The 57,671-nt window shown below is 39.6% G+C and carries 43 protein-coding genes, 1 other RNA gene, 4 pseudogenes and 1 other annotated feature (1 of these 49 running past the window's edge); of the genes and pseudogenes, 33 read left to right on the top strand and 15 right to left on the bottom strand.

The genetic code is table 11. From position 1 onward, the window contains the following. From ACF8FD_RS07655 to ACF8FD_RS07620, 8 genes are all read left to right on the top strand, one after another. Nucleotides 1-1,056 carry the 3' portion of a UvrD-helicase domain-containing protein gene (locus tag ACF8FD_RS07655; RefSeq protein WP_004694892.1) on the top strand. Its footprint begins 984 nt before the window's first position, so only the last 1,056 of its 2,040 coding nucleotides appear in the window; its start codon lies off the left edge, out of view; the stop codon is at nucleotides 1,054-1,056. A 43-nt stretch (nucleotides 1,057-1,099) separates the two neighbouring features. Beyond that, the gene (gene dut / locus ACF8FD_RS07650; protein WP_004694889.1) at nucleotides 1,100-1,552 is read left to right on the top strand and encodes a dUTP diphosphatase; all 453 of its coding nucleotides are present in this window, start codon (nucleotides 1,100-1,102) and stop codon (nucleotides 1,550-1,552) included. A gap of 196 nt (nucleotides 1,553-1,748) precedes the next feature. Further along, complete coding sequence (locus ACF8FD_RS07645; protein ID WP_392453309.1) at nucleotides 1,749-3,176, top strand: phosphomannomutase/phosphoglucomutase; 1,428 nt, start codon at nucleotides 1,749-1,751, stop codon at nucleotides 3,174-3,176. Nucleotides 3,177-3,186: 10 nt separating this feature from the next. Beyond that, nucleotides 3,187-4,089, top strand: coding sequence for an acetylglutamate kinase (gene argB, locus ACF8FD_RS07640; RefSeq protein ID WP_058869034.1), 903 nt, complete (start codon nucleotides 3,187-3,189; stop codon nucleotides 4,087-4,089). 168 nt (nucleotides 4,090-4,257) lie between these two features. Continuing rightward, on the top strand, nucleotides 4,258-5,106 hold the full coding sequence (locus ACF8FD_RS07635; protein WP_281963914.1) for a class II glutamine amidotransferase: 849 nt from the start codon (nucleotides 4,258-4,260) through the stop codon (nucleotides 5,104-5,106). Nucleotides 5,107-5,380: 274 nt separating this feature from the next. After that, nucleotides 5,381-5,836 (top strand): bacteriohemerythrin, encoded by a 456-nt coding sequence (locus tag ACF8FD_RS07630; RefSeq protein ID WP_005400160.1) that lies wholly within the window; start codon nucleotides 5,381-5,383, stop codon nucleotides 5,834-5,836. Nucleotides 5,837-5,978: 142 nt separating this feature from the next. Next, entirely contained in the window at nucleotides 5,979-7,061 is a 1,083-nt protein-coding gene (locus ACF8FD_RS07625; RefSeq protein WP_281963915.1) for a hypothetical protein, read from the top strand. Beyond that, entirely contained in the window at nucleotides 7,061-7,384 is a 324-nt protein-coding gene (locus ACF8FD_RS07620) for an RnfH family protein (RefSeq protein ID WP_010326018.1), read from the top strand. Before ACF8FD_RS07625 ends, ACF8FD_RS07620 begins: the two co-directional genes overlap by 1 nt. A gap of 46 nt (nucleotides 7,385-7,430) precedes the next feature. On the opposite strand, the gene ACF8FD_RS07615 is transcribed toward ACF8FD_RS07620, so the two are convergent. Continuing rightward, on the bottom strand, nucleotides 7,431-7,829 hold the full coding sequence (locus ACF8FD_RS07615; protein ID WP_392453308.1) for an outer membrane protein assembly factor BamE: 399 nt from the start codon (nucleotides 7,827-7,829) through the stop codon (nucleotides 7,431-7,433). A 112-nt stretch (nucleotides 7,830-7,941) separates the two neighbouring features. Here ACF8FD_RS07615 and fur point away from each other — a divergent pair, with 112 nt between their 5' ends. Continuing rightward, nucleotides 7,942-8,379: a ferric iron uptake transcriptional regulator gene (fur, locus tag ACF8FD_RS07610; RefSeq protein ID WP_004694866.1), complete on the top strand. Its 438-nt coding sequence runs from the start codon at nucleotides 7,942-7,944 to the stop codon at nucleotides 8,377-8,379. Between the two features lie 59 nt (nucleotides 8,380-8,438). On the opposite strand, the gene ACF8FD_RS07605 is transcribed toward fur, so the two are convergent. Next, nucleotides 8,439-9,560, bottom strand: a complete 1,122-nt coding sequence (locus ACF8FD_RS07605) for a PilT/PilU family type 4a pilus ATPase (RefSeq protein ID WP_004984301.1) — start codon at nucleotides 9,558-9,560, stop codon at nucleotides 8,439-8,441. A gap of 26 nt (nucleotides 9,561-9,586) precedes the next feature. After that, a complete protein-coding gene (locus ACF8FD_RS07600) occupies nucleotides 9,587-10,624 on the bottom strand; it encodes a type IV pilus twitching motility protein PilT (protein WP_004694862.1) in 1,038 nt (345 codons plus the stop codon). Nucleotides 10,625-10,746: 122 nt separating this feature from the next. Between ACF8FD_RS07600 and ACF8FD_RS07595 the strand changes: the two genes are divergently transcribed. Continuing rightward, entirely contained in the window at nucleotides 10,747-11,436 is a 690-nt protein-coding gene (locus ACF8FD_RS07595) for a YggS family pyridoxal phosphate-dependent enzyme (protein WP_281963918.1), read from the top strand. Between the two features lie 190 nt (nucleotides 11,437-11,626). Further along, nucleotides 11,627-12,361 (top strand): hypothetical protein, encoded by a 735-nt coding sequence (locus ACF8FD_RS07590; protein WP_392453307.1) that lies wholly within the window; start codon nucleotides 11,627-11,629, stop codon nucleotides 12,359-12,361. A 115-nt stretch (nucleotides 12,362-12,476) separates the two neighbouring features. Here the strand turns inward: ACF8FD_RS07590 and ACF8FD_RS07585 are convergent, their stop codons facing one another. Beyond that, complete coding sequence (locus ACF8FD_RS07585) at nucleotides 12,477-16,073, bottom strand: AAA family ATPase (protein ID WP_392453306.1); 3,597 nt, start codon at nucleotides 16,071-16,073, stop codon at nucleotides 12,477-12,479. 9 nt (nucleotides 16,074-16,082) lie between these two features. Further along, nucleotides 16,083-17,336: an exonuclease SbcCD subunit D C-terminal domain-containing protein gene (locus ACF8FD_RS07580; protein WP_392453305.1), complete on the bottom strand. Its 1,254-nt coding sequence runs from the start codon at nucleotides 17,334-17,336 to the stop codon at nucleotides 16,083-16,085. 397 nt (nucleotides 17,337-17,733) lie between these two features. On the opposite strand from ACF8FD_RS07580, the gene ACF8FD_RS07575 reads away from it, so the two are divergent. The 3 genes from ACF8FD_RS07575 to ACF8FD_RS07565 all read left to right on the top strand — a co-directional run bounded on the left by ACF8FD_RS07575 (nucleotide 17,734) and on the right by ACF8FD_RS07565 (nucleotide 20,472). After that, a complete protein-coding gene (locus ACF8FD_RS07575; RefSeq protein WP_010326025.1) occupies nucleotides 17,734-18,711 on the top strand; it encodes a sensor domain-containing diguanylate cyclase in 978 nt (325 codons plus the stop codon). 334 nt (nucleotides 18,712-19,045) lie between these two features. Continuing rightward, entirely contained in the window at nucleotides 19,046-19,498 is a 453-nt protein-coding gene (locus ACF8FD_RS07570) for an ABZJ_00895 family protein (protein ID WP_392453304.1), read from the top strand. A 53-nt stretch (nucleotides 19,499-19,551) separates the two neighbouring features. After that, nucleotides 19,552-20,472 carry a TIGR01777 family oxidoreductase gene (locus ACF8FD_RS07565; protein WP_224467297.1) on the top strand — a complete coding sequence of 307 codons (921 nt, stop codon included), beginning with the start codon at nucleotides 19,552-19,554 and terminating at the stop codon, nucleotides 20,470-20,472. 7 nt (nucleotides 20,473-20,479) lie between these two features. Here ACF8FD_RS07565 and thiO read toward each other — a convergent pair whose 3' ends face one another. Beyond that, on the bottom strand, nucleotides 20,480-21,589 hold the full coding sequence (gene thiO, locus ACF8FD_RS07560; RefSeq protein WP_281963962.1) for a glycine oxidase ThiO: 1,110 nt from the start codon (nucleotides 21,587-21,589) through the stop codon (nucleotides 20,480-20,482). A 27-nt stretch (nucleotides 21,590-21,616) separates the two neighbouring features. After that, nucleotides 21,617-22,630, bottom strand: a complete 1,014-nt coding sequence (hemB, locus tag ACF8FD_RS07555; protein ID WP_392453303.1) for a porphobilinogen synthase — start codon at nucleotides 22,628-22,630, stop codon at nucleotides 21,617-21,619. Nucleotides 22,631-22,738: 108 nt separating this feature from the next. Between hemB and ACF8FD_RS07550 the strand changes: the two genes are divergently transcribed. From ACF8FD_RS07550 to ACF8FD_RS07540, 3 genes are all read left to right on the top strand, one after another. After that, the gene (locus ACF8FD_RS07550; protein ID WP_205668145.1) at nucleotides 22,739-23,236 is read left to right on the top strand and encodes a thioesterase family protein; all 498 of its coding nucleotides are present in this window, start codon (nucleotides 22,739-22,741) and stop codon (nucleotides 23,234-23,236) included. A gap of 247 nt (nucleotides 23,237-23,483) precedes the next feature. Continuing rightward, nucleotides 23,484-24,635 carry an efflux RND transporter periplasmic adaptor subunit gene (locus tag ACF8FD_RS07545; protein ID WP_279691553.1) on the top strand — a complete coding sequence of 384 codons (1,152 nt, stop codon included), beginning with the start codon at nucleotides 23,484-23,486 and terminating at the stop codon, nucleotides 24,633-24,635. Nucleotides 24,636-24,641: 6 nt separating this feature from the next. After that, complete coding sequence (locus tag ACF8FD_RS07540; protein WP_392453302.1) at nucleotides 24,642-26,171, top strand: DHA2 family efflux MFS transporter permease subunit; 1,530 nt, start codon at nucleotides 24,642-24,644, stop codon at nucleotides 26,169-26,171. Nucleotides 26,172-26,266: 95 nt separating this feature from the next. On the opposite strand, the gene glpK is transcribed toward ACF8FD_RS07540, so the two are convergent. After that, nucleotides 26,267-27,751, bottom strand: a complete 1,485-nt coding sequence (gene glpK, locus ACF8FD_RS07535) for a glycerol kinase GlpK (RefSeq protein ID WP_205667058.1) — start codon at nucleotides 27,749-27,751, stop codon at nucleotides 26,267-26,269. Nucleotides 27,752-27,881: 130 nt separating this feature from the next. Between glpK and ssrA the strand changes: the two genes are divergently transcribed. The 3 genes from ssrA (at nucleotide 27,882) to ACF8FD_RS07520 (ending at nucleotide 31,249) form a co-directional block, all read left to right on the top strand. Continuing rightward, nucleotides 27,882-28,240: a transfer-messenger RNA gene (ssrA, locus tag ACF8FD_RS07530) on the top strand. Nucleotides 28,241-28,422: 182 nt separating this feature from the next. Continuing rightward, nucleotides 28,423-29,568, top strand: coding sequence for a tyrosine-type recombinase/integrase (locus tag ACF8FD_RS07525; RefSeq protein WP_205667057.1), 1,146 nt, complete (start codon nucleotides 28,423-28,425; stop codon nucleotides 29,566-29,568). Between the two features lie 337 nt (nucleotides 29,569-29,905). Continuing rightward, nucleotides 29,906-31,249, top strand: coding sequence for an aspartate aminotransferase family protein (locus ACF8FD_RS07520; protein WP_096911423.1), 1,344 nt, complete (start codon nucleotides 29,906-29,908; stop codon nucleotides 31,247-31,249). A gap of 68 nt (nucleotides 31,250-31,317) precedes the next feature. On the opposite strand, the gene ACF8FD_RS07515 is transcribed toward ACF8FD_RS07520, so the two are convergent. Both ACF8FD_RS07515 and ACF8FD_RS07510 read right to left on the bottom strand, forming a co-directional pair. Further along, nucleotides 31,318-32,352 carry an AraC family transcriptional regulator gene (locus tag ACF8FD_RS07515; protein WP_178927755.1) on the bottom strand — a complete coding sequence of 345 codons (1,035 nt, stop codon included), beginning with the start codon at nucleotides 32,350-32,352 and terminating at the stop codon, nucleotides 31,318-31,320. A 97-nt stretch (nucleotides 32,353-32,449) separates the two neighbouring features. Continuing rightward, nucleotides 32,450-33,454, bottom strand: a complete 1,005-nt coding sequence (locus ACF8FD_RS07510; RefSeq protein WP_178927754.1) for a phosphotransferase enzyme family protein — start codon at nucleotides 33,452-33,454, stop codon at nucleotides 32,450-32,452. 181 nt (nucleotides 33,455-33,635) lie between these two features. On the opposite strand from ACF8FD_RS07510, the gene eat reads away from it, so the two are divergent. Then, nucleotides 33,636-35,057: an ethanolamine permease gene (gene eat, locus ACF8FD_RS07505; protein WP_178927753.1), complete on the top strand. Its 1,422-nt coding sequence runs from the start codon at nucleotides 33,636-33,638 to the stop codon at nucleotides 35,055-35,057. A 416-nt stretch (nucleotides 35,058-35,473) separates the two neighbouring features. On the opposite strand, the pseudogene ACF8FD_RS07500 reads toward eat, so the two are convergent. The 4 genes and pseudogenes from ACF8FD_RS07500 to ACF8FD_RS07485 form a co-directional block, all read right to left on the bottom strand. Further along, nucleotides 35,474-35,911 (bottom strand): annotated as a pseudogene (locus ACF8FD_RS07500) (IS5 family transposase); the annotation flags it as partial. A 39-nt stretch (nucleotides 35,912-35,950) separates the two neighbouring features. Continuing rightward, nucleotides 35,951-37,185: pseudogene (locus ACF8FD_RS07495) on the bottom strand (IS3 family transposase). After that, nucleotides 36,794-36,910: a sequence feature (AL1L pseudoknot), on the bottom strand. (Overlaps the previous pseudogene by 117 nt.) Nucleotides 37,186-37,234: 49 nt before the next feature. Then, a pseudogene (locus ACF8FD_RS07490) lies at nucleotides 37,235-37,732 on the bottom strand (IS5 family transposase); the annotation flags it as partial. 173 nt (nucleotides 37,733-37,905) lie between these two features. Next, on the bottom strand, nucleotides 37,906-38,637 hold the full coding sequence (locus ACF8FD_RS07485) for a Fic family protein (protein WP_205667056.1): 732 nt from the start codon (nucleotides 38,635-38,637) through the stop codon (nucleotides 37,906-37,908). A 733-nt stretch (nucleotides 38,638-39,370) separates the two neighbouring features. On the opposite strand from ACF8FD_RS07485, the gene ACF8FD_RS07480 reads away from it, so the two are divergent. The 11 genes and pseudogenes from ACF8FD_RS07480 to ACF8FD_RS07430 all read left to right on the top strand — a co-directional run bounded on the left by ACF8FD_RS07480 (nucleotide 39,371) and on the right by ACF8FD_RS07430 (nucleotide 55,441). Further along, entirely contained in the window at nucleotides 39,371-40,273 is a 903-nt protein-coding gene (locus ACF8FD_RS07480) for a YafY family protein (protein WP_104221975.1), read from the top strand. A 192-nt stretch (nucleotides 40,274-40,465) separates the two neighbouring features. Next, nucleotides 40,466-41,554, top strand: coding sequence for a chemotaxis protein (locus tag ACF8FD_RS07475; RefSeq protein WP_205667055.1), 1,089 nt, complete (start codon nucleotides 40,466-40,468; stop codon nucleotides 41,552-41,554). A 60-nt stretch (nucleotides 41,555-41,614) separates the two neighbouring features. Then, on the top strand, nucleotides 41,615-43,243 hold the full coding sequence (locus tag ACF8FD_RS07470; protein WP_205667054.1) for a DNA repair protein: 1,629 nt from the start codon (nucleotides 41,615-41,617) through the stop codon (nucleotides 43,241-43,243). Then, complete coding sequence (locus ACF8FD_RS07465; RefSeq protein ID WP_205667053.1) at nucleotides 43,240-43,500, top strand: YkgJ family cysteine cluster protein; 261 nt, start codon at nucleotides 43,240-43,242, stop codon at nucleotides 43,498-43,500. The genes ACF8FD_RS07470 and ACF8FD_RS07465 overlap by 4 nt, the downstream gene beginning before the upstream one ends. A 333-nt stretch (nucleotides 43,501-43,833) precedes the next feature. After that, the gene (locus ACF8FD_RS07460; RefSeq protein ID WP_205667052.1) at nucleotides 43,834-45,753 is read left to right on the top strand and encodes a DUF262 domain-containing protein; all 1,920 of its coding nucleotides are present in this window, start codon (nucleotides 43,834-43,836) and stop codon (nucleotides 45,751-45,753) included. Next, nucleotides 45,750-48,107, top strand: a complete 2,358-nt coding sequence (locus tag ACF8FD_RS07455; protein ID WP_205667051.1) for a DUF262 domain-containing protein — start codon at nucleotides 45,750-45,752, stop codon at nucleotides 48,105-48,107. The genes ACF8FD_RS07460 and ACF8FD_RS07455 overlap by 4 nt, the downstream gene beginning before the upstream one ends. A 112-nt stretch (nucleotides 48,108-48,219) precedes the next feature. Further along, nucleotides 48,220-48,488 (top strand): annotated as a pseudogene (locus ACF8FD_RS07450) (IS3 family transposase); the annotation flags it as partial. A 100-nt stretch (nucleotides 48,489-48,588) separates the two neighbouring features. Further along, nucleotides 48,589-50,745: a hypothetical protein gene (locus ACF8FD_RS07445; RefSeq protein WP_392453301.1), complete on the top strand. Its 2,157-nt coding sequence runs from the start codon at nucleotides 48,589-48,591 to the stop codon at nucleotides 50,743-50,745. 18 nt (nucleotides 50,746-50,763) lie between these two features. Continuing rightward, entirely contained in the window at nucleotides 50,764-51,672 is a 909-nt protein-coding gene (locus ACF8FD_RS07440) for a hypothetical protein (RefSeq protein WP_148826612.1), read from the top strand. Nucleotides 51,673-51,685: 13 nt separating this feature from the next. After that, nucleotides 51,686-53,671, top strand: coding sequence for a dynamin family protein (locus ACF8FD_RS07435; protein WP_205667049.1), 1,986 nt, complete (start codon nucleotides 51,686-51,688; stop codon nucleotides 53,669-53,671). Then, nucleotides 53,672-55,441: a dynamin family protein gene (locus ACF8FD_RS07430; RefSeq protein WP_205667048.1), complete on the top strand. Its 1,770-nt coding sequence runs from the start codon at nucleotides 53,672-53,674 to the stop codon at nucleotides 55,439-55,441. It begins immediately after the preceding gene. Between the two features lie 111 nt (nucleotides 55,442-55,552). Here the strand turns inward: ACF8FD_RS07430 and ACF8FD_RS07425 are convergent, their stop codons facing one another. Beyond that, nucleotides 55,553-56,281: a Fic family protein gene (locus ACF8FD_RS07425; RefSeq protein ID WP_205667047.1), complete on the bottom strand. Its 729-nt coding sequence runs from the start codon at nucleotides 56,279-56,281 to the stop codon at nucleotides 55,553-55,555. A gap of 194 nt (nucleotides 56,282-56,475) precedes the next feature. Between ACF8FD_RS07425 and ACF8FD_RS07420 the strand changes: the two genes are divergently transcribed. Then, nucleotides 56,476-57,474, top strand: coding sequence for a Fic family protein (locus ACF8FD_RS07420; protein WP_205667046.1), 999 nt, complete (start codon nucleotides 56,476-56,478; stop codon nucleotides 57,472-57,474). Nucleotides 57,475-57,671: the final 197 nt, after the last annotated feature.

Raw genomic sequence — 57,671 nt, 5'->3', positions numbered from 1 at the left:
GATGAGTCAGAACGTGTAGTAAAAGACTTAATTACGCATAAACTGATGAATGGTAAAAATTGGAAAGATTACGCCATTTTGTATCGGGGTAATTTTCAAGCACGTGCACTGGAAACACAACTGCGTCAAATGCAGATTCCGTACAAATTATCAGGTGGTCAGTCGTTCTTCGGACGAGCTGAAATCAAAGACGTGATGAGCTATTTGCGCGTCATTATTAATCCTGAAGATGACAGTGCATTTTTACGGATTATCAATACACCTAAACGTGCCATTGGGCCTGTGACTTTAGAAAAGCTGGGTCTGTTTGCACAAGAAAATCATTTGTCTTTGCTCTCTGCGGCGGGTGATCAGCGTCTCACCATGGTGATTCCTAAAAAAGCCACCACGCAGTTAGCGGAGTTTGCAGACTTCATTACCACCTTTACCCGTGAGTTGCTTGAGGATGATGAACCTGTACCGATTATTCGCAAGATGATGGTTGAAGCGGGTTATATCGACTATGTCAAAGAGTCTGCGGCGACGCCTGCGCAAGAAAAAACCAAGCTGGATAATATTGAAGTGTTGTATAGCAGTATTCAAAGTTTGATTAACCGTGCTGAAGATGTTGATGAGAAAAACATTGAAAGTGTAATTCGTAAAATGGTGTTGCTGGATATGTTAGAGCAGCAGCAAGAAGAAGAAGACACTGACAAAGTAAACCTGCTCACGCTGCATGCATCCAAAGGGCTTGAGTTTCCATATGTCTATCTGATCGGTCTTGAGGAAGAGTTACTGCCGCATAAAAACTCGATTGCCGCAGATACGGTTGAGGAAGAGCGTCGCCTGATGTACGTGGGCATTACCCGTGCGCGTCAGGGTTTAACCATCACGCTTGCAGAACAACGTAAGGCGGGCGGTCAAATGAAGCAAATGACACCAAGTCGTTTCTTGGATGAGTTGCCGCAAGATGAGTTGGAATGGCTGGGGCGTAAAAAGAAACTGGCGGGCAATGTCGATCCGAAATTACAAGCGCAGCATTATTTAGATAATTTACGTGCATTGATTAAGCGCTAAATATTTTTTTATTTTAGAAATTTATTGTACTAGGAAAAAGAGAATGAAAGTTCAGGTTAAAGTGTTGGATTCACGTTTAGGCAATGAATGGCCAATGCCAACCTATGCGACAACGGGTTCAGCAGGCTTAGACCTTCGTGCATGTGTCGATGCTGCGACCGTCATCGAACCGGGACAAACTGTTTTGGTCAAAACAGGTTTATCTATTTATATTGAAGACCCACACTTTGCTGGTTTAATTTTACCGCGTTCAGGCCTAGGTCATAAGCACGGCATTGTTTTGGGTAACTTGGTGGGTTTAATTGATTCGGACTATCAAGGTGAATTGATGGTGTCGGTTTGGAACCGTAGCCAAACAGCTTTCAGTTTAGAGCCAGGTGAACGTCTTGCACAGTATGTACTCGTACCTGTGATTCAAGCCCAGTTCGATATTGTGAATGAATTTGAAGCGACAGAACGTGGTGCAGGTGGTTTCGGACATACTGGTCAAAACTAATCTCTCAGTGATAAAGTAAAACAACAAAGCCTCTCCTTGAAAGAGGCTTTGTTGTTTTAATGCTGAATGATCATTTTTAGTTCATAAAAAGTTACAACTCTTTTTTGAATCCTTAGTAAAATTAAACCCAGCGTTAAGCATAACAACAAGGACAGCTGAAAGAGCTGTTGATCTGAATAAATTAGAAGTTAGACCTATGGATTTTCAGCCAAAATTTCCTGCACATATTTTTCGTGCCTATGACATCCGTGGCAAATTGGATGTTATGAGTGCTGAGCTGATTCGTGCCATTGCACAAGCGCTCGCAACTCAATATTTAAAGACTGGGCAGACTCGTTTAGCCATTGGTTATGATGCTAGACAAAGCAGTCCTGCTTTTGCAGAAATTATTTACAAAGAATGTCTTAAACAGGGCTTAGATGCGCAAATCATCGGATGTTGTGCTAGTCCTGTGTTGTATTACACGGCACGTCAGTTTGATGGCAACGGCATTATGGTGACAGCCAGCCACAATCCAAAGTCGGATAATGGGGTCAAATGGATTATGCTGGGTGAGCCCCCTTTACCTGAGGTAATCCAACAGGTGGCACGCGATGCAAATGAATATTTTGACAGCCATGCAGAGATGAACTGGCAAACGTTGCCACATCAGATCGTGCCTGAATATTGTCTGGCTTATCAGGCGGCATTGCTCAATGATATACAGCTCATGCCTCAACCTCGACCCTATAAAGTCGTGGTGGATGGTTTATACGGTTCAGCGGGACGTTGTGCCGTTTTGGTCTTAAAGAAACTCGGCTGTGAGGTGCATGCTTTACGCTGTGAGGCCAATGGTGAATTTCCTGAACATGCCCCCGATCCATCTCACGCCAAACATCTAGATCTGCTACGAAACGCCGTGCAACAGCAGCATGCCGATATCGGTATTGCCTTTGATGGTGATGGTGACCGTGTTGTATTGATTGATGAAAAGGGCGTAATCATTTCAGCAGACCGTTTATTGTCCTTGTTTGCGCACATGTGTTTGGCTGATCATCCAGCACATGAAGTGGTTTTTGATGTGAAATGTTCCACCATGGTTCGAAATACAGTACTGGCCCATCAGGGCATTCCAAAAATGATTCGCACAGGCAGTTCTTTTTTGCGGAAATATTTGGCGCAATCAGAAGGGCATGCAGTATTTGGCGGTGAATATGCAGGGCATTATGTGTTTAATGATGGTCGTGGTTTGGGTTATGACGATGGTTTATATGCCGCACTACGTGTGCTGGAATACTTAAGCTTGAAGCAATGTACTTTGTCGGAAGCACTGGCAGACTACCCAGAACGTGCCAGTACAGAGGATATTTATATCAGCACCCATCAGATTTCACCCGCGCTGGTTTTAGCGAATGTGGAAAAACAAAGTCAGCACTTTCAAGCGGAAATGAGTAAAATTGATGGCGTAAGACTTGATTTTGAGGATGGATTTGGCATTATTCGAGCATCGAATACAGGTGAGTATTTTACCGTACGTTTCGACGCGGACAGTGATCAGCGGCTCCATCAAATTCGCCATAACTTTGTGCACATGCTGACGGCAGATTATCCGCAGATTGCACAAGACCTATTAGACGCCCATTAAGGAGAGGCACATGCCACATCAACATACTGGCCTCGACAAAGCACAAGTCCTGACTGAAGCTTTGCCGTATATTCAACGTTTTGCTGGAAAAACGCTAGTAGTGAAATATGGTGGCAATGCAATGACCGATCCTGAGCTTGAGAGCTCGTTTGCACGTGACATCGTTTTGTTAAAAACCGTCGGTTTAAATCCAATCGTGGTGCATGGCGGCGGTCCACAAGTGGATTCGTTTTTAAAGCAATTGGGGCGTGAGTCGGATCGTATTGATGGCATGCGTGTGACCGATCCAGCGACCATGGAAGTGGTTGAAATGGTGTTGGGTGGTAGTGTGAATAAATCCATCGTGAACTTGATTAACCAACATGGCGGTCGTGCCATTGGTTTAACGGGTAAAGATGGTAACTTGCTGCGTGCACAAAAGTTACTGATGGAAAAAACTGCGGAAGATGGCACAGTACAAAAAATTGATCTTGGCCTAGTCGGTGAAGTGACCAGTGTTAAAACTGATGTATTGGAAATGTTTACCAGTGGTGATTTTATTCCTGTGATTGCACCTTTAGGTGTGGATGAAGAGGGTAACACCTATAACATCAACGCAGATTTAGTGGCTGGAAAAGTGGCTGAAGCCCTCGGTGCTGAAAAGCTGATTTTGTTGACCAATATTTCAGGTGTTTTAGATGAAAATAAAAACCTACTTACGGGTCTAACCACCCAAGAAGTTGACCGTCTCATTGAAACGGGCGTGATCTACGGCGGGATGATTCCGAAAGTGGGGTGTGCTTTAGATGCGGTGAAAGGTGGTGTGGTGAGTGCACATATTGTGGATGGTCGTGTGCCACATGCAACGCTGTTGGAGATTTTCACCGATCATGGTGTCGGTACATTAATTACCAATCGCAGTAATAGGCACTAAATATTTTGAAAAGCCTCCTCGGAGGCTTTTTTTAGGCCTATGCATTTTATAAAAATAGTTTTATGCGTGAATGTGTTCGGGTTATGAAGCATTGTGAATTGCAAGCCAGTCAGGACTCATGCACAATAAAACTATCATAAATAAATATGTTTAAATAAGATCAAGATTATGTGCCAACTGCTCGGAATGAACTGTGCAACACCGACTGATATTACCTTTTCATTTCGAGGCTTTTCACAGCGCGCGGGGATTACTTCAGATCACTGTGACGGTTTCGGGATTGCTTTTTTTGAGGATAAAGCCTGCCGTTTATTCGTTGACAATCAATCTGCAGTTGAATCGCCGATTGCTGAATTAATTCGTAATTATCCGATCAAATCACGCAATGTGATTGCACATATCCGCAAAGCGACACAGGGAAAAATTAACTTAGAAAACTCACATCCATTTAGTCGTGAGTTATGGGGACGACAGTGGATTTTTGCGCATAATGGCGATTTGCATGACTTTAATCCTGTACTGTCAGGACGCTTTACGCCAGTTGGTAATACCGACAGCGAACGTGCATTTTGCTATTTACTGGACCAACTGGTGAATAAGTTTGGCTATACCGAGCCAAGTCTAGATCAAGTTTTTGATTTATTAACTGATGTTTCTCCACGAATTGCAGAGCATGGCACGTTCAATTTCTGTTTATCGAATGGACAAGCCCTGTTTAGTTATGCCATTACCAAACTGCATTGGTTGGTGCGTGAGTACCCATTTAAACCTGCGCAGCTGATCGACATTGATGTTGAAGTTGATTTTAGTCAAGTCACTACCGCTGAGGACCGCGTGGCCGTGATTACTACGGAACCGTTGACTCAAAATGAAGCGTGGACAGCCTTTGCACCCGGTGAAATGATTTTATTTCAATATGGCAAAGCGATCCGCCACCAAATGACCCATGTGGAACGTTTAATCCGAGAAGCTAAAGATCCCTCTTTAAAACGCGTTACTAAAGCAGATAAATATTAATTTATTTCAAAATGATTAGAATATGAAAGCATGTTGATAATAATATAAAACATGCTTTTATTTTGGTACATACTTATAAAATAATAAAATTGATTAAATAATAACTGATTCTTTTGGTCGGATTTAAATTTATTTACTTATTTAAAATAAATACTTAAGTTTAATTTAATGAAAATAGTATAAAACCAACCAATTTGATTCACTTTTATTTTTAATTCTAATCGATATGATTAATTCATGTAATTAATCTATTAATTTTTATTGGGTGGTCGGAATGATAATGAAGTGGGTTCCAGAATATAATACTGGTATCGATGTGATTGACGATCAACACCGTCGTATTCTCGATTATATCAATGAAATTGATGCGATTGATGTCAATACTGACCGTGAACGCGTGAAACAGATTTTAGAAAATATTATTGATTACACACAGTCTCACTTTACTTTTGAAGAGTCTCTCCAAGAAGAAGCGGGTTATAAATATCGTGTACCGCACAAACGTGTACATGATTTATTTATTAAAAAAATTGAATCTTATCGTGATCGTTTTGAGTTGGGTCATTCAATCGAAGCTGAACTGCATGAAGTGTTGTCGAAATGGCTGATTAATCATATCCAGCACGATGATGCAGATTATGTCGGTGCCGTAAAAGAAAATATGATGGGCATCATCAAAGAAAAAGAAAAGAAAAAAGGAAAAAATTGGTTTGCTCGTTTCTTTTCATAAGTGAGCCAAACGAGGGATAAAAACAATAAATTTTAATTATATTTAGCGCAGCAAATCATCAGTTTTGATGGTTTGCTTTTTGTTTTTGATTTTCATAAGCGAGCAAGGCAAAATAGCGCAAGACTTATTGAAGGAACGCATCATGCAAGACAATGCTCTGTCACGATGGTTATCGCCGCTGATGGCATTTTGTTTATCATTTATTATCATTGCCACACTTGCACCCTTGGTGGGAATTCAGGTTGAACGTCAGCTCGACTTTTGGTTACTTTGGTTAGTGACCATGGTGATCTTGGCTTTACCTGTGTGTTACTTAGAAATTGCCTTAGCCAAGCGTTCAAAAACCACGGCATTGAATGCTTTGTTGAGTTTGACGCGTGATGCCGATGCTTCTCAGACGTGGCGTCTTGTTGGATGGCTTGCTGTCGTCTTTATTCCTTTTTTAGCGGGCGGCATGTTGTCTAATGCTGCGCAATTATTAAATCAATATGCACTGGCCGATATGACATCGTCCGTGATCTTTATTACTTTGGCCGTGGTTGCCATCGCGTTGTCCTTTGCCCCACGTCTGTTGACCTTAGCGTTAACGGCGGTTGGTGTGCTGATCTCCTTAGTGCTTGCAAACCTCTCTGGTACAGGAACCGCTGAGTGGCAAGTGACGCCGGTTGAATTTTCAGAATGGGGCAGTGCAACGGTATTGGCTTTGGTGGCAAGCGGTTTAGGACTCGGCCTGTACTGGCAGAACAGTTTGGCACAAGTTCAACAGCAAGATGCTGCAAGCAAGACTGTTTTACCGATTTGGATTGCACAAATTTTGGCGGTGGTTGCTTTTGCATTTTTTGCAGTCCAAGCGGCATTACCTGCGTATGCGATTGCCTTAACTGCAGTTGTAGCGGCAGCCGTGCTGTTACAGATGGCACGTGAGCAGTTGGCTCAGCGCCAGTTAAATATTGTGATTCAGTGGCTCGTATTGCTGGCTGCAACGTTGGTGTGGTTAATTCCAGCCACTGGCCCGATCTTTAACATCTTACTGATGCTGTGGGGCTTAGTGATTTGTTTGATTTATGCCATTTTTGCGGGTTGGATTATGAAAATTAGCCATTTACGTAAGTCGATGAACTTTAGTAATGAAGCTTTTTATAATATTTGGCGCATAGCTGTGCGTGTGGTATTACCCGTTTCTATCGTATTGGCCATTGTAGCCGTACTTGGAAAACTGATCTAATGCGCATGCTTCAACAAGTCTGGGTTGCTTATGCAACAGCAGACCAGCAGTTCCATATCAGTGTGCCGTTTTCTGAGGGAATGACGGCACAGGATGCGATTCAGCTGAGTGGCATAGGCTCGCAGGTTGAATTGCCTGAGCCTTTACAATTGGGCATCTTTGGTGTCCGATTGAAAGACCTTCAACAGGTTTTACAGGCAGGGGATCGTGTTGAAATTTACCGACCTTTGAGTATTAATCCTAAAGATATTAGAAGGATACGTGCACAAAATAATCCTGTGGGGCGCTTTGCAAAAGGCAATCGCTTAAAACAATCGAAATGATATGAAAAACCCCTCAGTTGAGGGGTTTCTTTTTTAGAATAAGGCTTTATAGTGGGGGCGCGTTTAGAATCGCTTCTTTCGATGCTGGTAAGCCCGGCTGAGATGCAGGAATGGTTTCTAAGCCTTCAATTTTTTGGACAATACCCTTTGGGTCGAAATAGACTTTCAGGTGTTGACCTTGTGCAGCAGGAATCTTGGCTTTTTTAGCATACGTTCCTGGGGTATAATTGTAGATGTAGTCCCAACGTAGCGGATTCATTGGATCTGAAACTGTCGGGCTGCCAAGCAAAAAGCGAACTTGTTGATGGCTCATGCCAACTTGTATTTTTGACGCTTGTGCTTGAGTTAATGGCGTACCTTGAGGAATATCAACTTTATAAACGCCCAAGGTCGAACAGCCTGCGAGCAGTGAAGTGACGAATAACGCCAACATGATTTTTTGCATTTTGCTACACTATCCCAAATTAATTATGATGCAATTGAGCCACGGATAGATCATACTGCATCTACACTTTGTTGCATATTCTAACTTTAAATTTGTTGAGAGACCTTTTTACATGCCAATTTCAAATCAAGATCTACGCAAAGCTGGACTTAAAGTTACACTTCCACGAATTAAAATATTAGAACTACTAGAAAATTCAAAGCAACACCATTTAAGTGCGGAAGATATTTATAAGACTTTACTTGAACAAGGTGAAGATGTCGGTTTAGCAACTGTTTACCGCGTGTTAACGCAGTTTGAAGCAGCGGGCATTATTCAGCGCCATCACTTTGAAAATAACCATTCTGTTTTCGAAATCATGCAAGACGATCACCATGATCATATCGTTTGTCAAAATTGCAACAAAGTGGTTGAGTTTAGCAACGAAGTGATTGAGCATGAGCAGCATGAAGTTGCTGAAAAGCATGGCTTTACTTTAACAGGTCACTCACTCAACCTATACGGTTATTGTGATGCTGCAGAGTGCCAAGAAGCACTTCGTAAAAAGTAATAACTTAGATCTAAAAAAGGGCTTCATGAGAAGCCCTTTTTTATTGTTTAAAGGAATGCTTAAGCTTGTCCGTCAAACGTGATGTTTGCACTGGCATGCAATAGACGATCACCGCCTTCTTCAGACAACTTGATTTGTAAGCGTAAGTCGTTTGGAGAGTCGGCGTGTTTCAGCGCATCTTTATAGGTAATCTGCTTGGCTTTGTACAAATCGAATAAGGCTTGGTCAAAGGTTTGCATACCGAGTTCACGAGAACGCTTCATCAGGTCTTTAATTTCGTGGATTTCACCTTTACGGATCAAATCGGAAATTAACGGTGAGTTAATCAAAATCTCAATTGCAGCGCGACGTGAATTACCGTCAGGTGTTGGAATTAACTGCTGAGCAACCATCGCTTTAAGGTTTAAAGACAAGTCCATAAACAATTGGCTATGACGGTCTGCTTCAAAGAAGTGAATAATACGGTCAATGGCTTGGTTGGCGTTGTTGGCGTGCAGCGTTGCAAATACCAAGTGACCTGTTTCAGCAAAGGCAATCGCATAATCCATGGTTTCACGGGAACGAATCTCACCAATCAGAATTACATCGGGTGCCTGACGTAAGGTGTTTTTCAGTGCGATTTCAAAAGAGTCCGTATCAATGCCCACTTCACGCTGGGTAATGATACAGCCTGCATGCTCATGAATAAATTCAATTGGGTCTTCAATGGTAATGATATGACCTTTTGAGTTTTGGTTACGGTAACCAATGATCGAAGCTAAAGAGGTCGATTTACCCGTACCTGTTGCACCCACAAAGATGATGATGCCACGTTTGGTCATGGCCAACTCTTTGAGTACAGGCGGGAGTTTTAACTCATCCATTGTTGGAATTTGCGTCTCAATTCGACGCAAAACCATACCTGGCATATCACGCTGTTGAAAGGCACTGACACGAAAACGTGCAGTTTTATCCCGATTCATAATCGCGAAGTTGCACTCACGTGTGTCTGCAAATTCTTTACGCTGCTTGTCACTCATAATCGAGTTGAGCAGTTGCCCCGCGACATCACCCGTCAGCTTACCCTTAGCCACAGGCACAATTTGACCGTTAATTTTCATGGAGGGTTCAACATCAGCGGTGATAAATAAATCCGACGCTTTTTGTTGAATCATATAATTGAGTAAGTCGTTAAAATCCATATCTATACCCCAAATCCATTGTTTTCTTATAAGAAGGTTTCAGGTTGCTTGGCAGCTGTACGCGCAGTCTGTGGACTGATCACCCCTTTGGTGACCAAGTTTTTCAGACTTTGATCCAGTGTGGTCATACCGTAGTTTGCACCAGTCTGAATAGCAGAATACATCTGTGCCACTTTGTTTTCACGAATTAAGTTACGAATGGCAGGAATACCAATCATGATTTCATGCGCGGCAACACGGCCACCGCCATTTTTCTTGAGTAAGGTTTGAGAAATCACGGCTTGTAGCGATTCAGACAACATGGCACGAACCATGTCTTTTTCTTCAGCAGGGAATACGTCAATCACACGGTCAATGGTTTTTGCCGCAGAGGTGGTATGTAGTGTACCGAAGACCAAGTGACCCGTTTCTGCTGCTGTGAGCGCCAAACGAATAGTTTCAAGGTCACGCATCTCACCCACGAGGATAATATCGGGGTCTTCACGTAGTGCTGAACGCAGTGCTTCGTTAAAACCATGTGTATCACGGTGCACTTCACGTTGGTTGATCAAGCATTTTTTTGACTGGTGTACAAATTCGATTGGGTCTTCAACCGTTAAGATATGGTCATAGCGGTTATCGTTAATATAATCGATCATTGCCGCCAACGTGGTAGATTTACCAGAACCGGTGGGTCCTGTCACCAAAACCAAACCACGTGGCAATTCACACAACTCTTTGAAGGTTTGTCCTAAACCTAAGTCTTCCATGGTCAGGACTTTAGACGGAATGGTACGGAATACTGCACCTGCACCACGGTTTTGGTTGAATGCGTTCACACGAAAGCGAGCAATGCTTGGCACTTCAAAGGAAAAGTCCGTTTCTAATTTTTCTTCGAAATCACGACGTTGTTTGTCATTCATGATGTCATAGACCAGTTTATGCACTTCTTTGTGTTCTAAAGCTGGTAAATTGATACGACGAACTTCACCATCGACACGAATCATCGGTGGCATACCTGCAGATAAGTGTAAATCTGATGCCCCGTTCTTAGCCGAAAAGGCTAGCAATTCTGTGATATCCATTATTTCCCCGAGTTCATTTAAATGCTAATTATTTTGATAGAATAATAAGGCTTTCAATCAACTTAACCAACAGTTTGTTGAAAGGCAAAGCAAAAAAGATGACCGAAATGAGACCCTCGTCAATGAATATCTTGCAAAATTCACGTCAATACGTGTTATCCCAAATTCAACAGGCCTGCGAAATTTCAGGGCGTGACGTGGAGTCTGTAGAACTTTTGGCGGTTTCTAAAACACATCCGAGCGAAGTGTTACGAGACATGTACGCTTGTGGTCAACGCGCCTTTGGTGAGAACTACCTACAAGAGGCTTTGCAGAAGATAGAGGCGCTACAAGACTTAGGGATTGAATGGCATTTTATTGGGCATGTACAACGCAATAAAACCAAACATTTGGCTGAACAGTTTGCATGGGTGCATGGAGTTGATCGTTTAATTATTGCAGAGCGTTTATCGGCGCAACGTCTGATAACACAACCACCATTAAATCTTTGTCTACAGGTCAATATCGATGGTCAAGACAGCAAAGATGGCTGCCAACCTGATGAGGTTGCTGAGTTGGTAAGAAGTATCAGTCAGTTACCTCATATCAAACTACGTGGTTTGATGGTGATTCCTGCACCGAACAATACTCAAGCCTTTAAGGCCGCGAAAGTGTTATTTGACCAAGTGAAAGAGCTGCATGTTCACCCTGAAGATTGGGATACCTTAAGTATGGGTATGTCAGGCGATATGGTTGATGCGATTGCAGCTGGGTCGACTATGGTTCGCGTTGGAACCGCCTTGTTCGGAGCGAGAGATTATTCACAGCATTAAGCCTAAATAGGGCTTCTTGTGCTTAAAGGCAGTGAGAAGCGCTTAACTTACAATTATATAAAACTAATAGGCTGCTGAAAAAATAGGCTTAATTTAAACTCATGGATTGAATCGTCTATAGATTAGACAGATGAACCATGAAAAATGATTTCCTGACAACGATAAAAATTGCATTTAGGATGAAGCCAAAATGAAAAAACTCTATTTATTTATCTCCCTGCTTTTGAGTTTATTTGTAGCAGCTTGTAGTAGCACAAATACCAAAATGAGTGAGATGAGTGCGGAATCTACGGTTCAAAATGCTCACGTCGCTAAAAGTGAAAAATTAGGCACCAAGTGGGGCGATGAGATTAGTTCAAACGTCACGGAAGTCAATTTAAAACGTTTATCCAGTAGTCCAATTGCTGAATCACAAGTTCGCTATGCCAGCAAAAAATACGTTGGGAAAGCCGTGAACAGTCTGTCATTGGCCGCTGGAAAAATCAGTTTTTCGATTGTAGATGATGCACAGCGTCCACTGCCTTTATTTCGAGATGGTCAGCAGTATTATTTATCTGGCAAAGATGGACAAAGTTATCAACTCAAATACCAAAACCATAGCAATAGCACATTTGAAGTGGTTGCCAGTGTCGATGGTTTAGATGTTATTGATGGACGTGCAGCATCACGTAGCAATTCAGGTTATGTGCTTCGTCCACAGGGGGAGTTGATTATTGAAGGCTTCCGTAAGAGTGACTCTGCGGTGGCATCTTTTACCTTTAGTCGACCTGAAGATGCCTATGCTGCAAACTCAGATCATGGTTCCATCCAAAATACAGGTGTGATAGGTACCGTGATCTACCCGCTACAGTCTGTGGCGACTACAGACAAAGCCGCAGATGCATCTAAATATGCACCTCCACCAAAAGCATTCCCAGCAGATTAAAGCATTCGTTTGGATTTCACAGGGAGCACTTACATTAAGTAGGATGCTCCCTTTATTTCTAACCGAGAGGTGGTGTCTTAAAACAAATCAAACTTTGACTTTCAAAAATCTGAAATTATCCCACCACCTCAATGGTACTAGCACCTGCGCCCAAAGCTTTGACTTGGATTTGCACAGGAATACGCTCATGCATTTCTTGGATGTGTGAAATCAGCACCACCTTACGTCCTTGGTTTTGCAGTTGATCGAGAGCATTCATGACCATGTGCAGGGACGATGCATCTAAAGTCCCAAAGCCTTCATCAATAAATAGAGATTCGATTTTCATTGACCCTGAGGCCATATTGGCAATGGCAAGAGATAGGGCAAGGGCAGTCAGGAACGACTCGCCCCCAGAGAGTGATGCAACAGAGCGGGTTTCTCCATCCATGTCATGATCAATAATGGCCAGACTCAGCGAATGTTCTAAACGTTTTAAGGTATAACGCTGTGAGAGTTGGTTGAGCTGTTGGTTTGCATGTTCCAGTAAAATATCGAGATTATATTGCTGCGCATAATCACGGAATTTTTTGCCCGTGGCATCTCCCATGAGACCTGAAATTTTCCCCCAACGGTGTTCTTCCTGTTGTATGGCTTGAATCTGATCTGCAAATTGCTTTTGTTTTGCGACATTTTGCTGATGCAACTCGAGTTTGAGTTTGAGCTGATCGCGTATTTCAAGTTGTGTTTGCAGTGCCGCTTGATGCTCCTGCATTTGCTGTTGTAACTGTGCTGGGTCAATCTCAGGTTGATGGCCCAGATGTTCACTCAACTGCTCTTGCATAGTTTTCAATGCAGCATGTGCTTCATTTACTAGGCGTTCTGCATGCTGTAATTTCTGACGGATGTGTTGTTCCTGAGCCAAGTTAATTTGAGCCAGCGCATCTAAATCAGGCTTATGGAAATCAGGATGCGCATTGAGCCAGTGTTGAAGGGTATTTTCTACTTGGCTGGCACTGGTCTGATTCTGCTGTAACTGGGCTTTGAGCTGTTCTAGCTGATTTTTTTCTTGTTCGAATTGATGGCGCAATTGCTCAAAATGCTGTTTCAGCTGTTGATAATGGCTTTGCATCAGCTGGCGATGTTGATCGTGCTGAATGAGCCATTCATTGGCTTTGATGTCCGTTAAGCCTGTCATTTGTTGGATTAATTGATTGGCTATTTCTGTATTTTGCTGTCCTCTTTGTTTGATCTCACTAAGCTGCTTGTTAGTTTCAGCGATGTGCCTACTGGTATTTTCGATATTCAGTTGATTGGTCTTGAACTGTTGCGTGGTTTGTTCGCATTGCTGACGCCATTGTTCCAACTGTTCCAGTTGTTGTGAACGTGTATTTAGACGTATCAAGATTTGCTGAGCGGTTTGGGGGGGCTGCTGTTGCCAAGCTGTTTTCTCAGCCTCAGAGAAGCACTGCACGATATGCTGAACTTGGTTGTGCAAACCGTTCGCTGTTTGTAGTAAATGTTCAATTTTTTGAATGTCTTGGATGCATTGTTGCTGGATTTTAATATTGTGTTGGAACTGCTCAGACTGTTGTTTGAGTTGTTGCAAATCCGAGTGATATTGCTCAGCCATTTGCATGAACTGACTCTTCAACTCCAATGCTGTTAGGGTGAAGTCGAGTGCCATATTTGCTGTTTGACTGTGTGCGATTAACACGTGTTGCAAAGTACTAATTTTTTCAGAAAGTTGCTGAATTAAAGTTTGGCGTTGTTCTATTTCAGTATTCAGTTTAGTCAGCTGCTGCTGCGCTTGTTGCCAGCCATCAAAGCAATTTTGTTCTTTCAGTGTTGCCTGTTGTTCCTGCTGTTGTTGAAGCTCAAAGAGGGCCTTGGAGAGCGCAGTATCTTCCAGTTTATAAGGATGTGAGGTACTGCCACAGACTAAACAGGGTTCGCCGTCTTGGAGTGCCGAGCGTAAATCTTCGATATTTTCAGCATGCAAAAGTCGTTGTTGTTGCAAAACCTGTTGCAGTTGGATGCGTTCACTTTTGGCAGATTGAAAGGCTTGTTCTGCTTGTTGGCTATTGTGTTGCACGGCTTGAAGCTGTGTTTTGGCATTGTCGAGTTGTACTTGCTGTTCTGTAGACTCAGCCTGTAAGTCAAAAAACTGCTGAATTTTTTGCTGAATCAGCTCGAATTGACTGAGCTGATTAATTTTCAACTCACGTTGCTGCTGTGTTTGCACAACTTTGATTTCAAGTTGTTCGATCGTCCCGAACTGTTGAATCGACTGCTGCAATTGTTCTTTTTCTGATGCTAGCCGATGTTCTGCCTGAGCACGAGGCCCGAGTTGATGTTCAATTTTTTGATATTGATGAATGAACTGTTCTAGCTGTTGAGTATGGGCGCTGAGACCTTTGTCTAAGTTTACAAACTGTTGTGAGCTTTCCAGTTGCTGCTTACACTCGGTTTGCTGTCGCTCAATGTGTTGAATCTGCTGTTCAAGCTTTTGTTGTTGCTGGCTTAGGGGCAGCTTAGACTGCTCTAAAGCCTGCAATTTTTCCTGAATTTTCTTAAACTCAGCCCCAATGAAATCACGTTCTTGAATACATCTACGCACCTCATTTAATGCAGCATGATGGGTACTTTCAAACTGTTGTAGTTTATTCACTGCCATTTCAGCTTGCGTAAATTGGACTTTTTCACTTTCAAATTTAAGTTGTAAATGATCGAACAGTTGTTGCTGTTGTTGAATACGGGGCGTCAGTTGCTGCACAGTTTGCTGTAACTGTTGTTGTTGGAATACCACAGCACGAATTTCTGAAAAGATCTCCAAACGAGCCAAGTGTTCGCGCTCAGGAGTTAAATCTTGTTGTAACTTGCTTTGTGTATCGAAGAGTTGTTGTTTGCTAATGATTTCACTGTCGAGTTTATGTTTGCGCTCAAACCATTGTTGTTGTTTTTCCAGTTGCGACTTTTGAGTTTCAAGCAGTTTATAATTTCTGTCGCACTGCTGAAACTCTGTCGATAATGCAGTGACTTGTTCATCGGTTAACAGTTCAATATGACCCAGCACATTTTCCAGTTCTTTGCGCTGCGTGGCGACGGATTTGGTTTTTTCATAAGCCAGTTGACCAATTTTCCCAAAAATAGCGGAATTGGTTAGATATTCCAGCAATTCGCCACGTTCATTGTCCCGTGCTTTTAAAAAAACAGTGACCTCAGATTGAGCCAATAAAACGGCACGAGTAAATTGTTCAAAACTGAGCTGAGTAATTCTTTTAATTTCTTGATCGACACTACTTCTTTTATCCGCAACCACAACACCATCGGTGACACATTTTAAAGAGCGCTGCACACTTTGCAGTTTTCCGTCAGCTTTTTCCCGTGAACGTTTTAATTCCCAACGCGCGATATAGCGCTTTTGGTCTTGTGCAATAAAGCAAAGCTCGGCATAGCCATGTGCAGTGCCACGACGCAGTACGGTCAAGGGGGAGTTGGTAAGTAGCTCTGAGCCATCGACATCTTGTAGTTTGCCATCACTGTCTTTTAACCGTGGAATACGGTTAAATAGGGCCAAACACATGGCATCTAAAATGGTGGATTTACCTGCGCCTGTTTTCCCTACAATGGCAATCAGACCTGCACTGGCTAAGGGATCACTTTCAAAATCAATCAGATGTTCCCCAGAAAGTGAAGCAAGGTTCTTAATTCGAATTGATAAAATATTCATACTAAACCTTTAAGCCTCGTGTTCATCTGCAAGGGATTGTTCTGCTTCACGCACTAAGCTCATGAAATCGTTTAACACTTCTACATCATTGTGATAACCCTGTTTTCCCCAAATTTGCTGAAACAGTTTTTCTGGTGTCGGCGGCTCTAAACTTACTTTAGCAGGTGCATTGGGGTCTTGCTCAGTCGTTAAATATTGACGTGAAATACGGACTAAACGATAACGGTCTTTGGGTAGAGCCTCTTCGAATTGTTGTCTTAAATTGGGCTGCGGTGGAACAGTAGTATGGTATTCAATATCGACATATTCACGTTGATCAATCTCTGGGATGGCACCTTGAGGCAGTGCTTGCAGCTTTTCCAGTACTTCATTGAGTTCACCGCGTATTTTATGCAGTTGAATACTTCGTGGTATTGCTAAAACATTCAATTGAAAACGGGATGAATCGTTTTGTGTGGGATCAAGTGTCACTTCAACAATTTGATGTTTATAGTTAATTTCACTAAAAGATAGTGGAATCGGGGAGCCACTATAGCGGATATGCTCTTCACCGACTTTTTGAGGTTTATGCAAATGCCCGAGTGCCACATAGTCAATGATTTCATCAAATAATGTCGTGGAGAGTGCTTCTTCATTCCCAATTACTATAGGACGCTCAGAGTCAGAGGTTTCGCCGCCTTGCATATGTGCATGAGACATTAAAATCAGGGCTTGATCTGCTGTTTTGCGGGCTTTGGCCTCAGCAATCAGTTGTTGATGCAAATAGGCAATCGCATTTTGGCTATTGGTGGTGTGTTCATTAAAGCCTGTAATTTCAGCAGGACGTAAAAAGGGCAGGCTCAGACACCATGCCACAGTATTTTGTTGCTCATCTAAAATTGGCACCAATAAATGCTCAAGATCGATCTGCTGTTGGCTGATTTTATGAATCACTCCCACGGCTTTGGCATTGTATTTGGCCAGTAACGGTTCAACTTGTTCAATTCGGTAGCCTGAGTCGTGGTTGCCTGCAATCATCAGGGTTTGCATATGCGGTGCACGTGCATGCGCATCTGCTAAGAACTGATAGAGTTGCTTTTGTGCGGACGATGCAGGGTTGATGACATCGAAAATGTCTCCTGCAATCAAAAGCGCATTTGGCTGTCTTGCACTGATTTGTTCCAGTAACCATGCTAAAAACTGTTCATGTTCATACTGACGGGAATGGTTATAAAAAAACTGTCCCAAATGCCAATCAGATGTATGAAAAAAACGAACAGCCATAGATACCCCAAGCTCAAAGCGCAATAGAGCTATAAGCTAACATAAATCAAAATTATGCGATGGATAATTGTCGCTACGACGACAATCTTTGACCTGATAGTTGAGTGCCTATTTTTAAGTTGAATTGCACAGAAAAACTATTGAGCGATTATGTGAAAAAGAATGTGATGGGTTTATTTGATTAACACCATAGTAAAAAGATAAATTTTGATTAAAAAATGTTCTTTTAATGGGGTATTATGTAATTCTATGAAATTGTATATCGTGTCGAAGTCGTAAATGAAATGTGAACATCGATCACGGATTCAATTTTGAGACTTTATAAGAATGATTTATGCAGAATGTCTAAAAAATAAGTTATGCCTTGAATAGGACAAGGTATAAGGAGAACATAACTATGTCTGATTCTATTTTCAGTTCGCCCCGTATTGTCAATGATCTGGTGTATAAGACGCTGATTGAATCAACACTTGCTATTCCTTGGAGTATTGATTGGGGTACCAAAAAGTTTAGTTATATTGGCCCACAAATTGAAAAAGTGCTGGGTTGGAAGCAAGACTCGTGGAGAACAGTCGAAGATTGGGCGATGCGAATGCATGAAAATGATCGTGCATGGGTGGTTGATTTTTGTGTGGCGCAGTCGATTTCTGGGGTTGATCATGAGGCGGATTATCGCGCACTGACCATAAATGGAGAATATATTTGGATTCGCGATGTGGTGCATGTAGTGCGCAAACCCAATGGGGAAGTCGATAGTTTGGTTGGATTTATGTTCGATATTTCGGAGCGTAAAAAACAGGAACAAGAGTTAGAAATACTGAAAAAACAACTGGAAGAATATTCGTATCAAGACGGTCTGACGGAGATTGCCAACCGTCGCTTCTTTGAAGATAGCTACCAACGTGAGTGGCTCAATGCCCAGCGTGAACAGCAACCTTTGACCCTCATCTTATTGGATATCGATTATTTTAAACAATACAACGATCATAATGGTCATCTTCTCGGTGATGCTTGTCTGAAACAAATTGCACAAATACTGAAAAAAAGTGTCTCACGACCACGTGATTTGGTCGCACGTTTTGGCGGGGAAGAGTTTATTTTGATATTGCCTGATACAACACAAGCGTCTGCAATTGAAGTGGTGGAGCGTATTTTACAGAGTATCCGTACCGCTGATATTTGCCATAGTACATCACCATTGGATCAGCGTTTATCGGTCAGTTTAGGGGTGAAGACCATTATCCCAACGCAAAAAAATGACAAAATGGCCTTTTTAAAAGAGGTCGATCAGAATCTGTATTTGGCCAAAGAGCGGGGACGTAATGGTTATGTCATTCAGGATGCAGAAGACGTCCAGCACTTAAACTCATATTAACTTTTAAGGGCTTCTTGATCTATTGAGGTGATGGAGCACTGAAAAATCAGTCCTCAAAAAAATAAAGACCGACGATTCGAGTGATGATGGAATCGTCGGTCAAAGAAAACTGCTTCACGCTTAAATGTCGGCTGCTGACAACATTTAAATTTGGAGCCAATCTTATTGCTCTAGGAAAGGTCACCGTACGTATTGTGGATGCCGGTACAATGTTGACGGTTGCTGCGACCTTGTACCCTAATTAACGCACATCAACTTCGATTGGTTGACATGAAAATGAAAAAAAACTGAATTTTTTTTATAATGATTTTTTGGCTGGGTTTAAAGTAGCGCTATGATTTCGCTAACACGATATTTTCTCTGGTTTTTTTTCATATGTTTTGTCTTTAGTTGTATCTGTGGTGTACTCGCTGCTCTACTTCCGACAGGGATGGGAACGGTATTAACGGCTGTACCTTATTTGGTGGCCATGATTTGGGTTTTACTTAAATTTATTAAGCAACAACGCCGTGCGCCAACCCAAGTAGAACGGAAAAAATTCACTTTAGGTTTTAGTCTGATTTTTTGGAGCTATAACTTTGCCTTTCTCATGTTAGGTTTATTTATCTTTGCGCAGGGAGATGCTGAAGTTTGGCAAAACTTTATGCTCTACGTCCAACAACCACAGTTTATCAGTATGGTGGTGATTCTGATTTTATTGATTGCGATTCCGCTGTATGTGCTGACTTACTGGTTTTATGGCAAACAAGCGGAGCGTATGGCAGCAAAAATGATCGATCAATCGTAAAGCTTTCCTCTAAATGCTATAGTTTGAGCAAAAGCATCATTTGAGATCACGCTATGCAAAAAGAACGTGTATTGGTGACAGGAGCAAGTGGTTTTATTGGTTCAAACTTGCTCGATTATTTATTAGAAAAAGATTATGAAGTGATTGGCTTAAGTCGACAGAAAAATTTGCCTAAAATTCACCCACATTTGACTTGGATTCGAGCTTTAGAAGAACTCAAGCATGATCGCATTGATTATGTGGTGAATTTGGCTGGGGAAAGTATTGCTCAGGGACGTTGGACAGATGCCCGCAAGCAAAAGCTGATCGCCAGTCGTGTTGAAACCACGACAATACTCTATCAATATCTCGCTAAAAGAAAGATTCAACCGAAATGTATTATTTCAGGTTCTGCAGTGGGCTATTACGGTATTGATCCGACTGAACAATGGACAGAGTGTTGTAATGAGCAGTCAGCGTCGCAGTCTATTTTTATGTCAGATTTGTGTCAAAAATGGGAACAATCTGCACGGCAAGACACTTCGCAAAATACCAAAATTATTCGTTTAGGTGTGGTCTTTGGACGTGGGGCTGGCATTTTGCCGCAAATGTTGTTTCCGATCAAAATGAACTTATGTGGACTTATTGGTTCGGGGCGGCAACCTGTGGTCTGGGTGCATATTCAAGACGTGCTGCGAGCGATTGAGTTTCTAATGTTGCATGAAACCACTGCACAAGTTTTTAATGTCGTCAGTCCAGAAAAAGTCACCCAGTCAGCATTTGCACAAACCGCAGCGCAAATTCTGAAACGTAGACCTGTACTTTCTTTACCTGCTTTTGTGCTGAAGTTACTGTTAGGTGAGCAGTCTCAATTGGTGCTGAATGGTCAATTTGTTCGCCCCGAAGCATTGAACGCACAGGGGTTTGAGTTTAAATATCCCACTTTAAAAGAAGCCTTGATCCACATTATTCAACCGCAAAATTTAGCCAAGTAGCGTTTGATCAAGCAAAGCTTACCAAACGCTCAGGGCTATAGGCGCTGGCGTCAACCGTTAAGCTTTGCTCCAACATCAATTCGCGTAGCAGTCGTGCAGATGCGGGCCCCATACATAGACCATTTCTATAGTGACCGAAGTTTGCCCAGAGATTGGCTATTTCGGGGAATGCTCCGATATAAGGAACACCTGTTGGTGAACTTGGGCGTAGACCTGCCCAATGCTTCACAATTGGGAAATCGGCCAGCTCAGGCACCATGTCCAAACATGCTTTATAAATATTTTGCTGGGTCTGTAGAGAAGGGCGTTGGTCAAAACCGACATCCGCCATGCTTGAACCACAAACGATATGACCGTCCAAACGTGGAATCAGATACATAACCTGATTCATACACATGGTTGATAGCCAGTTTTCCGGAGTTTTAAACAGTAACATTTGCCCTTGTACGGGGTTCACTGGAATGCTGCACTGGAGTTGTTCGGACCAATGCTGTGACCATGCGCCTGTTGCAATCACCACATGATCTGCATGGTAGCTCTGACCATCAGCAGTTTTTATCCCTTGAACTTGCTGATTGACTATGTCAAAGGTATGTACCCACGTTTGCTCATGAAAGATGACTTGTGGCTGCCGTTTGAGATATTCCACAATCGACTTGAGCAGTCGCGGATTGCGGACATTGGCCAACTGCGGAAAATGGATGGCTTGTTGAAAGCGCGAGGAAATGCGCGGATTGACCTGTTCTAGTTGCTCGCGTTGTAAAAGTTCACAATGCTGCATTGGTTCTTGATGTTGATCTTTATAATTTAGGCCAATGTCAAAATCAGTTTCATCAAAAATCAGCATACCTGTTTCGTGGATTTCAAAATCTATCCCCGAAACCGGACTAATTTTTTCATTCCATGCTTGATACATGCTTTTGCCATATTTGGCGAGGTCATTGACACTTTGTGGATAGCGCCATGGGTACATCGGGGAGAGAATCCCTCCACCTGCCCATGAAGCCGCTTGTCCCGCTTGCTGTTGGTCAAAAATCTCAACCGAACAACCGTGTTCAATCAGCTCAAGCGCTGTCAGTAAACCACTGATTCCTGCGCCAATGATGGCAATATGCATTGCAACTCAATCCTTCTAAACAGGCTGTTACTTCATGTCTTTTAGTTTCAGTGCAGCTTCTTCTGCAAAATAGGTCCAGATGCCATCTGCACCCGCGCGGCGGCAGCTCATCAGTGATTCAATAATCACGCTGTCCGATAACCAGTCGTTTTGGATGGCCGCTGCGAGCATGGCATATTCGCCACTGACTTGGTAAACGAAAGTCGGCACACCGAAGTTGTCTTTGACTTCGCGGACAATGTCCAAATATGGCATACCCGGTTTCACAATCACCATGTCAGCCCCTTCTTGAATATCGAGGGCAATTTCGTGTAATGCTTCTGCGCGGTTGCCGACATCCATTTGATAGTTGTATTTGTTGCCACCTTTGAGGTTGCTGGATGAACCGACCGCATCACGGAAAGGGCCATAGAAGCTCGACGCGTATTTTGCTGAATAGGCCATGATTGAGGTGTAGATATGACCATTGGCTTCAAAGGCTTGACGAATCGCACCGATACGACCATCCATCATGTCACTTGGTGCAAAGACATCTGCTCCAGCTTCAGCGTGGCTTAATCCTTGTTTGATCAGGGCTTCAACGGTTTCGTCATTGAGTACATAACCCGTGTCATCAATGATGCCGTCTTGACCGTGCGTAGTATACGGGTCAAGTGCACCATCGGTAATCAGCACCATTTCAGGTAATTCTTTTTTGAGCAGACGTAGCGTGTTTTGAACTACACCATCTTCACGCCATGCTGCTTCGGCACTTAAGCTTTTATCATCTTGGGGAGTAACTGGAAATAGCGCCAGTTTCGATACGCCAAGTTCAAGTAAACGTTCTGCTTTTTTTAAGAGTAAGTCCGCAGATAGGCGTTGCACCTTCGGCATACTGGGGATGTCTTGCGTCTGGTTCTGTCCCGGCAGGACAAATACTGGATAGATAAGATGATCTGTCGTTAAATGGGTCTCGCGAACCATAGAGCGCAGATGTTCATTTTTACGAATACGGCGCATGCGAGTAGCGGGGAAGGCGGGACGATTGAACGTATAGGTCATACAAATCTCGATAATCGGTATTAAACTAGGTCAGTATTGTAGACCTATCTTATGGCTTTGGGCACATATTGACGGGTTTTTATTGTTTTAAGAGTGAAGCAGATTGTTATGAGTAGTGGTGAAAAAAGCTGGACGGGCAGCATACACTTAGGAGCAAAAGTGGATATTGATGTAGTTTTTGAGCAGTTGGTTAAGGCTTTTAATGCGTCGCCATTTTTTAAGCACAACACCATGACTATGCGAGTCGTTGATGGGCAAATTGAAGCCTATATCGATATGCAAGATTACTTAATTGGCAATGTCGCGTTCCAAATTTTACATGGGGGCGTGGCTGCAACAGTTTTAGACAGTATTGGTGGCATTGTAGCGATGGGGGAGTTGTATAAAAAAGCGGAACCTGACACGATTACGGACACCATTAAAAAAGTATCCCGTTTAGCTACAGTCGATATGCGGGTCGATTATCTCGCGCCGGGACGTGGAAAATATTTTATTGCCCGTGCTGAAACCCTAAGATTGGGGCGTAAAGGCTGCACGATGCGCATGACCATGGTCAATGATGAAGGCAAATCGATTGCAACAGCGATTGCTTCTTATGCTTATTAGTTTTAAATTAATTAAGTGGTTAATATTCAAGTGAAATTTATAGCATCTAATAGGAAGTTGGATGCTGCAAACTAAAATAGACTGAGCAGTTACAATTTATTTTCTCAAAATGTGATTATTTGCTCTTAGAATGCATCAAATTTTATTGTGACTTTCTCATCGACACCAATGCAGACAATACTTGTCTGATGTCCCTTTCGTAGGGATGATGCCGGCTGACCAAGTCTGTTAGATTTAGGAAAAATCAATGACAGATGCCCCAAATACACTGCCAGATACTGATCCAGCCGATCAAATCAATGATCAAGCACTGAAAGCTAAACGTAAGAAAAGCTTAGGTTTCGTGGCTATGATCCTGATCATTGCTGCCATTTTATTCTTGATTTGGAAACTGTTCTTTAACCATTCGGTTTCAACTGATAATGCTTATGTGGGCGCGGAAACGGCCTCGATTACCTCTATGGTGACAGGCCAAGTTGAAAAAGTGTTGGTCAGTGACACGCAAACTGTAAAGCAAGGCGATGTGTTAGTTTTGGTCGATCATCGTGATGCCGAAATTGCTGTAGCGCAAGCTCAGGCCGAATTACTTAAAGCGCAGCGCCAGTATAAACAAAGTGCGGCCAACAGCAGCTCTCTAAACTCGCAAGTCTTTGTGAGTGATGACGCCATTCATAGTGCTGAAGCACAAGTGGCTAAAGCCAAAGCGGAGTTAGATAAAGCGCAAGATGATTTGAACCGTCGTCAGCAGTTGAGTGCGACAGGCGCGATTTCTAAAGAAGAATTAAGCACGGCACAAGCTGCTTTAAATAATGCACAAGCGGGCTATAACTTGGCGCAAGCGGGTTGGGCGCAGGCTAAATCCAGTCAGAAAGCTGCGCAAAGTAATTTGGCTGCAAATGAAGCTTTAATTCAAGGCAGCAATGAAAATTCGACTCCCGATGTTTTGGTTGCTCAAGCAAAACTGAAACAAGCTTTACTTGATTTAGAACGGACTGAAATTAAAGCACCATTTGATGGGGTGGTGACGAGCCGAAAAATTCAAGTTGGACAGCGTGTGGCACCGGGTTCGGTACTCATGGTGGTGGTGCCAATTTCACAGTTATATGTCGACGCGAACTTTAAAGAAAGCCAGCTTAAAAATGTACGCCCAGGGCAAAAAGCAGTTTTAACCTCAGATTTGTATGGCGACTCAGTTGAGTTCCATGGCACGGTCTTGGGCTTCTCTGGTGGAACAGGTTCTGCCTTCGCGCTGATTCCTGCACAAAATGCCACAGGCAACTGGATTAAAGTGGTACAGCGTTTGCCTGTGCGTATTCAACTCGACCCGAAAGAGCTGGCTGAACATCCTTTACGTGTTGGCTTGTCGATGGAAGCTCAAATCGATTTGAAATCGAAGTAGTTGCGCATGAATAGCTACGTTCCCTATGGTGACTTAAAGGGTGGTCGCCTGATGTTGGCGGCTTTCGTCCTTGCTTTGGCCAACTTTATGGTCGTGCTGGACATGACCATTGCCAATGTTTCTGTGCCTCATATTACGGGAAGCCTTGCAGTATCGAGTTCGCAAGGAACATGGGTGATTACCTCTTATGCCGTGGCTGAAGCGATTTGTGTCCCCTTAACAGGCTGGCTCGCAGGTCGTTTTGGCGGCGTGAGGGTTTTTACCTTAAGTCTGATTGGCTTCACCATATTTTCGGTATTTTGTGGTTTATCGACCAGTTTAGAAATGCTGGTTTTTTGCCGCATCGGCCAAGGTTTATTTGGTGGCCCGATCATGCCGCTCAGTCAGATGTTACTGATGCGGATTTTTCCTCCAGAAAAGCAATCCCAAGCGATGGGCATGTGGGCAATGACGACGGTGGTTGGTCCGATTCTTGGTCCGATTTTAGGGGGAACCATTAGTGACAACATGTCTTGGCATTGGATTTTCTTTATTAATATTCCTGTTGGGATAGCGTGTGCTTTTGCTGCGATGCGTCTGCTTAAACCTGCGGAAACCGCAACGGCCAAACTCAAAATTGATCGCGGTGGATTGATTCTTCTGATTTTATGGATTGGAGCATTACAGCTCATGCTCGATCTGGGGCATGAACGCGATTGGTTTAATAGCCCTGCGATCGTGATACTGGCTTTAACGGCTGTGATTGGCTTGGTGATTTTTACCATTTGGGAGCTGACCGAACGGCATCCAGTGGTGAATATCCAAATCTTTAGATACCGTAGTTTCACGATTTCTGTCTTGGCACTGGCCTTTGGCTTTGGCGCATTTTTTGGCAGTATTGTACTGATTCCGCAGTGGTTACAGATCAATTTGGGTTATACCGCAACTTGGGCTGGTTATTTAACCGCAACCATGGGTTTTGGTAGTTTAGCCATGTCACCCATTGTGGCGAAATTGGCAACCAAATATGACCAACGTGCACTGGCCAGTTTTGGTTTGAGCATCTTGGGCGGGGTGACTTTGATGCGCTCGTTCTGGACCACAGATGCTGACTTTTTTGCATTGGCATTGCCGCAAATCTTGCAGGGCTTTGCTGTGCCATTTTTCTTTATCCCATTATCAAATATGGCACTGTCATCGGTATTACCGCATGAAATGGCATCTGCCGCAGGTTTAATGAACTTCTTAAGAACTATGGCAGGGGCGATAGGCGCATCTATTGCTGTCACTATTTGGGACGACCATACTAAAGTTGCACGTAGTGAAATGGTCGGCAGTTTGCATGCAGATCAAACTCAGTCGGTGTTGATGCAGCAGGGAATGAGCGCGGAAGGTGCATTAGGCTATATTTCTAGTTTGGTGGATAAAGAAGCGTTGACCTTGTCGGCAAACTATATTTTCCTGATCTTGGCTTTGGTGTTTCTATTTGCAGCATCCATTATTTGGCTCTGTCCTAAACCTAAAATAGGGGCAGGCGGTGGCGGACATGCGCATTAGGGTAATAAAAAACCGCTTTTAGAAGCGGTTTTTTATTCTGCATGTTATGCAGTTTTATGATGTTTTGAATATTTCAAAACAATAGAATTAAATAATCAAAGTTCTGACTTTGCGCGTCTTAAAGCGGATTGCCATTGTTGTAAGTGAAATTCACGTTGATCTGTGTTCATTTTGGGTTCAAAAGCACGTTCAAGCTGCCAAGACTGTGCAATTTCATCCAAACTTGAAAATAAGCCACACCTTAAGCCTGCCATGGCCGCCGCACCCCATGCAGTCGACTCCTGCATCTTAGGGCGTAGTACAGGCACATTCAAAATATCGGCTTGAAACTGCATCAGCATATCATTTTGACTGGCGCCACCATCGACGCGGAGCTCTTTCAGCGGCTGCTGAATATCGGCTTGCATGGCGGTCAGTACATCAGAGACTTGAAAGGCAATGGATTCTAAGGCTGCACGAGCAATATGGGCTTTGTTGGTTCCACGTGACATTCCACATAAGAGGGCACGCGCTTCACTGTCCCAATGTGGTGCACCGAGTCCAGTAAATGCCGGAACCAGCATGACGCCATCGGTATCTTGAACTGTACAAGCTAATTTTTCAACATCGCTACTTTTTTGAATAATGCCTAAATTATCCCGTAACCACTGAACAATCGCACCTGCCATAAATACACTGCCTTCTAGGGCATAAGTGGTTTGATGTTGCGTTTTCCAACCCAGTGTCGAAAGCAGTTTGTTTTTACTGTATTGAACGGTCTCGCCTGTATTGAACAGCAAAAAACAACCTGTGCCATAGGTGTTTTTTGCAGTCCCAATGTCAAAACAGGACTGTCCAAATAGTGCAGACTGCTGGTCGCCTAATATGCCTGTGATCGGAATATTGGCACCGAGCAAGCCTGCCGCGGTATCTGCGACGTAGGTATCTGAGTTGATGATTTTCGGCAGTAATGCAGACGGAATATTAAATAAATCTAATAGCTCTTCATCCCACTGCTGGGTACTTAAGTTCATGAGCATGGTGCGAGAAGCATTGCTGACTTCGATGACATGTTGAGCACCTTGGGTAAGATTCCAAATCAGCCAACTATCAATCGTGCCAAAGGCCACATGCCCCTGTTCAGCCAGTCTGCGTAGACCATTGACATGCTCAAGTAACCAGACCAGTTTTCCTGCACTAAAGTAAGGGTCAATTCGGAGTCCAGTTTTGGATTGAATCTTATCTTTTAAGTTTTGCTGTAGGAGCTGATTACACCATTCAAATGCGCGACGGTCTTGCCAGATAATGGCTGGTGCAAGCGGCTGTCCTGTACGTTTATCCCATACGACAGTCGTTTCTCTTTGGTTAGTAAGACCAATTGCTTTGATGTCTTTGGCTAAAATACGAGCAGAAGCCAGAGCCTGCTGTACAACAGCAATTTGTGAGCTCCAAATCTCTTGGGCATCTTGTTCTACCCAGCCTGATTGGGGGGTATGTATACGTGTTTCGCGTTGCGCCGTTGCCTGAACTTGACCTTGTTCATTGAAAATAATGGCACGACTCGAAGTGGTTCCTTGGTCGAGTGCAAGTAAGTAGCTCATAAATTATTTTATTGTTGGACTTGAAAACCAAAATATTAGCGCAATTATGTAATTAAGCGCATCAATATGTGTGTTTGTTTAGAAAATAGATCGTATTTTCTAGCAACTATGCTATGATTGCCGCTACTTTGGGGGTGTTTCTGGCTTCGACGCTGGTGATGAAACTCATAGATGCATGTCGAGAGCGCATTTTCTCTCGTAAATCAAATTTGCATTTTTTAGTCGCAAACGACGAATCATACGCTCTAGCTGCCTAAGGGCAGCTTGTCCGCCTCTCCGAATACTTGTGGTTAGAGAGTCCGACTGAAGCGCACGCACACAAGTCCGTATAAAACCAAGCCTCGGGGTTTTGTACTAAATTAAGAGGATCGCGATTTGTACCCTGTTCGTCGGGTCACAAAGAGTTAAAACAATAGACGATATCTAAGCATGTAGTATTCTCGAGCGTAGTGCTGGCGGACGCGGGTTCAACTCCCGCCACCTCCACCAAAATTCTTTCCGAAGTAGTCCATCGGAATATAAAAAAGCCTTTAAACTCAATGTTTAAGGGCTTTTTTATTGGCTGTATTGTCCGATACTGTCCTAAGCGATTTGACCCTATTTTTGCTTTGTGTGGGTAAAAATTGGCAAAATTTACCCAGAAATTAACACAACAAATTCTGGTTAAAGATATGTCACTCACAGATGCAGAATGTAGAAAAGCTCAACCGAAAGACAAGCAATATCGTCTATCAGATTCACATGGTTTATCGCTGATTATTACGACTAAAGGTCAGAAGTATTGGAATGTCCGCTATACTGTTCATGGGCAGCGTCAATCTGAGTCACTAGGACCATACCCAGAACTTAGTTTGAAAAAAGCTAGAGAAATGGCTTATGAACTTAAGTATAAACATTCAAAATCAGTACTTCATGAGGACATAAAGCCTTTCTTTAAAGAAGTAGCTGAAGATTGGTTTGAGAATCAGAAAGAAACGTGGTCCCCGAAGCACATTAGCAATGTCAGAGCATCTCTAGATGAATTGTATCTTTCATTAGAAAATAAGCGTATTAATCAGATTCAAGCTCCTGAAATTTTACAGATCATAAAAAAGATTGAGGCAAGAGGCTCACTTGAAGTAGCCAAACGTACCTTATCTCGCTGTGGCATGGTCATGAAGTACGCTATTGCACACGGCTATCGCTACGATAATCCTGCAGGTGATTTGGTCTATGCACTAAAAAATAAGCGTGTGAAAAATTTAGCATCATTATCTGCTTCAGATATGCCTGAATTTCTAAGAAAAGTTAGAGCTTATCCAAGTGATGCTCAGACACATCATGCCATCATTTTAATTATGCTGACTGGTGTTCGAGTCAGTGAGTTACTACAAGCACATTGGGATGAATTTGATTTGGAAGGGCGTAAGTGGGATATTCCTGAAGACCGCATGAAGAACCGATTGCCACATCGTGTGCCATTGACGGACATGATGATTGAGGAACTGAAAGCTTTAAGACTTACTCATAATCAGGAACTGTTATTTCCACATCGTTTAAATAATAAAGAGCCTATGCGTAGTGAATCGATCTTAGCTGTGATTAAGCGTTCAGGTTATGTAGGACGAATGACTACACATGGGTTCAGATCATTATTTAGTACTGTCGTGAATGAGTCCAATTTATTTAACCCAGATGCCATTGAACGCCAGCTTGCCCACGTGCCACAGAACAGAATCCGCTCAGCCTATAACCGTGCGCAATATTGGGATGAGCGGGTAAGGTTGATGGAATGGTACGGGGAGCAAGTAAAAAATTGGATGAGTATTGCTAAATAGCTCAAAGTTCAGTTTGTATGTTGATAAATGAACATTACTAATATAGAGCCTGTAAATAAATTTCAGTAGTTTTATCATTTATTAGGGATGATGGAATTCAATTTTATTTTTTGTCAGGCTTCTTTAGCGAATTCATTTAAAGGCTATTTATTCACTTTTTATAGTAAAAGTGCTCAGATAGATATCCTATCGTTCGTATTGTGAAGAAATTATCTTATAAGATTTGACTTCAAAAATTACATATCGCGCTCTAAAGTCAAGTCTTTAAAATGAGCACTGTGCAATATAAAAATCATTCAAATGCACTAAAAAACAGTTTGTGAGAGAGGAATAGTAGATGAATACACGATCTACCATTATGGATACCAATAGCTTCCGTGCCGAGCATGCGAGTGCACTAGATTCTGAAACCCGAAAACTGACCGATCGACGTAGTCAAAATTTAGGCGAATCTTACCGCCTGTTTTATCGAAACCCTGTGCATCTCGTAAAAGGTCAAGGGCAGTATCTTTGGGATGCCGCAGGCAATCAATATTTGGATGCTTATAACAATGTTGCCAGTATTGGGCATTGTCATCCTGCGGTCATCAATGCTGTCAATGAACAAATGCAGATGTTAAATACACATACTCGTTATTTACATGAGCGCATTTTAGATTATACCGACGAGCTTTTAGCGACCACACCGACTGAAATTAACAAAGCCATGTATATGTGTACGGGTTCTGAGGCGAATGATTTGGCTATTCGTATTGCCCGTGAATACAGTGGTGGTACGGGCATTATTGTGTCTCAAGAAGCCTATCATGGTACTAGTGATCTTACTTCGGGCTGTTCGCCTGCGCTTGGTACAGGACAGACCTTAGCTGCTACAACTCGTTTGGTGTCAGCACCTGATCAATATCGTTTTGAGGGCGAAGATTTAGGTGACTGGTTCGCCGCGCAAATTCAAGCACAAATTGATGATATGAATGCCAATGGCATTAAGTTTGCGGGCTTCTTAGCCGATTCCATTTTTTCATCAGATGGGGTAATGCCAAATCCTATTGGTTTCCTGAAAAAAGCAGTGGATGTAGTGCATGCCAATGGTGGTATTTTCATTGCTGATGAAGTACAGCCTGGTTTTGCTCGTACAGGCGATTCTTTTTGGGGTTTTGGGCGTCATGGTGTGGTGCCCGACATCATTACCACAGGCAAGCCTATGGGCAATGGTATTCCAGTATCAGGTTTACTCGCGAAAGATCATGTGTTGTCTGCCTTTAGTCAAAAAATCCCTTATTTCAATACCTTTGGGGGGAATCCTGTGGCGATGGCAGCGGCGCAGGCCGTGCTGAAAACTATTCAAGAAGAAGAGTTACAAGCCCATAGTCAGCGCCTTGGTGGTCTACTTTTGACAGAATTGCGTAAGCTGATGGAAAAGTATGACTGTGTTGGTGATGTGCGTGGTGCTGGTTTATTTATTGGTTTCGAATTGGTACAAGATCGTTTCACCAAAATGCCTGATAAAGCTCTGGCACTGGATTTGATTGAAGAATTGCGTAATACGCATCGTGTGCTGACCTCTGTTGCGGGACCATATGGCAATGTCTTGAAGTTACGTCCACCATTGGTGTTCCAAGAAAAGGATATTGATTGGTTGGTTGGAGCGTTGGATCAAGCCTTAAGTAAACTGCAAAAATAAACTTAAATGTCATACATATTTAACCCCGCTCAATGAGCGGGGTTTCTTTTTTATTGATGTCTTACCACTTAATGTCGTAATTGGCGTGGTGTACAGCCAAACCAACGCTTGAATGCACGGGAAAAGGCACTGACTTCGGAATAGCCTAATAAAAATGCTACTTCAGAAATCGGTAAATTCTTCTGTTGAATATAGTGTTTGGCCAGTTCATAACGAACTTGATCAATTAGTTGAGTAAAGGTGATGTCATGTGATTTTAAGCGCCGTGATAAGGTACATGGACTCATATGTAAATCTAGTGCAACTTTTTCCAAGTTGGGTTCACCATGAATCAAATCTTGCTGAATGTGTGCACGGACTTGATTGGTTAAACTTTGTGACTGCGATTGCGTATTCAGAATTTTTAAAGTGTCGAGCATCATGGTGAGCAGCAACGGGTCTGACTGTGGCATTGCGGTTTTAAGGTCTGATTTGGCAATCAAAATTGAATTGAATGGCTGATCAAAAAACACTGATGCATTAAACAGTTTACTGTGTTCTTGCCAAAACTCGGGACGTGGGTGTTCAAAATGAATTTCGCGTGGTGAATAGTGTGTGCCCAAGACTTCACGAATTACATTCATAAACATGCCCACTGTGAGTTCGGCATCTTGTCGTCGCGATAAAATTGCACCATGCTGGACTTGGTAGTCGAAACGATAGGCATCATTGACTTCAACCATACGGCATAAAGTATCTTTTTGATGCAGATTAAAATGTGAGGTCATGTTCTTTAATGCATCTTCCAGCGATGCTGAACATAAACCAATATAGCCAATCAGTCCTAAAGCTTTGGGATGAAATTGCTGTCCATAATGCAGTCCGAAATTATCGCAATGTGATAGTTTTGCGGATTGTTCCAAGACTTCGCAATAATTGGTGAGTTGCAAACTGAGGGTGGGGCTGAGCAATAATTCAGGATTAATACCACTGATCCCAAAAATGCGATCGACATCGGCACCTTTCTGCAGAATAAAGTCACTTAGGCCTGTCGCGGCAGCTGATAAAATGCCTTGGTTGCTGATGTCTTGAGCGTTGATGGAGAGAGGATTAAATTGAATCATGCATAGCCTCTTTTAATACAGAACCGATATTGTTCTAAATTAAGCAAGAGCTATGCCATTCAATGCTTTACGGTTTGGTTCTGCCTACAGGTATTTTTTATATACCTGCTGGAATTTGGTTGTTAAGATATTTTTTGCAAAGTCGCACAGTTTCATCCGACCATTGCGCTCCCAAACTTTTGGCCATGTCGGTATAGGCATGTGAACCGAACCAAGCCATCAATTGGATTCTACGTTGCATAATAAAGGTGGGAACCAACGCATACTCTTCTGCACTCACATGCCCAATTTTTTCATAACCATTCAACCATTGTTCGACCCACTTGGGTGCAGCAGTATAGTGTTCATTAAAACTAATTGCTGCAGCTAAGTCATGCATAAACCAGCCCATGCCGCAGTCGTCAAAATCAATCACACCCACCTTTTTTTCATTCAACAACAGATTGGTAAGTCTGAGGTCAGCATGGATCAGCCCATAGTGATCTTTGGACTTCCCAAATTGATTTAGCTCGGTGGCAACACGGCAAATTGCCTCATCAATCACGGCATGATCTACCGATTTTAACTGTGGGGCATGACGCCAGTCACCCCAATGTCCATCGGCAAAAACCATACTTTCATGATCCCAAACAATACGTTGGAAGTCGGCTGGCATCTCCCATGTTTTACTGTGCAGGTGCAGTTGTGCTGTGATTTCACCCAACTGCTTAAAATCACATGGATCGACATTATCTGCTGTAGGCATTACACCTTTCACCCAATGAAAGAGCACTGCATGCCTTGAAATATCTGGACTGAGTGCCAAAGTTTGGACTTTATCTCCATGACAGTCGGCAATGGCAATCGGCACCGCGATGCCATGCGCATTTAACGCATCTAACCATGCTAGTTCACTTTCGATTTGTTGTTTGGAATGATAATTGGGACGATGAATGCGTAGTGCATATTGTTGTTGAGCGGTTTTCACAACAAAGGTGGCATTTTCAGATTGGCAGAGTAATTTGATCTCGCCTTGATAGCATGCTGGATAGGTTTGCATGGCTTTTTTTGCCAATTCGTAGAGTTGTTGAATGCTTAAATATTCATTTTGTTGGACGCTCATGTTGTACTCCTTTTCATGCTGATCTTGGGTGCGGAGTCCCAGACTTTGAGCTGATCTTATAAAAGAAAAAAAAGAGCAACTTGACTTCAAGCGACTATGCTCATGATTTATTGTCAAGTTTAAAGCCGATATTTCACCGATATTAAAGTGGTCGAATTTGGTGAAAAGGTGATCGAGCATCATGAAAAATGAAATGATAATGACGGAGAGTGTCGCAGATAACACCGAATATTTTGCCCAACGCCAACTGAAAAAGGGTGCCGTCGGTTGGTTACTGTTGGTGGGGTTAGGGGTGTCTTATGTGATTTCGGGTGACTTCGCAGGTTGGAATTTTGGTATTGCGCAAGGTGGTTGGGGCGGATTATTTGTTGCTACGATTGTAGTGGCATTTATGTATCTATGCATGAGCTTGTCGATGTCAGAAATGTCGACCATGCTGCCAACAGCAGGCGGGGGCTATAGTTTTGCGAGAGTGGCGTTTGGGCAATTTGGTGGTTATCTTACAGGGACTGCAATTCTGATTGAATATGCAGTCGCACCTGCCGCAATTGCTGTTTTTATTGGCAATTATTGTGAAGCTTTATTTGGCATAGGTGGCTGGCCGATTTATCTGTTTTGCTATGTGTTTTTCATGGCAATTCATTTAAAAGGTGCAGGTGAGGCTCTGAAAATAATGTTTGGCATTACCGCAATTGCTTGTGTGGCGCTGTTGGTGTTTATAGTGGCAATGGTTCCACACTTTAATGCTGCCAATTTATTTAATATTGCAGTAATGCCAAATACTGCGGGGGCGAGTTCATTTTTGCCTCTCGGTTACATGGGCATTTGGGCTGCTGTCCCGTTTGCAATCTGGTTTTTCCTTGCAGTTGAGGGCGTGCCTTTGGCTGCTGAAGAAGCCAAAGATCCAGTCAAATCTTTACCACGTGGTTTAATTGGTTCAATGTTGATTCTGGCTGCATTTGCCCTGCTGATTTTGTTTTTAAGTGCTGGTGCGATGGGTGCAGAGCAAGTGAAAAACTCAGGAGCACCATTGGTTGATGCATTAATTGCAGTCTATGGACAGCATTCATGGATTGCCAGTTTTGTGAATTTTGTGGGATTAGCAGGTTTAGTAGCAAGCTTCTTCTCGATTATTTATGCTTATTCGCGTCAAGTGTTTGCCCTATCGCGTGCGGGTTATTTACCGAAAATATTATCGCTCACCAATAATAAACATGCGCCGAAATGGGCGATTGTGATTCCTGGGGTAATTGGCTTTGTATTGTCATTAACGGGTGAAGGAGATTTGCTGATTTTGATTGCGGTGTTTGGTGCCACCATTTCTTATGTGTTGATGATGATGTCGCATATTAAATTACGTTTTTCCCGTCCAGATTTAGCACGACCATATAAAACACCCGGCGGCATCGTCACTTCAAGTATTGCATTGGTTTTGGCCTGTGCTGCAGTGGTGGCTGGTTTAATGGTTAATCCAAAAGTATGGTGTTTGGCAGCGCTAATTTATGGTTTATTCATTCTGTATTATCTGCTGTATAGCAGACATCATCTGGTGGAAGGCACGCCTGAACAAGAGTTTGCATCTATTGAAATCAGAGATGAATAGTTGAGTGAAATTTACCTAATTTTTAAGAATATCAATCCCATTTTTAATGGGCTTGATATTCTTAAATGCTCATTAAATTATTTATGGATTGATTCAACGACATTAGCTGTCAGGTATAAATAATCATCTTCGGCATTGTATATCGTTGACGAGCATGATGATTGAAGAACGGCTTTGTTGCATAAATATGTAAGCATCTGATTTAAATAGATTTAATTTTGGATCAAAAAATAATCAAAACTTTTAAAATCATATAGTTATGAAATCTTTGTGCAACAAAGCCATTGTAAACTGTAATTTTAGAAACAGATATGAATATTATTAACTTCCTTTAAAAATAATAGTACCATTGGAGGTTGTAAAAGGCTTTGTTGCATAAAGATTAGGAAGATAAAACTATCCCAAGTATTCCAAATTTAAGAGACAACTTGGGTATGAGGGCGACCTAATTCTGTGAATCTATTCAAGACGGCCACACGTGCACGAATCTCATTCACCTGACTTGGAAAACTCCTTGCTGTTAATTAATCGCCTAATAATTTGATGCAATACATCTTGGTTTCAACCAAACTTCGACGATGATATCCTGTCCATTTTTTCCATAGCGTCCTACCTATATGTTTAACAGTACGAAGTAATTCATTTCGCTCTAGCGAGCTGGTCTTTTTATCTTTCCATGGCTTCGCATTTTTTCTAAGTGGAATCACCGCATGTGCATCTAGATCTGAAATGACTTGTCGGCAGTGCTTTGTGTCATAAGCTCCATCGGTATAAACAGAGTCAATCTGCTCATCTTGTGGAATTTGATCGAGTAAGTCACCAAGTACCTGTGAATCACTTACGTTGTTTATTGTATGAACCGTACCGGGTTTGTCGGAGACTTTTTGTTTAAGTTAGGCCACCTGACCTAACGGGTTAATTTTATCATAGTACATCGCTTCAAAATCAAAAGGTGATACATAACCTAGTGAACTATGTATACGTTCTTTATTGAACCAATCTACCAAATTTAATGTGGCAAGTTGTATATCACCCAAACCACGCCAATCTGCTTTTAAATATTCAATCACCTCTGTTTTGTACAACCCATTCACTGTTTCAGCCAATGCATTATCGTATGAATCCCCCGTAGTGCCGACTGATGCTCGTAAATTCGCTGCTTCTAAACGGTTGGTATAGCGAATTGAAAGATACTGTACGCCTCTGTCACTATGATGAATCACGTTATTTGGCATTCCTCGATCATGCAATGCCTGCTCAAGTGCAGCGAGCACCATGTCGGTATTCATCCGTGTTGATACTTTCCATCCAACAATTGCTCGTGAGAACACATCAATAATAAATGCGGTATAGACCCAGCCTGAATTGGTTTGAATATACGTGAAGTCGGCCACCCACAAGTGATCAGGATGATCAGCTTTAAAATTGCGTTTTACTAAATCATCTGCTGATTTTTGATCATCTCGGCTACGCGTTGTTTGTTTATTCTTACCACGCCAAACACCTTGTATACCTAGCTGTTGCATCAATCGAGCAACTGTACAACGTGCAATAACATAGCCTTCGTGTCTTAGTTTTTGCCAGACTTTGCGCACACCATAACGACCTGAACTTTCTTTCCAAATACGTTTAATCTGTTCAGCATGATGTTGATCATGTAGATCTCGTTTCGCTCGATGTTCCCTTGCGAAGCAATGCTTCTCATCGCAGAGATCTAGAGTCCGGTAATAAGTTGAAGGTGCGATAGGTAAAATCCTACAAATCGCCTCGACTCCGTACGGCTCTTTATTATTATGGATAAAATCCATCATTATTTGTGTGGGCGGTCGAGCTCCGCCTGGGCGAAAAAAGCGGCTGCTTTACGCAGAATTTCATTGGCACGCTTTAATTCTTTGATTTCACGTTCCATTTACTTCATTTTTTCTTGATCAGAGATCTGTTGTACTTTGATAGGATTTTGCTCATCTAAATGCTTTTGATGCCAAGCACGAAGTGTTTCAGGAGTACAACCAATCTTAGGCGCAATAGCTGTGATCGCAGCCCAATTAGATGGATAGTCTTTTTCAGATTCAATCAATAATTGAACCGCTCTTTCTCTGATTTCAGGGGTATATTTTAATTTGGTCATCGGAACATTCTCTCAGAATACTGAGTCTCCGACAAACCCGGTACGGTTCAGTAAGCTGAATAGCACGTATTTGCAGAGTTTCAGCATCTATCCCAATATGAAGTTTTCTCCATTGGCGACGATATTCAGGCTGATGTTTCTTTCGTTTCCATTCACCTTCACCTAAAAACTTCAAACCAGTGGAGTCCACGAGTAGGTGAAGTCCATCGTTACTTTTCTGATAATTAATCGAAATATCAATATGCTTTTGTCTTCTACAAAGCGTGGTGTAATCTGGAGCTGCCCAATCTAACCCGCAAAGTTTAATCAGGCTCTGAACAAAACCTGTGACCATACGTAAAGAGAGTCTGAATAGAGATTTCATCATTAAACAGCATTGAATAGCGGTGTCAGAGTAAGTTTGATTTCGACCATGTTTGCCTTGTGGTTGTACATACCATTGTGTTTTTGGATCGAACCAAATGGCAATATTCCCACGATTAATGAGAGCTCGGTTATATGCGGGCCAATTGGTTGTGCGATAGATTTTGTGTGTAGGCTTCTTCATTTGGAAATTATATTGCCGAAGAAGCCCTTAAGAACAGCTTTGTGCAATAAAGCCCAATCGAATTAGACGGCATTCTGCAAATGGCTGGTTAAGCCCTGAAGCTTTTGAACAGAATTATTTTAAGAATTTAGAGGGATCGATTGTCCATGATACTGTCTAGGATCAGAATAAATTTAAATCCCCAATACAACTTGATATGATTTAAATCCATTAAGCACAGCCTCAGAAACTAATTGGATAAATGCTTCAGTTTTACCATAAGCCATCCATTGATCTAAAGCTTCATAGTAAGCCAAACGATTTTCTACTGTAATCACACAAGGCGGATATCCAGCTTTAAGTAATTCGAGATTCATCAATAAGCGTGATGTACGACCATTCCCATCAATAAATGGATGAATGCCTACAAAGTCTGCATGTACTTTAGCTGCACGTTCAATAGGATGTAGCTTATGTGCCTCAGTATTGTACCAATCGACAAGCTGAGCCATTTTATCATTCAACAGTGTATAGTCGGGTGGGTTAGTCGTAGCACCTGAAATCAACACGTTTTGTTGGCGATAACGTCCTGCATTGTCATCATCGATATTTTTTAGAATGAGTTGATGGATATTACGAATCTGCCATTCAGAAAAAGGTTCTTCTTTACGAATAATATCTTCAACATAATAGATCGCATTTCTATGGTTAATTGCCTCGAAATGTTCTCGTAATGTTTTTCCACCAACGGTAATGCCTTCCAAAACCACTTTTGTTTCTAGCAATGTCAGTGTATTGCCTTCAATTGCATTTGAATGATATGTCCAGCGAACAATAAGATCTTCTTGTAGATTTTTTACAATTGCAGGAGAAAGAGGACGATGCTGATCTAATTTTGTTTTTAAAGCATCTATATTGTCAAACATAACTTTCACCCTGAAGTTGTACTCTTGAATGATACATGAAAAAAACAAATATAAAAAAGTAATGTTATAACATATCTTTTAATATTGAATGCGTACGTGTTAAAATCGGGACACCATTTCAAATCCTGTTAATGGATTTGAACAAAATAAATTTTGTGATTCAATGCACTAAATCTAATTTGGGTAAAAAATGGGTACAGGAAAAATGCTATTGGCTTTATGGTTCACTAAATCAATAGCTTAGGAGTTGAGTTCAATTGACACCATCTCCATCAGCAAAGATGAGAATTTAAATTACATTGAAAAAATTTAATAACTTAAGATAAAGAATAAAAACTATGACACAACCTGTCCACTAACCCACATAAATTTGCTTTATGGGATTTTTAATTCATTCCTGTTAATAACGTACTGTAAAAATTTAAGTCAAGGGCAGTTCATATGAAAATTAATTCTGGGCCATATTCAGATCAAAAAAAAGCTAATGCATTGGTTAGAGTATTTAGAGAATTAATTACTAATAAAATAAAAACCAATCAGTTGAGAGTTGCCTATGTGGCAGCACTTCATATGGAATCTTATCTTGAAAATCTGTACTTTAAGAATTCTTAGCTTTAAAAGCTTAGATTTTATTTTTTAAATATGAATTGTTTATACAATTGTGGATTTATTGTGTAATAATTACAACATATCTTTACAAAAAGTATAAGCAGTAAGCGCCTGAGATTGATTGATGAAACAAAATAGTTCTACTCATGAGCGATTAGCTGATCGTTTGGCTAATATTTTGACCATGTTAAATATAGGTTCTCATTTGAGCTCTAAAGAGTTAGCTGAAAAATTTGGAGTTAATAACCGAACAATTATCCGAGATTTTGATCGTTTGGGGAGTTATCTTCCTTTACAACAAGACGAAATAACCAAGAAATACTATTTAGAACAGAATTATTTAGGAAAAATTAGTCATAAAGATATTCGTAATTTTGCTCAGCTCTCAGGCATAAGTGATCTTTATCCTAATCTAGATATGTCATTTTTGAGAGAGCTTTTGGATAGCCGTGCAAATCAAGTTTATAGTTCCAAAGGGTATTCTTTTGAAGATTCGACTCAATTCATTGATATATTCAAAAAAGTAAGCCAAGCAATTTTAGAACATAAACAAATAGGTTTTTTATATAAAGGTGAATCTCGATTGGTTCAACCATATCGCCTAATTAACCATCATGGTAGTTGGTATCTAGCAGCAGTAAGAAAAGAACAATTACGGACTTATAGAATTTCACATATTCAGCTTATGCACACTCCACATGAATATTCTCAATTTACTCCAGATCAAAGCATAGTAAAGCTAGTGGAGAATGATGACAGCATTTGGTTTGGACAGGATAAACAGGAAATTATTTTATCTGTTGACAGTTCGGTAGCTTTTTATTTTAAGCAACGATCAATACTTCCTGAGCAAAAAATTGTAAGAGAATTAGGAAGTGGTGAGCTGCTAGTTTCTTCGAAAATTAATCATGATATGCAGTTATTTCCATTAATACGTTTTTGGCTTCCAAATATTAAAGTTGTTCAACCATTAGAGTTACAACATAAATTAGAAAGTGGACTGAAGAAATATCTTAGACTGGAGTAATAAAAAAGCTGTATCAGACTTATTTTATTACGTAATGGCTTTGTTGCACAAAGATTTCATAACTATATGATTTTAAAAGTTTTGATTATTTTTTGATCTAAAATTAAATTTATTTAAATCAGATGCTTACATATTTATGCAACAAAGCCTTACGTAATACATTTTTATAAAACAAGCAAAGGGTGAAAAGTTATGCCATTACCATTTATTTTGATTGGAGCTGCAGCTGCAGCTACCGCTATTGGTGCTAAAAAAGCTTATGATGGGCACCAGGATAAAAATCTTGCTGATGATCTTATTGAGACAGCACAAAAAAAATATAAAAATAAAAAAGAATATTTTGACGAAGTGAATAATCAAACCAGTAAATCTTTGGAAATTTTAGGAGAGTTGGAACTTAAAATTGGATCTGATTTTGATAAATTTGACCGTTTAGTGGAAGAAATCTTAAAAAATAACAACTTTCAAAAATACAGTAATACGAAAATACAAATTCCTCAGCATAAGTTGAATCAGATTAAAGAGGTGGCAATAACAGCAACTGACTACTTAAAAACAGCAATTGGTGGCGGAGTATCAGGCGCTGCGGCAGGTTTTGCAGTTTATGGAGGGGTTATGGCACTCGGAGCCGCTTCAACGGGGACTTCTATAGCATCACTATCTGGCGTAGCTGCATATAATGCAACTATGGCTGCTATAGGTGGAGGTTCTCTTGCTGCTGGTGGTTGGGGAATGGCTGGTGGTGCAATGGTTTTAGGGGGAGCGGTAGTGGCACCTGTTTTAGCTGTTGCTGGAATTGCATATGCTATTCATGGTTCTAAAGCATTAAAAAATGCTAAAAATGTAGAAGATGAAGTAGATAATGCTGTGTCAAAAATGGCAATGGCACAAGCTCAATTGATTAAAGTTAAAAAATATTCAGATCGCATTAATGCAGAATTAAATAAAATCTATCAAGTATTTACTTTATATTTTGAAAAGCTGAAAGAAATTAATGAAATTGTTAAAACTGGTGATGAGCAAAAAATTATTAGCATTTCAAAAGATACAAATATGTATATCCAAAATGGTATGAGCTTAGCTGCGATAATGGCTAACTTAATTTCAACGCCTTTGTTTAAAGTAAAACGAAATGTACATGGTGATGTATTTACTGATAAAGATGGGAATCCTGAGATTTTAGTTGATGATTCTGGGATGCAAGTTCTTGATGTCGATGGCTTAGAGAATGCATTAAAACAGACCCATGAAGGTTTTAATGGTTCAAATACCAACTTATAAAAAACATTAAACAGTCCTTAAGTTCTTAAAAACTTAAGGACTATTCTTTGAGGGATATATATGTCAGTAAAAACATTTGATTGGTCAGATGAAATCAGCCAAGTAGTGACAAAAAGCTTAGTAACAACTTTTGGTCTTGACTTTTTATTATTTGAAGATAAAAAAGGTGGAGATGTTGATACTATTAATAATGTCAGACAAGGCATATGGGCAACAGAAGCAGAAAAGAAAAAGTATGAGAATCGTGAAAAATATGATTCCACTGCTTATCATCAACATCATAATTATATTCAAAAAGGGCGGAATGATAAACAAGCACAAGAAAATGGAGCTTTGAAAGATAACTATCGTAAAGATAAAAATCTATCCAAAGGCCAAAACCGTGATTTGGATCATGTTATATCAGCGCATGAGATTCATAATGATGCTGGAAGAATGCTAGCTGAACTGGATGGAGTAGCATTAGCTAATCAGGACTCAAATTTATCGTCAACAACTAGCAGTATAAATAGAACTAAAAAACAACATTCGGTTGATAAGTTTCTAGATAATTTACCCGAAACAATTAATAATCGTGAAATTGAACTAAGTAAGTTAAATCAAGCGCTTGAGGGAATGCCGCAATCTACACCACAAGAACGGCATGAGCTTCAGCAAGTCCAAGATAAAATTAGAAAAAAACAGCAATCATTGGATGAGCTTAAACAAGTTGATAGCGAATCCATGAAAAAAGTTGATCAAAAGGCAAGAGCTGAAACTGAGAAGCAGATTAATAGTTATTATCAAAGTACCAAGTTTTTTCAGGCAAGTTTAACATCTGCTGGGATTACTGGTTTAAAAATGGGCTTAAGGGAGACATTGGGACTTATTCTTGCTGAAATTTGGTTTGAAATAAAAGCTGTAATTCCATCTATATACGCGAAGTATAAAACAGTTGAATTTAGAGTTAAAAACTTTTTAGATGATTTAAAAGACACGGTTTTAAATATTATTGAACGTGTAAAGCACCGGTTTAAGGATGTAGTTTCTAGTTTTCGGGATGCAACAATTACAGGTATTTTTGCAAGTCTTTCAACAACGGTATTGAATATTTTTCTTACAACAACAAAGCTTTGGGGAAAAATTATAAGAGAGAGTTGGTTAAACTTGATAAAAATCATGAAGATGGCATTCTTTAATCCAGAGAACTTATCTACTGGTGAATTAACTAAAGCAACTTTCAAAATCCTTTCAGCAAGTATTGGTTTAATCATAGGTATGCTGATACATGAAAGTTTAGCTGCTCTGAACTCACTGCCTTTAGGAAGTTTAGTTGTCGACTTTGTGAGTGCTTTGACAAGTGGTATTGTAATTCTGACTTTAAATTATTTCATTGAACAAAGTGAAATAATGCAGAATTTTTGGGCTTATTTAGATCGAATTAAAACTAAATATGAAAAAGTCTTAAATAATTTCAAAGAAATTAATAAAGAGTTAGATCACTATATTCTCGAATTGACTCAATTAGAGTTTGGATTAAATATTGATGAAATCTCAAAGTTTACAGAACAACTTACAAACTCTAACTCTGAGTTGGAACGTAATATACTTTTAAAGCAAGAAATAGAGAAACAGGAAATCAAACTTCCATTCGAAATGGGAAATGCTGAAAGTACGCAAAATTGGTTATTAGGATTGGTTAGAAATTGATAGATTTTCCATGTACTCAGTGTGGAGCCTGTTGTAGGCACGTTAATTTATCAGAATTGACGAAGTTTTTAGATCGTGGTGATGGTATTTGCTATCACCATGATTTGAATTCACATTTATGTAAAATTTACGAAAATCGTCCAGAAGTATGTCGAGTAGATACCTATTATGAGCAACACTTTAACCAAAAAATTTCTTGGGAACAGTTTGTACATCTTAATTTGATCGCATGTAAGCAGCTGGACCAGCTAGAGTGATTGATCGAATATACTTTTAAAAACCCAAAACCATTTGATAAGGTTTAAACCCTTCTAGTACTGCATCTGAAGCCCGTTGAATAGAAACTTCAGTCTTGCGATGGACTGCTCTCAGTAACCTAGACATGAGATAACTTCATTTTGAATTTACCTCAAATGCTTCGAGTATAGTTTTCCATGTAAACATTCAACGTAAAGTTATAGAAAATAGAATTTCAATCAGATTTACTGTAGAGCATCTAATACTTTATATATGAGGCACGTGTGGTTACGGGAAGTCCTATCAATAAGCTATGAGAAATTAATCTTTTAGAATATCTACGAGGAGGGCAAATGATGAATACAGAACAGTTACTTATACAAATTAAAAATTTACTCCATGAAAATCCGGATTTAACCGATATTGCTGAAACTTCACTAAGCGGTATTATCGAGAATCTAAAGACAAGAGAAAATAGCCTGGAACTTAAAGCTATTGCAAAACTGGATGGACGTAATTTTTTTGTCGATAGTTATCAGCGTGGTTATAAGTGGAAACCTCAACAAGTCGAAGCCCTACTGAATGACATTGATGAATTTGAGCCAAAAGACGTGAATGAATTCTATTGCTTACAGCCTGTCGTGGTTAAACGCAAACCTATACAGCATGAAGGCAAAGAAACTGTTTTTTGGGAATTAATTGATGGTCAGCAACGCATGACCACTATTTTCATCATTCTTACTCATTTATTAAATAAACCCTATTTCACTTTGCGTTATGAAACTCGACAAGAAAGTTCACAATTCTTAAATGGCTTGGTTCAACTCAACTATACTGAACAAGCACCTAAGTTTAGTCATATTGACAACCACTATTTCTATCAAGCTTATAAAATTGTTCATGATTGGTTTAAAACGAAGTCACAAGAAAAAAAGGATATATGGCGTGATAAGCTGCTCCACAAAACAAAAGTCATTTGGTACATGGTACGCAGTGATCACAACAAGGATAGCCAACAGCATTCGATTGAAATCTTTACTCGACTCAATCAGGGCAAAATTGCCCTTACGGATGCAGAGCTAATAAAAGCACTTTTTCTACAAAGAGTAATAAAAGCTTATAATCACCCAGAGATTGCCAAACAAAAACAATTTGAAATGGCTAGCCAATGGGACTTAATTGAACAGACACTGCAGGATGATGAGTTTTGGGCATTTTTAAGCCCGCATAAAGGAACCAATAAACATACCCGTATTGAGCTAATTTTTGATTTGCTGGCGGAAGAAAGTAAAGAAAAACAGCAATTAAACAATAAGACATTTCTCTATTTTGCGAATCAACTCAAAAATGCATCGAGTTGCCAAATAGAAGAGCAGTGGACAAAAGTGCTGCAGGGTTTTCATCGTTTAATGGAGTGGTTTAAAGAGGATCAACTATATCATTTGATTGGCTTTATCATTGGGCAGAAAATTAAAACCATTAACGTACTCTGGCAGGAGTCCAAAGAAGCGAAACGAGATCAATTTGTTCAAATCTTAAAATCACATATTCAGAGAGATTATCTTGAACGATTATTTAAGGTTAATAAAGATAGTACACGGTTAGATTTTACTAAAGTGGATTATCTTTCATCTAGTCAAAGACCAAGAATTATTGGTTTGCTGATGCTATTTAATATTTATATTAATGAGAAACATAAAACCAGGTTTTCTTTTAGAGCCTATAACAATTGTCAGTGGGATATTGAGCATATTCATGCACAACAAAGCTTGGATCTACCAAGTGATGCACAAAGGGAAATCTGGCTAAATGAGCAAAAAGCCATTATCGCGGCTGTACCGGAGTCTTATAAAGGATTGTTGGATACCAAACTGATTGCTTATCAGCAAGCTTTAGCTGTAGAGCTAGCCGATACAGAATCACTTAAAAAAGAATATCTTGACGAGCTGTCCAAAATTGTTGGTGACGTTAAAGAAGCAATTCAAACACTTGACAATTTATGCCTATTGCCAGCATCAGTGAACCGATCTATCGGAAATCAGATCTTCCTGACTAAACGGCAACGTATTGTGGATTTCGAAAATAAAGGCAAGTTTGAGAAAGAACATCAGGGAAAATTTATTCCTTTAGCTACGCAACAGGTCTTTTCAAAATATTTTAGTGATGATGTTAGCCAAATGTACAAATGGGATGAGATCGACCGCAGCAATTATAAAGCCCAATGGCTGGAATGTTTCAAAGGATATGGTTTAGATTTTGGGGGCAAAGCATGAGCAGTCAATATACATTCTGGCGTTTAGTAGAAGAATTTAAAATTATCGTACCGATCATTCAGCGAGATTATGCGCAAGGCCGTAAGGATGATCTTAAGATTGAACAAATCAGAAAAACTTTTATCCAGCATTTATTGGAAAAGATAAATCAAAATAGTCATAAATCTGATTTGGACTTTATTTACGGTGCTGTTGTCGATGAGCAGCTAAAACTTCTGGACGGTCAGCAGCGATTAACAACCTTGTTTTTGCTGCATTGGTATTTAGCCTGGAAATCTGATGTGATTCTAGATAAAACTATACAAGAAAAACTACTGCGATTTAGCTATGAGACTCGTACCAGTTCAAGAGACTTTATAAAAAGTTTGCTTGAGAAAGCATCCAATTTAAAGTGTATTTGGGATCATGACCACACGAAGAAGCTGTCGGAACGGATTGAGAATGAAGAGTGGTATTTTTCGATTTGGAAAAAAGACCCGACTGTACAATCTATATTGGAAATGCTGGACGAAATAGATTTGCAATTCCACGCGAAAGAGCAGAATTCACAACCCTACAATGCTGCACAAATGTGGGACAACTTGGTCACACATCAAGTACTGACATTTTACTTTTTGCGTATGGATGACTTTGCATTAACGGATGAGCTTTATATCAAAATGAATGCTCGTGGTGTGCAATTAACAGAGTTTGAAAACTTTAAAGCTTGGCTGCAAGGATATACCGAAGATGAAATTGATGCCCAAGTCAGAAAAGATTTTTTCTCCAAACTGGATCGGGAGTGGACTGATTTTTTATGGAATTTGAAATGCAAATTTGAGGATTCTAGGGAAAAGAATGAAGTATTTGATTTCGATTTCATGTTTATGCAAGTTTTTAAATCAGTATTGCTATGTCATTTTTGCAGAAATGAAGACATTGACCATAAGAATAAACAGCAGTCTGAACAATCATCAGATCCTACACCTGAAGCTGATGAAAAATCATTGTTAAGCCGATTAAGAAAGAACTTATTTGTATCAAGTGAAGAATATAAAAGAATCTTAAAAGGTTCTGATGGAAGTCTAAAAGAAATCCTAAAGAATATTTCACGATTATTTAATTTGCTAATTCATCATAACGAGGAATTAGAGATTGAAACGATACTCAAGCAACTGTTCAAGTCTGGAACAAGTTCATATTTAGACCAGGCCCACTTTGCTATTCTATACTTTTATGTTCATCACATTGATCAACCCGAACAATTTAGTGACTGGTTTAACATCAGTACAAGACTCGTAAATAATGCGAAGGGTTACTACAATGCTGAAAGCAATTTGGTCAAAGTAATTCATGTTTTAAATAGTTTAGCGGCATATATTGGTAAGGAGGAAGTACTGGAAAAACTAGCTGTTTTACAAAAAGATTCGCAAGAATTTAAAACATTTGAAATAGCTTTTGAGGACCATCATCTTCTACATGAAATTGAAAAATCAAAATTAATTTTGGAAGATGAAAAATGGAAGTCCTTATTTAAGCCTTACGAGCAACATGACTATTTTTATGGACAAATTGATTTCTTAATTAAGTTTAGTAGACATGAAGATAGTCAAAAAGTCTGTCCAGAAACATTTAAAAACTATGCCGATAAAGCGTTTAAACTCTTTTCCAAAGAGTTTTTAGATGATGATCAATATCGTCTGCAACGAAGTTTATTGAGTTTTGATAATTATCTAGCCAAAGATGGGGCGAACAGAACTTTCTGTCGAAAAGTATATAGAACAGTACGTCATAGGAACGAAAATTGGCGTAAAGTCTTTGATAATGTTAATAAACGACAAATACTCCAGCGATTACTGGATGAGCTTCCTGCAGATTTTAATGTGGATAGTTTAGATGACATTATCGAAAACTACGGATTTCAAGTTGATGACTGGCGAATTTATTTTATCAAGCATCCTGAAGCGATTGGCTACTGTCAAAAATATCAAATTCGTTTTATAAACCATGATGAAATTTATTTACTGAGTTCTAGACAGATGAATGGTGCACATGCGGAACTCAGAAGTTATGTCTTATATTTAGAGCTACAGCAACAAGGTCTAGATAATAAAATAAATGATGCGAATGCGATTCTCGATTATGAATACGTTGCAAACAGTATTGATAAACCAGCTGTTTTACTCAAAAATTGGAACAATGGAACTTTAAAAATTAAATTTTCTCAGGATCAATTTTTGGCTGAGTTTTATGGCCGAGATCAGCATGGCAAGGAACAGTTACTGGAATTGAACCAGGATATTGATCCCTTAAGCCTTTTCAATAACGCTCAAAATGAGATAGTGAATTGGGTTAAAGTAAAAAATGCTGTATAGGGAGCAGCGTAATAGTCAGTCAAATCTATTATCACTTTTTAAGGCTTTGTTGCACAAACCTATTCATGACGGCTTATTCAGCAATATAGTTTCCAAATGAATAAGCCCTATGGATATGGTTCTGGAAGCATTTGAACAGGCAATTCATAGTTGTGGTATGCCTGAAAATGTGATTCATCTTAGCGACAGAGGCTTAGATTACTTGCCTATTCGTTGTACAAATCGATTAGACGCAGCCAATACCAGACATCAGTTGGTACAACGGGTGACTCATACGACAATCCATTGGCTGAGTCAGTGAGTGGCTTATTTAAATTGGAGATGATTGAATATTTGAAATCTGATTGCACTGGTTTAGCTGATGTTGAACTTGCTACGGTAATCCCTCCTAAAAATAAAATTCAATATAAGTATATAAAAGATAAGTTTTTTTTAATAAATTGATGTATATTTTAAGATATGTATATTTGTAAATGATTATATGCTTGCTATTGAAGAACTAAAAAAAAGATGGTTGATTTTTAATCGTAATCGAAACAATCTAAGTATTGTAGAAATGATGCTTCTTTTCTCACAAAAAGAAATTTCAAATCAATGGGAACAATATGAAAAAGTAGGTTTATTGGAAGAATGCAAAATTTGGCATTTCCCTAATCCTGGAAACAATGCTGAAGCTTGTATCTTATTACATAATATTATTTTTTGTTTATTAGAAAATCAGCATCGAAGCCATATAGTTAATCAAATAAGTAAAAAAAATGGCTGGGCTGAACAATGGTGTTTACAGGCCTTAAAATACTATATTTTACAAATATATGAATATGAGTATATTGCTTCTATTCTTGAGGGACGTGGTTTTTTAAATGGCTCTGAAAAAATTCTCGATTCAATGGTGAGTGTTTATGAAAACACAAAACTTATTGATTATCTGATTAAAGCTCTTACACAAAATAAGCTATACAGTAAAGCTATCTTCTATCAAAAAATAAATATTGAACGTACTAAACGCCATAAAATAGAACAGCATATGGAAGCTTTGGGAAGTTTTATATATCTTCTAATTCAAAGAGATGGACAATATTCTTATAATGTTAAAGATATAGAGCTGGCTCAAAGTTTAAACTATCAATACTCTTCCCATAACAATAGTCAGTATGAACAGTACCAAACTCTAATTAATGAAAAATTGACTCAATATAGTTTTAAATCACTTCCAAGTCCGAGTGCAACATCTCAATTATTGGGTGGTTTACAACGATTAAGTTATAATACATCAAATAAATTTTTTGGAGGGAATGCTGAACTTCCTTATTATAACGATTTAGTGAGATCTACTCCGCTAGGTCTCTCACCTGATGAGGTTAAGAAATATTTTAATGTTCATCATCATCTGAATGAGCGATTACATTATGTGCTAAATAAACAATTAAAAGTTAATGATAGTGTACTTCAAGCAGGAATCATCTCTGCTTTTAGTTTATGGAACTATTCTCAGATTCAACCGGAAGTATTACAAGCATTAGGATTTTCCTCAGCAGGTTATCCAACTAATTTTTTTGATTTGCAGGATAAGGCAAGTACTTTGAGTGATGGTGCACTTACACGCCTATCTGGTTATGTTGCTGAGCAGCAAGTGGCTGAACATTTAAAAGCTCAAGGTCATCATGTTGTGTTTCCTGAAAAAGCGAATCAAATGGGATATGACTTACTTGTAGATGGTCAACCAATGCAAGTGAAGTGCACTACTAGTGAAAGTTATATTCAACAACACTTAAACAATCATCCTGATATCCCAGTCATTATTAATAGTGAAATGGCAGAATATTTTAAAGATCATCCAAATGTCATTATTGATTATGATTTATCACATGAAACAGTACAGACGGTTCTAGCAGATTCTGTCACTTATTTAGATCAATTTGGTTCAATGCAAGAGAGTGTATTAACACCATTTCTTGCTCTGTTCGTATCGTCTAAACGCCATTATCATTTATATGAACATGGAGGTTACGAAGCTAAGGATGCAGCTTTACACACTATAGTTGATACTAGTGCAAAAGTTTCTGGAGTCTTGGTTGGTAAAAATATTGCTTTTTGGGGCGGTGCGATCATAGCAGGTCCTATAGGAGCCATGGTTGGTGGTGCTGTGGGTGCTTTTCTTGGGAATATCTTCGCTTCAGCACAATCAGATCAATTACTCAAACCTTATGTCGTAGCACAAGCAAAGAAAGTTTCGTATCAGTTGATTGAATTAGCTAAGCTTTTTGTAAAAGAAATTTTGCCGATACGGCACAAGTTGTATGAAGAAGATTTAAAGGCATATCATATACCCGCTTTAAATCATGAACACTCAAATAAGGATGAGGAAATTTTATTATTACATTTCCAATTCTTACATGAACAAAAATTAAATCGATTTAATGAGTTGGAATCTTATTTAAAGCAATTGATAAATCAGAGCTATGCTCATCAAGTACAAGCAGGTTGGATTTGTCTCGAAAATTCCAATCAGTTTTATCATCCTAAATTAAAAAAGCATTTACAGCTTTTAAATAAAGAACTCGAACTTTATCAATATTACGCTTTAAACCCAGAAATTACACCCCGAGATGGCTTAAAACTATCTCAATCTTCATGATGATAATAGGATCTTATTATGAACACTCAAGTTAATAATCCCTTATACCAACAATTTGTCGAACTTGTGAATACCACTTCTTCTGGAGTTATAGAGCAATGTGTGGAACCACTAAGTAAAACACTTTTTGAATCACAAAAAGAAATTAGTAAGATTCAGCAATATGCTCTTCAATTAGAACAACAATATGTTGATATGCAGAAAATTGTAGAGACGACAACTCATCATATTTTAGATCAAACTATTCATCCTGTGATGTTACAATTGACAGAACTTAGCCCTGAATTATCTCAAGCTGCTCAAGCTGTTTCTGGTGCCCAACAAGTTGTAGAAAAATTGCAGCAACATTCCACTGAAATTAAAAATAAGCATGAATTACTAGATTCTGTAGCTGCTGAAGCAACACAAAAAATCTTAAATGATGTCATCAATCCTATTCAAAAGGATCTATTGGAAACATTACCAGCACTTGAAAAAGCTGCTGTTGTGGCAGTTCAACTAGAAAAATTTACACAAGGTCTAGATGGTTTAATAAAGCAGCTCAATCTTAGTAATCAACAGTACTCACAAGGATTGAATAAAACTGAGAATGAAATTAATCAAAAAATTTCACAAGCTGAAAAAAAATTAGACCAGTTACAACACTCATTAATTCTACAAATGGAGACCTTGCAAAGCCAATTAGAGCAACAGGTTAATGCTAATGTGCAGACAGTCCAAGAGGCTCATAGTGCATTAAAGACAAATTCAATACAAAATGCAGCAAGCTTGATGACAAAAATGGAAACCTTTGGTGAACGTTTGAATACAAGTGTAAATACTCAACTAAGTCAACAAGAACAAAAACTAGAAAAGCGTTTAACTCTGCAACAAAACTGTATTTGGGGAATGTTAGCACTATTAGTTTTCATTTTATTGGTTAAGTGATCAGGAATATAAAATGAACTCATCTGTGCAAACCAGATCCTTTGAATTATGGAATCAATTTCATAATACAATTGCCAATGAATTAAATGCTGAAAAAAATTTAAAGGATAAGGATTCTCTATTTTTATTTTTAGATCAACGTATTGCGGTCATAAAAGGTTTTATTCAGCAACTTCAACAGCAAAAACTCCATGATGAAAATTTATTAACTAAACAAGTTACTTGTTTACAAGAACTAATAACTAAGTTGCAGTTACTCCGTGAATCAATGAATCACCCATTTGTACTGTATGTCATGGGTATGGGTAAAGTAGGTAAATCATCTTTATTAAACTTGCTTGTGGGTAGTAAAGTTGCTGATGTTGATGTTTTACCAAAGACATGGAAAACCGACTTTTTCTACGCAGCGCCATCTGCTACTCAAGCAGTCATTAAATATCGAAGTGGGCAAGAAAAAAAGTTAAGTATTGATGATGCAAAAAAAATCATTGAACAAGAAGAGCTTAAGCGTGAAGACAGTGAGGATGAAGTAGAGAAACAATTTCGTCAGTTATCTAAGACTTTAAACGCTATTGAGGAAAAGAAAAAGCTACGGGAAGAACTTGAAGAAAAATTACTGTATCGCTCTGATATAAAAGAAATTCAGTGGGGTTTACCAGACTTACCTGATCATTCCATTTTACACCAGTTTAGTATTGTGGATACTCCTGGGCTATGGCAGAGCCATAACGGTAAGCATGGTGAGCACGTCGGTGATTTTTATCATCAGGCAGATGGGATTTTATGGTTATTGGATAGTACAACACTTTCGGCAAATAAACCCAAACAAGTATTGGATCAATTAGCTGAAAGTTTAAATCATGTTGGCCAAAAAAGTGAAAATATGCTTGCTGTGTTGAGCCAAATTGATAAAGTTCGCTCTTCGGGTGGAGAGCAAGCTGTTTCTGGTGTTATAAACTCGGCCAAACAAATTTTTGATGGCTATTTTCTAGATGTCTTACCTTGTTCTGCAAAAGAGGCACTTCAAGGACAGAAGAATCAAGATCAAGTACTGATCAATCAATCTGGATATTTAGAGTTGCTCAACAAAATTCAGAAGTTTTTCTATGACAATGCTTTTAGTATTCGAATTGAAGGTAAAGCAAGAAATTTTGTAGGCCTGATTGAAACGCATTTACAAGACAGTGAGTCATTCCTGCAACGTTTTGAAAATGACATTGAAACTTATGATAGTTATCATAAAAAAATAATCAATGATTTGAAACGCTTGAAGGAACAGTATAGTAAAGATTGGACCTCAACATTTAACAGCTATAGTCAAAAAGTCCAAAATAATATTTATGCTCATGCACAAGCATATACCGAATTGGAAAATGAAGCAGATAAACCTTCTTTTGTTCAGAAAGAAATTTTTATCATTGATGAGTTACAAGCTATGCTGTCAAAATTTCAGCGTGACAAATCAGCTGATTTAATAAAATATGGTCTACAGCAGCAGCAACACATTAGTCAATCTTTTGAAAGATTTAGTTTGATTAGTCAATTAAAACCATCGACGATTTTGGCGAATAATCATCAAACTGAAATTTATAAAAATAAAGAAATTGACTTTAGTGGTTCTGATGCTGAAGGCATTATGATTGGTGGCGCAGCTGCTGGAGTTGCAATGCTCCTATTAGGTCCTATTGGGATAGCTGCAGCTGCTATTGGCTTTTTGTGGAGTAAAAGTCGCCGTGTTGATAAAGCAAAAGAAGGTTTCAATCAACAACTAGAAACTATCACAAACGATTGCCAAACAAGTATTAAAAAATTCATTGATAAACTATTTGAGCAACATCAAAAGATTTTAATTGATCATCTAAATCAGGAATTTAGTCATTTATATTTACCAAGAACTCAATGTTCTGAAATTTATAATATTTTTCATGATTTAGAAAGAATGAAGTATGAAAAATTTGATCGAGTTAATTTTCAAGATTTTATATTAGGAAATCCATAATTGAATACTTTAACTAAATGTTTGCAATTTCAAAATAAGATGTTCACCTCACCTTTACGTATACACCAACCATTGCACCTATTATTTCAATTTGATGTCGAGACTCACTCTAGTCGTTTGCAACATATTATTGAGAATTTACAACAAACACTTAAAGTATTTGTTATTGGTGAGGTTAAAGCTGGAAAGTCATCACTTATTAATATCTTGGTTGGACAACAAATCTCACCGACCAATATTCTAGAAGCAACTGCTAGTTTATGGGAAATTGGCTATGGACAAGAAGATACTGCTAGTATCGAATATCATAATGGTCTTAGCGAAAAAATTCCGTTTGATCAAGTTCAGTCAGTTCTAAGTATCACGAACCAAGAAAACCTTGAAAAAGCAAAGGATATTGCGTACGTGAAGGTGCGAACTAGGAAACATGATTTTCGTGAGTTATTACTGATAGATTCACCAGGACTAGCAACGGTCACTGAACAAAATGCCCAATTAACACGTAATGTACTTGAAGATGTTGATATTGCTCTTTGGGTCTTAAATGCAAACCATTTAGGCCAAACGGATATTATGCAAGAAGTTGAAAATCTTGCTCAACTCGGTAAACCTATTATTGCTGTTATTAGTAAAATAGATGAAGTGGATACTAGCCCAGAACGTCTAATAAAATACGTTAATCGTCATGCAGGTGAGTATTTTACTGAAGTTTTTGCATTATCTGCGCATTCTAGCCAACAAAATGATGAGTACTTTGAATATTTTGAGGAATTTAAAACGTATCTCAAAGAACAAGTAAGCCATAAAGCAAAGGATGTTAAGAAAGACAGTGTCGAATCATCATTAGAGGCTTTACACTATGCTGAAAAAGCCGTGCATGAATCAATTATTCGACAGATGCAACATAAATTAACAGATCTATCTGCTTTTGATCAGGATTTAGAGTTTGAAAAAGAAATGCTGATATCTGAGATTAATTCTCAAGTAGATAGCGAATGTACAGAGATTTGTCAAAACTCGGCATTACAACAGCAAATTAAAGCTATTCTTTTGGGACATCAGCAAAATGATCCTGCTACTCAGACGAAAATGGAAAATCTAAAAAATACTTTGGCTAATCCATTTAGCAAAGTACAGGCGATGGAAGAATCAGTCTTAGATCAAATTGTTAATCAGCAAATTTATACTATTCATGATCATGTACAACCTTATTATATTTCATCCATGAAATCATTAGTGACGAACATCCAACAAAAAAGTAAGCAACGTTTCACTGAGTTTAGATCAAATGAAGAATTACTTTTACAGCAAACATATGCAATGTTTGATTATGATGTAAAACCTGAACTGAATGAAACGTATGATGTGATAGACACAACAATGAAAGCAACCGTGTTTGCTGGTGTAGCTGGTACTATGGCTGCAGGTTATACAGCGGTACTTGGTGCAAATGCGGCAGCAGTGACAATGGGCGCTGCAATGAGTGCTATCGCATTACCTGTTGTAGTTTGTGGAGCTGTTTTGGGTAGTGGGTTTGCTTATTTCCAAAACAAGAAAAATCAGGATGCCTTACAGGTTGAAATTTTACGCTTAAGTAAACAAATTCAAGATACTGTACGTTTTGAACTACTTAAAACCTATCATCAAAAAATTGAATCTGATATTCATTTACTTAAACATGAATATGCGAAAGGAATGTTAGGCGGTTATGATATTAATCAATTCCGTAATCAGATGTTTGCGACGGAAAATTATGTAAGGGATTTATAAGCATAATTTATAGGTGGCATAGGCATCAAATTTTTAATGAAATTGTTGTCTATGTCGCTAAGGGTTGGATGAATTTGATCATAGGTGCACTTCAGGTGATTATGATGTGGCTTATAAACCGATTACAACCTGATAAGGCTTAAATCCTTCTAGTACAGCATCTGCGACCAATTGTATAAAAGGCTTAGTCTTACCATATGCCATCCACTGATCAAGAGCTTCATGGTAAGCCAAGTAATTTTCTACAGTAATTACACAAGGCGGATAGCCAGCTTTTAGTAATTCAAGATTCAGCAGAAGTCGTGATGTGCATCCATTACCATCAATAAAAGGATGTATGCCTACGAAGTCTGCATATACTTTTGCAGCTCGTTCAATTGGATGCATTAGATCTGCTTGTGTATTATACCAATCTACTAATTGAGCCATTTTATCATTCAGTAATGTGTAATCTGGCGGCGTGTTAGTAGTACCTGAAATGAGTACATTTTGCTGGCGATAGCGTCCAGCATTGTCATCATCGATATTTTTTAAAATCAATTGATGGATATTGCAAATTTGCCACTCAGAAAAAGGCTCTTCTTTTTTGATGATATCCTCAACGTAGTAGATCGCATCTCTATGATTAATTACCTCGAAGTGATCTTTTTTTTTACCACCTACAGCGATGCCTTCTAAAACGACTTTGGTTTCTAGCAGTCTTAGTGCATTACCTTCGATTGCATTAGAATGGTATGTCCAATGCAGAATAAGATATTCTTGTAAATTTTTAGACATAAGGTCAGAAAGAGGTCGCTTCTGATCAAGCTTGTTTTTTAACCCATCAATAACTTTGAACAATGCAATTTCCTGCGTATATTTAAAATAAAGATAAAGCAAAGTAGAATTTAAAAGAATAACTGATTAGTTATCTCACTGTTTCAGGATAGAAAAAAACAGCATGCTTGTAGTCGATATTACTCACTAAGCTATGAAATATTAATATTTTAGAGTTTAATCAACTGTGCTTTGTTTTTACATCAATTAGGAATGGCATGAAATATCAACCGCCTTATACGATCACCTCTAAAATTATTCACTTGATTGCACAAATTAGTGAATCAATAGGGCGTTTGACTGCATTAACCCAAATCCAAGATAGCCTTAAATTGCGAAAAGCCAATCGTATTCGAACGATTCAAGGGTCTTTAGCAATTGAAGGGAATACCTTGAGTACAGAGCAAATCACAGCGATCCTGAATGGCAAGACCATTATTGCTCCACCTAAAGAAGTTCAAGAGGTGCGTAACGCCCTAAAGGCATATGAAGAAATTCAAAATTGGAATCCTGATCAAGAATCTCATTTGCTGAAAGCACATCAAATATTGATGACAGGACTGATTGATGAGGTTGGACAGTATTGCCATGGCGGTGTTGGTGTGATGTCAGGGGATCGAGTCGTACATATGGCTCCGCCTGCAAATCAAATTCACCGTTTGATGGGAGAGCTATTGCAGTGGTTGGTTGATGGCAATGAACACCCATTAATTCAGAGTTCAGTATTTCATTACGAGTTTGAGTTTATACACCCATTTGCTGATGGCAATGGGCGGATGGGGCGTTTATGGCAAACTTTGATCTTAAGCCAGTGGAATCCAATTTTTCTCAATATCCCTGTAGAAAGCCTGATTTATCAAAACCAAAAAGCTTATTATGATGCATTGCAAGCGAGCACAGATCGTTCAGATTCTGCACCTTTTATTGAGTTTATTTTGCAGATGATTCTAGATGCAATACTCAGTTCTGATGCCAGCGATCAAGATACCGCTCAAGCTAGCGTACAAGTTAGCGATCAAGTTAAACGTCTCATCCAGAATATGGAGCAGAAGGAATATAGCCTAACTGAGCTGATGGCTCTATTAGACTTGTCCCACCGAGCAACATTCCAAAAAAATTATTTAACTCCAGCATTAGAAGCTGGTGTGGTTGAACGCACTCTTCCTGATAAGCCTAAGAGTCCTAAGCAAAAATACAAATTAAAAATTGAGCTATAATGAGGTTAAGGTGATTATTAATATCACATGGAAATAGTTGCAATGTTATAGTATTACAATTATTTTTAAGTATAATGTTCTGCTATAATGACGTACACCATTTCAAATCCTGAATTGGGATTTGAACAAAACTACTTTGTGATTCAATACGGCTTTGTTGCACAAAGATTTGAAATGCAAAGCGCCCCTAATTGAGC

The sequence above is a fragment of the Acinetobacter sp. TYF_19 genome (genome assembly GCF_043105125.1).
Classification (GTDB): domain Bacteria; phylum Pseudomonadota; class Gammaproteobacteria; order Pseudomonadales; family Moraxellaceae; genus Acinetobacter; species Acinetobacter johnsonii.
This window is presented reverse-complemented; position numbering and strand designations above follow the sequence as displayed.

Excerpts from the sequence above, each read along its gene's own strand:
- dut (WP_004694889.1), top strand. The coding sequence starts at position 1,100 with ATGAAAGTTCAGGTTAAAGTGTTGGATTCACGTTTAGGCAATGAATGG.
- ACF8FD_RS07645 (WP_392453309.1), top strand. The coding sequence starts at position 1,749 with ATGGATTTTCAGCCAAAATTTCCTGCACATATTTTTCGTGCCTATGAC.
- argB (WP_058869034.1), top strand. The coding sequence starts at position 3,187 with ATGCCACATCAACATACTGGCCTCGACAAAGCACAAGTCCTGACTGAA.
- ACF8FD_RS07635 (WP_281963914.1), top strand. The coding sequence starts at position 4,258 with ATGTGCCAACTGCTCGGAATGAACTGTGCAACACCGACTGATATTACC.
- ACF8FD_RS07630 (WP_005400160.1), top strand. The coding sequence starts at position 5,381 with ATGATAATGAAGTGGGTTCCAGAATATAATACTGGTATCGATGTGATT.
- ACF8FD_RS07625 (WP_281963915.1), top strand. The coding sequence starts at position 5,979 with ATGCAAGACAATGCTCTGTCACGATGGTTATCGCCGCTGATGGCATTT.
- ACF8FD_RS07620 (WP_010326018.1), top strand. The coding sequence starts at position 7,061 with ATGCGCATGCTTCAACAAGTCTGGGTTGCTTATGCAACAGCAGACCAG.
- ACF8FD_RS07615 (WP_392453308.1), bottom strand. The coding sequence starts at position 7,829 with ATGCAAAAAATCATGTTGGCGTTATTCGTCACTTCACTGCTCGCAGGC.
- fur (WP_004694866.1), top strand. The coding sequence starts at position 7,942 with ATGCCAATTTCAAATCAAGATCTACGCAAAGCTGGACTTAAAGTTACA.
- ACF8FD_RS07605 (WP_004984301.1), bottom strand. The coding sequence starts at position 9,560 with ATGGATTTTAACGACTTACTCAATTATATGATTCAACAAAAAGCGTCG.
- ACF8FD_RS07600 (WP_004694862.1), bottom strand. The coding sequence starts at position 10,624 with ATGGATATCACAGAATTGCTAGCCTTTTCGGCTAAGAACGGGGCATCA.
- ACF8FD_RS07595 (WP_281963918.1), top strand. The coding sequence starts at position 10,747 with ATGAATATCTTGCAAAATTCACGTCAATACGTGTTATCCCAAATTCAA.
- ACF8FD_RS07590 (WP_392453307.1), top strand. The coding sequence starts at position 11,627 with ATGAAAAAACTCTATTTATTTATCTCCCTGCTTTTGAGTTTATTTGTA.
- ACF8FD_RS07585 (WP_392453306.1), bottom strand. The coding sequence starts at position 16,073 with ATGAATATTTTATCAATTCGAATTAAGAACCTTGCTTCACTTTCTGGG.
- ACF8FD_RS07580 (WP_392453305.1), bottom strand. The coding sequence starts at position 17,336 with ATGGCTGTTCGTTTTTTTCATACATCTGATTGGCATTTGGGACAGTTT.
- ACF8FD_RS07575 (WP_010326025.1), top strand. The coding sequence starts at position 17,734 with ATGTCTGATTCTATTTTCAGTTCGCCCCGTATTGTCAATGATCTGGTG.
- ACF8FD_RS07570 (WP_392453304.1), top strand. The coding sequence starts at position 19,046 with ATGATTTCGCTAACACGATATTTTCTCTGGTTTTTTTTCATATGTTTT.
- ACF8FD_RS07565 (WP_224467297.1), top strand. The coding sequence starts at position 19,552 with ATGCAAAAAGAACGTGTATTGGTGACAGGAGCAAGTGGTTTTATTGGT.
- thiO (WP_281963962.1), bottom strand. The coding sequence starts at position 21,589 with ATGCATATTGCCATCATTGGCGCAGGAATCAGTGGTTTACTGACAGCG.
- hemB (WP_392453303.1), bottom strand. The coding sequence starts at position 22,630 with ATGACCTATACGTTCAATCGTCCCGCCTTCCCCGCTACTCGCATGCGC.
- ACF8FD_RS07550 (WP_205668145.1), top strand. The coding sequence starts at position 22,739 with ATGAGTAGTGGTGAAAAAAGCTGGACGGGCAGCATACACTTAGGAGCA.
- ACF8FD_RS07545 (WP_279691553.1), top strand. The coding sequence starts at position 23,484 with ATGACAGATGCCCCAAATACACTGCCAGATACTGATCCAGCCGATCAA.
- ACF8FD_RS07540 (WP_392453302.1), top strand. The coding sequence starts at position 24,642 with ATGAATAGCTACGTTCCCTATGGTGACTTAAAGGGTGGTCGCCTGATG.
- glpK (WP_205667058.1), bottom strand. The coding sequence starts at position 27,751 with ATGAGCTACTTACTTGCACTCGACCAAGGAACCACTTCGAGTCGTGCC.
- ACF8FD_RS07525 (WP_205667057.1), top strand. The coding sequence starts at position 28,423 with ATGTCACTCACAGATGCAGAATGTAGAAAAGCTCAACCGAAAGACAAG.
- ACF8FD_RS07520 (WP_096911423.1), top strand. The coding sequence starts at position 29,906 with ATGAATACACGATCTACCATTATGGATACCAATAGCTTCCGTGCCGAG.
- ACF8FD_RS07515 (WP_178927755.1), bottom strand. The coding sequence starts at position 32,352 with ATGATTCAATTTAATCCTCTCTCCATCAACGCTCAAGACATCAGCAAC.
- ACF8FD_RS07510 (WP_178927754.1), bottom strand. The coding sequence starts at position 33,454 with ATGAGCGTCCAACAAAATGAATATTTAAGCATTCAACAACTCTACGAA.
- eat (WP_178927753.1), top strand. The coding sequence starts at position 33,636 with ATGAAAAATGAAATGATAATGACGGAGAGTGTCGCAGATAACACCGAA.
- ACF8FD_RS07485 (WP_205667056.1), bottom strand. The coding sequence starts at position 38,637 with ATGTTTGACAATATAGATGCTTTAAAAACAAAATTAGATCAGCATCGT.
- ACF8FD_RS07480 (WP_104221975.1), top strand. The coding sequence starts at position 39,371 with ATGAAACAAAATAGTTCTACTCATGAGCGATTAGCTGATCGTTTGGCT.
- ACF8FD_RS07475 (WP_205667055.1), top strand. The coding sequence starts at position 40,466 with ATGCCATTACCATTTATTTTGATTGGAGCTGCAGCTGCAGCTACCGCT.
- ACF8FD_RS07470 (WP_205667054.1), top strand. The coding sequence starts at position 41,615 with ATGTCAGTAAAAACATTTGATTGGTCAGATGAAATCAGCCAAGTAGTG.
- ACF8FD_RS07460 (WP_205667052.1), top strand. The coding sequence starts at position 43,834 with ATGATGAATACAGAACAGTTACTTATACAAATTAAAAATTTACTCCAT.
- ACF8FD_RS07455 (WP_205667051.1), top strand. The coding sequence starts at position 45,750 with ATGAGCAGTCAATATACATTCTGGCGTTTAGTAGAAGAATTTAAAATT.
- ACF8FD_RS07445 (WP_392453301.1), top strand. The coding sequence starts at position 48,589 with ATGCTTGCTATTGAAGAACTAAAAAAAAGATGGTTGATTTTTAATCGT.
- ACF8FD_RS07440 (WP_148826612.1), top strand. The coding sequence starts at position 50,764 with ATGAACACTCAAGTTAATAATCCCTTATACCAACAATTTGTCGAACTT.
- ACF8FD_RS07435 (WP_205667049.1), top strand. The coding sequence starts at position 51,686 with ATGAACTCATCTGTGCAAACCAGATCCTTTGAATTATGGAATCAATTT.
- ACF8FD_RS07420 (WP_205667046.1), top strand. The coding sequence starts at position 56,476 with ATGAAATATCAACCGCCTTATACGATCACCTCTAAAATTATTCACTTG.